Genomic DNA, 57671 nt, shown 5'->3' with positions numbered 1-57671 from the left:
GCTGGAATGACAATGCGGGTCAATCATAGGCGCCTTCTCTCCCTGTACTCATCGGGCGTCGCCCTAAAAGGCATTTTAAGCATAAAATAATAGGAAAGCGCGTCAACGGATTTTTGCTGATGCCGTTTTCAGACCGGTATTTCCGGGTTGCACGCCACAGGACAAACCATCTTCCGGTTTTGGAAAAGGCTTGTATTCCGGGGTTTTGCACGTTGTGGTCGATCCGGATTTCAATCTCGCACGAGCCGAAATTTTAGGCTTGAAGTAATTTATGGCTCGTTCTACGATCCTCTCAATTGTTAAGGGGACGACCGCGAAAAAGCGGAGCAAACAGAACAAATCGAATCCCCGGGCAGGATTGCAGGCTTGTGTTTTCAAAAACCGCCGCAGCCTTGCCGGCCTTTGAAGCCGGCGGGCCAAAAACCAGAGGGATCGCCATGACTTTTGAAATCGATCGCAGAAATCTCCTGCAGATGCTTGGACTTGCCGCCGTCGGCGGCTCCGTATTGTCGCAGGCCACCTTCGCCTTCGCTGCCGATACCGACAACGTCACCATCGGCTGGCCGTCCGACGTCCCCTCCTGGGACCCGAACCTGCGCTTCGTCCCCGATGCGCAGCCGCTGTTCAAGCTGGTGTTCGACCAGCCGCTCGACCAGGCGCCGGACCTCAAGCTCGTTCCCAACCTCATTTCCAAATGGGAACTGAAGCCAGACGGCCTGTCGATGCCCTTCGAAATCCGCAGTGATGTGAAGTTCCACAACGGCGATCCGATGACGATGGAGGACTTCAAATACACTTTCGTCGACCGCGTGAAGTCCGGCCTGAAGCTCGACATCGCCAATTCCTGGCGCACCCTGACGGACATCGAGATCACGTCGCCGACCAGCGGCGTGATGAAGTTCTCGGCGCCCACCCCGACCGCGCCGCAATGGCTCGCCTTCCTCGGCAGCTATCTCGTGCCGAAGAAATACGTCGAAGCCGTCGGTCCGGAGGAATTCGCCAGGAAACCGGTCGGCACCGGCCCCTACAAGCTCGTCGACTACCAGATGAATTCCCGCATCGTGCTGGAGCGCAACGACGACTATTTCGGCACGAAGCCGAAGATCAAGCGTGTCACGATCGACATCATCAAGGACCCTTCGGCCCGCACCGCCGCCATCCAGTCCGGCCAGGTCGACCTGACCGTGAACATCCCGGTCCGTGAAGCCGAACGCCTCGGCAAGACGGAGGGCCTGACCTCCGAGATAAACCCGTTCACCCGCCTGATCCTCCTGCAGATGCGCAACGACATGGGCTTCGCCGACAAGGCCGTGCGTCTTGCCGCCCACCACGCCATCGACAAGGCGGCCCTCTCCAAGGCCTTCTACGGCGGCGCGGCCGTGCCGCTCTCCATTCCGGCAACCCCGGGCACTCCGGGCTATATCGAGGATTACAAATTCTCCTACGACCCGCAGCTGTCGAAGAAACTGCTCGCCGATGCCGGCTATACGGCGGAAAAGCCCGCGACCTTCACCCTGGCCGCGACGAACGGCCAATTCCCGAGCGACTTCGACATCGCCCGCGCCCTCGTGCAGATGTGGCAGAAGGTCGGCCTCAAGGTCGAGCTGCAACAGATCGAATATTCGAAATATTTCGAATTGAACCGCGGTGGCAAACTGCCGGAAGCGACCCTTTACAGCTTTGATAACGCCACCGGCGATCCGGAAATCTTCTCCGGTTATCTCATGAACCCGAAAATGCCGTTCGGCGCCTGGAAGGGCCAGGAGATCGGCGACAAGATCCTCAAGCTCTTCGTCGAGCCGGTCTACGAAAAGCGCATTGCGGGCTACAAGGACGTGGCCAGGGAAGCCGTCGAGACCGGCGCCAACATTCCGATCCTGCAGAGTGTCCAGACCCTGGTGCGCAAGAAGAACCTCAATTACGTGAAATACGGCAACGCCTGGATTCTGGGCAGCACCATGTCCTGGTCCTGATCAGGCCGTCGTCATTGTCTGCCGGGTCCGGGCCTTCCCGGACCTGTCTTTCCGATATCGCAATACGAGGCACGCGCATATGTTTGCGACCATTGCCAGGCTTTTGGTGAAGCGCGTCCTCACCGCCATACCGATCCTGCTGATCGTCTCCGCACTTCTCTTCTGCATCCTGCGCATCCTGCCGGTCGATCCCGCCGCCATGTCCCTGCCGCCGAATGCGACGGTTCAGGAAGTCGAGGCGATGCGCAAGGAGATGGGACTCGACCGGCCGCTCTACGAGCAATACGGAATCTGGCTCGGCAAGTTTATGGAGGGGGATGTCGGCCGCTCCATCCATTTCCGCCAGGACGTGACCTCGCTGATCGGCTCGACGCTGCCGGCGACCATCGAACTTGCCGTCATCGCCATGGCGGTTGCCACCGTCTTCGGCCTCGCCGGTGGCCTCTTTCTCTTTCATGTGCGCGGCACCCGCGCCGAGACTGTGATGGACTTCTTCTCCATCCTGCTGCTTTCGCTGCCGGAATTCCTCTGGAGCCTGTTCCTGCTCTTGATCTTCGGCGTCTTCTTCGAGGTCCTGCCCTTCACCGGGCGCCTGAGCCCCGGCTTCGAGCGCCCGGTCGTCACCGGCTTCCTGCTGCTGGACAGCCTGATCACCGGCAATATCGCGACCTTCTTCAACGCGCTGGAACATATGATCCTGCCATGCCTGGCGCTCGGCATCGCACTTTCGCCATCCCTGATGCGCGTGCTGCGATCCAGCCTCCTCGACGCCTATCAGGACGACTATATCCAGCAGGCCCGGCTGCGCGGCCTGTCCGAACAGCGCATCCTCATCCGCCATGGCCTGAAGAACGCCATCCTGCCGACGCTCAGCCTCATGGGCGTGCAGTTTGGCTTTCTCTTCGGCGGCACGCTGCTCGTCGAAATCATCTACTCCTATCCGGGGATGGGCAACCTGATGGTCGATGCGATCCGCAATGCCGACCTGCCGATCATCCAGGGCGCGGGGCTTACCTATTGCATCGCCGTGCTGGTGATCAGCATCGTGGTCGACAGCCTCTACCTGATCCTGAACCCGAAACTGAGGGTACGCTGACATGCGGCCGCTTCCGCTCTGGCTGAAATCGGGCCGTGTCCAGACCGGCCTCGTGATCATCTTCATCCTCGTCGTCTGCGCGGTCTTCGCGCCCTATCTGGCTCCGAACGATCCGAACGAGCAGAACCTGCTGAGCATACTGACGCCGCCGGCCTGGGCCGATGGCGGCGATCCAATGTTTCCGCTCGGCACCGACAGCCTGGGCCGATGCATCCTTTCGCGTCTCATCTTCGGCGCGCGCGTGGCGCTGACAGTGGCCTTCACCGCTTCAGTGGGCGCCATGATCATCGGCGCGACCTTCGCCCATATCGCCGGTTACTTCGGCGGCTGGGTCGACTGGCTGATCGGCCGCATCGTTGAAATCTGGCTCTCCTTTCCGCCGGTCATCCTGTCGCTGATCCTCATGGTCGGGCTCGGCACCGGGCTCCGCAACGTCGTGCTGGCCATCATCCTGGTGGACTGGACCCGCTTCTGCCGCGTGCTGAGAAGCGAGGTCATCGTGTTACGGCGAAGGGATTACGTCGCCGCCGCGCAGCTCGTCGGCTTTTCGCACTGGCGCACGATCACCCGCGAGATCCTCCCCGGCACGCTGCCGCTGCTCATCACCCTCATGAGCCTCGAAATGGGCGTCGCCGTCATCGTGGAGGCGATCCTCTCCTTCGTCGGCATGAGCGTGGGTTCGGAGACACCCGCCTGGGGCCAGATGATCGCCGACGCCCGCCAGAACATCTACGAAGCACCCTTCAACCTGATCGCCCCGATCTGCGCGATCTTCTTCGCGGTCTTCGGCTTCAACATCCTCGGGGACGGCTTGCGCCGCACCCTCGACACCCGGCTCACGCAGACGGAGCGCACCTGACATGGCTGGCCCCATTCTTTCCGCACGGAACCTCTGCGTTGAATCGCTCGGCGGCAAGGAAAGCTTCCCCGTCCTGACCGACCTCAACTTCTCGCTGGAGCCGGGCAAGATCCTCGGCCTCGTGGGCGAATCCGGCGCCGGCAAGTCGATGATCGGCCGCACGATCTCGCAATTCCTGCCGAACGGTTTCGCGGTCACCAGGGGCACGCTGGACTTCGACGGGGAGGATCTGGTGGCGATGGCGCCGGAGCGCCGACGCGGTCTGCTCGGCCGCGACATCGCCTTCATCCCGCAGGAACCGCTTTCCGGCCTCAACCCGGTCTTGAGCGTCGGCCAGCAGATAAAGGAACACCTGCTGCGCATCGGTCTTGCCCCCGGTGAAAGCTGGCGCAGGCGGGCGCTTGAAGAATTCGAGGCGGTACACCTGCCGCATGGTGCGGCATTGCTCGACAGGTATCCGCACCAGCTTTCCGGCGGCATGTGCCAGCGCATCCTGATCGCCATGGCCTTCGCCAGCCGCCCGAGGCTTCTGATCGCCGACGAGCCGACCACCGCGCTCGACGTCACCATCCAGGCCCGCATCGTCAAGCTGATCGCCGAGATGCAGAAGCGCGACGGCACGGCCGTGATCTTCATAACCCATGACCTGCGCCTCGCCTCCCAGATCAGCGACGAGATCATGGTTCTTTATGCCGGACGCCCCGCCGAGCGCGGCCCGGCCAAACAGCTCTTTTCCGCGCCGGCGCATCCCTATACGCGCTGTCTGCAGCTTGCCAACCCGACGATCGGCGGGCCGCGCCGCGGCCTCTTCATCCTGCCGGAGCGCATGCCTGGCCTGCGCGTGCTGAAGGAGCTGAAAGGCTGCCGTTTCGCCTCCCGCTGCCCGAATGCGGCGGAGGCCTGCACCCGATCGGAACCGCCGCTCGCCGATATCGGCCCGAACCATATCGCCGCCTGTATCCGCACGGAAAAGACACCCGACATCGTGCCGCCGCCGCTCGCCCCCGGCAAGGAGGTCTCCTCGGCCAGGATGCACCTCTCCGGTGAAAAACTCACAAAGGCCTATACGACCGCCTGGAGCCCGTTCGCCAGACGGAGCAGCTTCAAGGCGGTGAGCAGCGTCGATTTCACCCTCGGCGAAGGCGAATTCGTCGGCATCGTCGGAGAAAGCGGCAGCGGCAAGAGCTCTCTTGCCCGCCTTGTCGTCGGCCTCGACACGCCGACGGAAGGCAGGATCACGCTCGCCGGCCGCGATGTGACCGCCAACGGCAATGCCGAGAAAGCCTATCGCCGCGAATATGTCCAAATGGTCTTCCAGGACCCGCAATCGGCGCTCAACCCGCGCCGCCGCATCGGCAGCATCGTCACCCAGGCGAACGAGGCGAGCGGCCTGCACAACGCCCCCCGCGAGCGCATGGACCGCGCCGCGGAGCTGCTTGCGGAAATCGGCCTGCCGCCGGACGCGGCGATGCGCTTCCCCTCGCAGCTTTCCGGCGGCCAGAAGCAGCGCGTCAATATCGCCCGCTCCCTCTGTACCCTGCCGAAAATCCTCGTCGCCGACGAGATCGTCTCCGGTCTCGACGTCTCCGTGCAGGCGCAGCTTCTCGACCTGCTTTTGAAGCTGCGCGACGAGCACGGCTTCTCCATGCTGTTCATTTCGCACGACCTGTCGGTCGTCCGTTACCTCTGCGACCGGGTCATGGTCATGTATCGCGGCGAAGTCGTGGAAAGCGGGAAAACGGAGGCGGTCTTCGCCGATCCGCAGCACCCCTATACCCGCAGCCTGCTGGCGGCCGTTCCGCCGGATGACGTCAATGTCGAATGGTCGCCGGTTCTGGCGGAAGCGGGCTATCGGGTCGAGGAATGACGCCCCCTGCCGCCGGTCCCGCCCATTTTCGCATGCATGCGCGCCTCAGGGAACGACGATCCGCGTCTCCATCGGAAAATGAGAATTGCCGCCTTCAAAGGGCGGGAAGGTCTTGAAATCCTCGCGCATGGCGATGCGGGCCGGCGATTGCAGCGCGGCCTGAAGCGCCGCCGGGCTGTCGAACATCACCCGGTTGCGCTGCATGTGGCTGATCCGCTCCCAAGGCAGGAAGCCGCACCAGTCGATCCGCGACAGAACCTCGATCTTGCGGATGCCCGGGAAGGTCCGCATCACCTGCGGATGGTGGCTGACATAGTGGTGCATCCAGACGTTCAGATCCTGCGCCGGGCCGGTATAATGGACGACGTAGGAGCAGGGATTGCCGTTCCTTTCGACGTCCAGCCCATTGTCATCGACCGGAAAGTGCCGGGCATACATGGCCTGTTGCGTCGCCTTCGCACCACGAATGCTGGACAGAACGCCCGATGCCGCAAGCTGCTGCAGGTGTCCGGCCGGCGCCATCGCATCCTCCAGCTCGGTCAGCTCGTTGAAATAAAGCTGCATGCCGAAGACCGGAGACCGTTCGTCCCTGTTGTACATGTCCCTGGTGACTTCGGGGGTATAGAGATTGGCTGACGTGAGGCCGGGCGTCAGCCTGACGATGTCCGCGACGGTCTCGACATCCGCCTTGCTAACCGCAAGATCGGTGCCGCCGGTGTTTTCGAAAAAGGCGAAATAGGCAAAACGCATGGCTGGACTCCCGTTTCTCTATGGGGCCGCAACGCATGCCGGCGACCTCCGTTCCCCTTGGTTCACCGCCCGACTATCGAACCGGCGGAAAGAAAAAACAAGTTTAAACTTAAACTATTTTGACCAATCGATTCCCGCAGATTCTGCGGGACCGGAACATGATTTAAGCTTCAATCTTTTCACTTGAAACTCGCCGGATTTTCCATCACGATCCCGCCATCCGCGCGGCGAAAGAGGGTGTGAAACGTCGCAAACGTGCTCTTGGGAGAGAGTGCGTTCCAGCTTATTCCCAATTCGTCGACGACAAGAAACATATCGATCCGGCGGAAAACAGCCGGTCAAGAACAGAGGGAACAGAAATCCATGGCCATCACCCTTTTCCGCCGCGCCTTCCTGGGCATCGCGGGCGCAGCCGCTTTTTCGGTCGCAAGCGCCGGCCTTGCCTCAGCCGCAGCTCTCGTTGTCGGCTCCTACCCGAGCAACCCGCCGTTCGAATACAAGACGTCCAGCGGCTCGTTCGAGGGTTTCGAAGTCGACATAGTCAATGAGGTCGCCAAGCGCCTCGGCATGACGGTCGAAATCTCCGACCTCGGATTCCAGGCACTCTTTGCGGCGACCGCTTCCAAACGCATAGACGTGGCGATCTCCTCGATCACCATCACCAGGGAACGTCTCGGCAGCCAGTCCTTCACGCAGCCCTATTACGACGCCGACATGGGCGTCGCCACGCGCAAGGAAGCCGGCCTTTCCAGAATCGAGGACCTGAAGGGCCGGGTCGTCGGCGTGCTCGCCGGTTCCACCGGCGACAAGTGGGCCAAGGAAAACAGGGAAAAATACGGCATTGCCGACATCAAGAGCTATAACGCCCAGCAGGACCTGCTGATGGACCTTTCCGCCGGCCGCGCCGATGTCGCCGTCAGCGATGTTCCAGGCATGGAATACGCATTCCTCAAGATGAAGGACCTCGTCGTCAAGGTGCGCATCAAGACCGGCGAACAATATGGCCTGATGATGACCAGGGATCACCCGCTGCTCGCCAGGGCGAACGACGCGATCACCGCGATGAAGAAGGACGGCACTCTGGCTGCCATCCACAAGAAGTGGTTCGGCACCGATCCCGCCGCCGGTTCCGCCACCGCAGCCGAACAGCCGATGCCGAAGCCTTGAGCCGGCTATCGACTTGACGGAACCCGATCCATGCCGGCCGGCAACGGCCGGCATTTTCTTGATGTTGGAGACTGACGGAAATGACGCTCCTCGACACATTCTTCAACTTCGAGGTTCTTGGCGACGCGTTCCCGGCCCTGCTTCGAGGGCTGATCAACACATTCCTGCTCGGCGTGGCTGGCATCGGGTTCGGCATCCCCTGCGGGCTGTTGATCGGCCTTCTCCGCCTTTACGGCCCAAGGCCGCTGCGCTACGCCACGATCTTCTATATCGATATCTTTCGCGCCACGCCCATGCTGGTCGTGCTGATGCTGATCTATTTCGCGCTGCCTTTCGTCGGCATCCGCCTGTCGTCCTGGACCTGCGCGATCCTCGCCTTCACCATCGTCATGGCCGCCTATATGGCCGAGGTCTTCCGTTCCGGCATCGAGGGCATCCCCAGGGGCCAGTTCGAGGCGGCCGCCGCCCTTGGCCTTTCCTTCATCGTGACGCTGCGCAAGGTCGTGCTGCCGCAGGCGATCCGCATCGTCATGCCGCCCACCACCAACAACTGCGTTTCGATGTTCAAGGATACGTCGCTTGCCTCGACCGTCGCTTTGGCGGAACTGATGAAGGAAGGGCTGGATGCGCAGGCGCTCTACGCCAATCCGACCCCGCTGATCGGCGCGGCCCTGATCTACATCTCGCTCCTGTGGCCGATGGTGCGGCTCGTGAGCCTGCTCGAACGGAAATTCAACAAGGAGAAGAAGCGGTGACGCCTATTCATAGGCCGAGCCGGAAAGGTGGTTGCTGGCCGAGGTCTTGACCGCTCCGATCTCCGACCAGAGCGCCGAGATCATGCGCGGATCGGCATCGGCCATCATGTCCTGAAGCCAGCTCTCATGGGCGGCCGCCATTGTCGCGAACAGGGTCGTCCCCACATCCGTCAGCTTGGCGACGGTGACGCGCCGGTCGCCGTCCGGCGTCACCCGCCGCACATAGCCATCCGCCTCCAGCCGCTCCACGAGACCGGTGACATTTCCGTTGGTGACCATGGTGCGCTTGGAAAGTTCGCCAAGACGCAGGCCGTCCTTCTCCCGATAGAGCTGCGCCATCAGGTCGAACTGCGGCAGGGTCGCACCGAACTCGGTCCGAAGCCGGCGACGGATTTCCTGGGAGATCAGCTTGGTCGTCGACAGCATCCGGAGCCAGAGGCGCAATTCCGGCTTCGAACGCCCCTGCGCGCCGTGCACGATGATCTCCAGATCGATGTTGATCGCTTCCGCTTCCGCCATTTCGAATACAGCCTCAATAACCCGGCTCAGGTCTAAGGGCAGATATTTGAAATGTCAAAAGTCGGCACGCTCGCTATTTGCCGGCCAGCATCCGCGCCAGCATGAAACCGGAACCGGCGCCCGTGCCGGCGCCCGGCCAGGTGGAAGCCCCGCAGAGATAAAGCGACTTCACCGGCGTCTTGTAGCGCGAATAACCCGCGACCGGCCGGAACAGAAAGTTCTGGTCGAGATGGTGGCTGCCGGAAAGATTGTCGCCTCCGATCAGGTTCGGATTTTCCCGTTCGAGATCGACCGGCGAGAAGACCGCGCGACCGAGGATTTTCGCCTTTGTGCCCGGCGCATGGGTTTCGAGGATATCGAGCGCCCGATCCGCATAGGCGTCCTTCACCTCATCCCAGTCCGTGCCTGCGATCGTCCCCGACGCATCGCCCCGTATCTCCACCGGCAGGACCCGTACCTGCACCCAGAGCACATGCCTGCCCTCCGGCGCGCGCGAGCGATCGAGCGCCGTGGGCTGGCCGACGACCAGCGCGGGCTCGGCCGGCAGCAAGCCGGCCATGGCCTCCGAATAGACCCGCGACATCATTGCGAGATCAGGTGCCACATGCACATAGGCGAACTTTTTCAGCGCTTCGCCGGCCTTCCAGTCCGGCAGGCCGTCCATGGCGAGATGGATCATCATCGTTCCCGGCCCGGCGCGGAATTTCCCGATCTTGCTGTCGAAGGTGTCCCGGGCCGGATCGGCGTCCAGCAACGTGCCGAACAGCAGTTTCGGATGAGCATTGGAGATGACCGCCCGGCGGGCGCCGATCACCCGCCCATCCGCGAGCCTTACGCCGGCCGCCGCACCGTCGGAGACCTCCACCCGCTCGACCGGCGTGCCGAGCAGGACTTCGCCGCCTCTGGCCTTCAGAAGACCGGTCATCGCCTTGACGATCGTGTCCGCGCCGCCATGGCCGATCATCATGCCGAAGGCCTGGTTCGCCATGCTTTCGAGATAAGGGAACAGGGCGCCGCCCGCGACGTCCGGCGCAAAATCGAGATGCAGGCCCCAGGCGCTCATCAGCGCCTTGACCTTGTCGCTGCGAAAACGGGCATCGAGGAAATCCCGCGGGGAAGCAAGCAGCATGCGGGCCGTATCGTAAAGCCAGCCGCTGCCCTTTTCCCGCCATGCCTTCCAGACGACCCTGGCGGCAGCCATCGACGGCATGGGCGAGCCGAGCAGGCCGAAGACATGCGGCGCATCGGAGCCGAATTCGGCAAGGAGCCTGCGCCACGCCTCCGCATCGTCCGGCGAAAACGCGGCAATGGCACCCGCCGTCTCTTCCAGGTCGGTCGAAACGCCGAGATAGGTCCCATCGCGAAAAACGCTGGCGAAACAGTGCGTGGCCGGCACAAGGCCGAGGCCATGCGCAACCAGCTCATCCCTATAAGCGGCGAAGAACGGCGAACCGGCGAACATGGAGAGGTTCATGGCGGCGAAATCGTGCCGGAAGCCCGGCAATGTCAGTTCGCGGGTCTTCACCGCGCCGCCCGGCTCGCTACGGCCCTCGACCACCGCAACCGACCAGCCCCTGGCGGCCAGATGAACCGCCGCCGCAAGCCCGTTATGCCCCGCGCCGATCACCACTGCGTCATAAGCCTGCATCCCCGTTCCCTCTGTTCTGATTATTTATCCATATGCATACATCTTCTGGAAACGGCATCAAGAGAGCGCCCTCCGCCCGGCAGTCGGAAGAGCAATCCGCTTCAGGCCGTTTCCTACAATTATCGGGCCGATTTTGGAGAAAAATTCGCAAATTCCCGCCGAAAAACAGGCACAAGAATTTGCATCGCGCGCGCCGGCCGGATTGCTTGCATTGTCATATTTTCTGCAATAGGCTCTCGCATCGGTGAGCGGCATCCGGCAGAGGAAACCGGATGCCGCCCGGCTCACGAAACCGGTCAATCAAGGGGAATCCGGCACCATGTCTTCCAACGCTCTTTCCAGTCTCGCTTCCGCTCTTCTTTCCGGTTCGGTCAAGGTCGTCGACCTGACCGCGCCGCTCGGCCCGGACACGCCTGTCCTCTACCTGCCGCCGCAATTCGGCAAGAACACGCCGAAGGTCGCCGTCCACACTATCTCGGCTTACGACCGGGACGGCCCGTTCTGGGCCTGGAACTGGCTGGAACTCGGCGAACACACCGGCACCCATTTCGATGCGCCCTGTCATTGGGTCACCGGCAAGGACAATCCGAACAACACGACGGACACCATCCCGCCGCAGAATTTCGTGGCTCCCGTCAACGTCATCGACCGTTCGAAGGAAGCCGCCGCAGATCCGGACTACCTGCTGACGGTCGACAGCATCAAGGAATGGGAAGCCCGGCATGGCGAGATCGAAGCCGGCAGCTGGGTGCTCATGCGCTCCGACTGGTACAAGCGCAACGACTCGACCGAGGCCTTCCTCAACGCCGACGAGAACGGTCCGCACTCGCCCGGCCCGACCGCCGAGGCGATCGAATACCTGTTGTCGAAGGGCATCATTGGCTGGGGCCAGGAAACGGTCGGCACCGACGCCGGTTCGGCCGGCGGCATGAACCCGCCTTTCCCGGCGCACAACCTCATGCACAAGGCCAACAAATACGGTCTCGCTTCGCTGTCCAACCTCGACCAGCTTCCACCCAAAGGCGCCGTGCTGATCGCCGCCCCGCTGAAATTCGTCAAGGGCACCGGCTCGCCGGTCCGCGCCCTGGCCCTCATCGCCGGCTGAGCCTTCCGGGCCGGACCCCGAATGGTCCGGCCCTTTCTGTATCCGGAAGGAGGGCGCGACATGGCGGATTTCGATTACATCATCGTCGGCAGCGGCATCAATGCGCTGGTTGCCGCCGCCCTGCTCGGCAGGAAGGGCAGGAAGGTCCTCGTCCTGGAGCGCAGCGACCGCATCGGCGGCTGCCTGCGCACCGAGGAAATCACGGCACCCGGCTTCATCCACGACGTGATGGCGACCACGATGGTGCTCTTCCTCACATCGCCGTCCTATGGCGCGCTGGGCAAGGACCTGGAGGCGCGAGGCCTGGAATTCGCCCATGCGGACCTTCCGACCGGCGTATTGCGGCCGGACGGCTCCTCTGTCCTTTTCTCCAAGGATCGCCAGCGCAATGCCGCTACCTTCGAGGCGCTCGCTGAAGGGGACGGCAAGACCTTCGATCGCGAGATGAATGCCCTGGGGGCGGATGCGGCCTTCCTCTTTTCCCTGCTCGGCGGTGCACTCTGGTCCGGCTCGACGCTGAAGACCATCGCCAAGCAAGGCTGGGGCAAGGGTCTTCGCCGGCTTGCGGCCTGGTTCGGCGACGCGCTGACGCCGGCTCGCGGTTATCTCGAGACCACCTACCGGTCCGAAGCCGCCCATGCGCTCTGGGCGCCCTGGGTGCTGCATTGCGGCCTCTCTCCGGAAAGCGCCTATTCCGCCGAAATGGTGAAGGTGATCGGCTTTGCGATCGAGCTTGCCGGCTGCCCTGTCGTGAAAGGCGGCGCGGCCAATCTCGTCGTGGCCTTCGAACGGCTGATTGCCGATCAGGGCGGCGCGGTCCGTGTCGGCGCCGATGTCGAACGCATTCTTCCGGGGCCGGGCAACCGGGCGTCCGGCGTGCGGCTTGTAAATGGCGAAACGATCGGCGCTGCGGCGGGAGTCGTCTGCTCGACGACGCCGACCCAGATCTACGGCCGGTTGCTGAAGGACTGGCCGGCGCCCACGCCGGCCGAAATTGCGGAGGGCGTTGCCCGCTATCGCTATGGCAAGGGCAACATGCAGATCCATTACGCCCTTTCCGCCCCGCCGCGCTGGAAAGGCGATCCGGACATCGGCAAGGTCGCCCTCCTGCACCTGACGCCCGGCCTCGACGGCGTCTCCCGCGCCACCAACGAATGCGAACGCGGCCTGCTTCCCGCCGAGCCGACGATCTGTGTCGGCCAGCCCGCAAGCTTCGACCCCTCCCGCGCTCCGGAAGGCAAATCCATCCTCTGGCTCCAGCTTCCGGAGACGCCGCGCGTTTTAAAGGGTGATGCTGCAGACGAGATCGCCGTGCCGGCTGATGGCCTCTGGACGGAAAAGCTCCGCGAACGGTATGCGGATCGCATCGAGGCGCTGCTTGCGCGGCATATCGAGAATTTTGCGGAAATCAGGCTCGCCCGCCGGGCCTATTCGCCGGCCGATCTGGAAGCATTGAACATGAACCTCGTCGGCGGCGACCCTTATGGCGGCTTCTGCGGGCTGGATCAGTTTTTCCTCTGGCGGCCCTTCAAGTCGTCTGTTAACCACCGCACCCATGTGCCGGGCCTCTATCATATCGGCGCCTCGACCCATCCGGGTCCGGGGCTTGCCGGTGGCTCCGGCTTTCTGCTTGCATCGTCGCTACGCTGACGCGTGGCGGCCGGGAAGATTGAAGAGGGCTTATGGCTGAACGGTTTTCAGGCGTGGTGCTGCGCCATCATCAGGAAGGCGATCAGGTGAATCCGCCGACCATGGGGGAAATCGGCCTCAACCATTTCGCGCCCTACCTGATGAACCGGATCATCGCCCGCTGGAACGCCAACATGGCGGAGGAGCTGCGCGAATACGACCTGACGACCGCCAAGATGCGCACGCTGGCGGTCCTGAGCGTCTCCGCCTCGCTCACCATAAACGAGCTTTCCGTTTTCGCCGTCATCGAGCAATCCACCATGAGCCGCACGCTCGATTCGCTCGAAGAGCAGGGTTACATCCGCCGAACGCCCCGCCCGGAAGACATGCGCATCCGCGACGTCACGATCACGGAGGAAGGCCGCACGGCCTTCGCGCGGTTCTGGCCGGCCATGTACGATTCACTCCTGAGGATGTTCGACGGCATCGACGAAGAGGAATACCGCGCCTTCACAGGCACGCTTCACAAGCTTCTCCTCAATATCCGCAAGCACGAGATCTGAGCCGTCTATTTCGACAGCCGCCCCTGCAGGCTGTCGCGGATGCGCTTGCCGAGCGCCTGGTAGTTCTCGTCGAAATGGTGGCCTCCGTCAGTCGCCACGACCTCGGCTCCCCGATCCTTCAGCGTGGGGCAGGGATCGTCATCCTCGTCGGTGCCATAGACGCACTGGATGATCTTCGGATCGATCCGGGCGATATCGTCCATCGGGTCGCCCCCCTTGCCGTCCGTGGCAACCCCGAGCCAGCCGGTCACCGAGATTTCGTAGTCGACCTGGCGCGACAGACCGAGCAGGGTCATCTGCTTCACCCTTGCACGATCGGCCTCAGGCAGACGATTGTAGGTGGCGGGCAGGACGTCGGCCCCGAACGAATAACCGATGAGCAATACATTCTGTACGCCCCACTGACGGCGGTAATGCTCGATGATCTTCGCGAGATCGTCGGCCGTGCCCTGCGGCGTCCGCTCCGACCAGAAATAACGCAGGGAGTCCAGACCGATGGTCGGGATACCCTGCGACTGCAGATAGCCGCCGACCTCGCTGTCGAGGTCGCGCCAGCCTCCGTCCCCGGAATAGATGACCGCCATGGTGTTCATGGCCGGCTTGGCGTCGAGCACCGTCAGCGGCAGGTCGAGCGGCTGATTGCTTTGGCTGGTCGCCGCGATCCGCGCCAGGAGGGCCTGCGACAGCGCCTCTTCGGAGGTTCCGCCCGCCTCGGCGAGTTCCACTTCCGGATGCTCCTGCTTGAGCCGCTGCCCGTGCGCCTTCCCGGCGGGATCGGCTGAGGCCGTGGAAATGATTGTCACGGCGGCTGGCAGGGCTCCGTCGTCAAGTCCGTAGATCGTGCGGTCGCCCGCCTTCTGCTTGGAAGCGGGCGTGCAAAGCTCCTTGGCGAGCGGGATGCCCGCAGCCGGATCGACGGCAACAGCCTCGCTGATGGTCGCGTTGGGGCTCTGGGAAATCATGGCAAGCGCCAGCGCGCCGCCGTCACCGATGCCGGCCACTATGGGATGGCGATAGTTCGGATTGCCGACCCGCCGCTGAACCTGTTGGGACAGGTCCTCGATATCCGACACCATATAGACGCAATCGCCATCGTCGGTGGCCAGAGACTTGACGTATGAGGGGAAATCGATGCCGATCACGGCCGCGCCGGCATCCAGCAGCGCCTGTGCCTGCGCATCCTCCTTCGCACCCCAGCCCTGTGCGCCGGAGATCAGGAAGACGATGCCTTCGAGGTCGCTTCCCCTGTTCGGCAACAGGATGCGCGGCGAGGGGATCATGCCTGTCTGATAATCCTGCTGCTGGGCGGCGGCCGGCGCGATGCCGGCCAGCCAGCCAACCAGTGCAACGAGGCAAAGAATACGAAGAAACATCATCATTTACCAACCACTCCTCTCAAGCCGCCGCCGATCAGAAGCGTCGCATCCATCATCACGATGGCGGGGCTGACACCGCCCGCCACGGCCAGATAACGCGGCTCCCAGGTGGGGTGGAATTTCGACTTGAAAGCCTTCAATCCTTTGAAATTGTAGAACCGTTCGCCGTGCTCGAACACGACGCTGCCGATCCGGTCCCAGGCAAGCGCAGCCTCGCGCGTGGACATGCCCGATAGCGGCGCCATGCCGAGATTGAAATGTGCATAACCGGCATCGCGCAGATATTCCATGATCTTCACGAACAAAAAGTCCATGGACCCCTTGGGCGCATCCGGGGAGAACCGCATCAGGTCGACCGTCCCCTCCTGTTTAGTATCGGTGACGGAAAGCGTCGCGAAAGCGACGATCCGGTTCTCCTTACGCAGAACGGCGACGGGTTGCGAAGCAACATAATCCTCGCGGAACGCCCCCAGTGAAAACGTTTTTTCGCGTGTGTTGTGTTCCGCCAGCCAGGCGTCGGATACGCACCTGAGATCCTCGATCGAAGCCATCACCTGCGGCGGATCGATGACCGAGAACTCAAGCCCTTCGCGCGCGCCCTTGTTGATCGCCTGCCGCAGCCCCGCAAGCCGCCCGCCCTTGAGATCGAAGCGCGCAAGGTCGACGATCGCAAGCTCGCCGAGTTTGAACGCCCTCAGTCCGGCGTCCACGCAATGGGAAAGCAGCCCCGGCGAGATCTGGTAGAACACCGCGCGGCCGCCGCGGGCACGCGCCTCCTCGACGAAACGCCAGACGAGATCGGCGGTCTCCTCCAAAGCTCCGACCGGATCGAAAAGAGCGATCCAGGACCGCCCCTGGATGCCGTACATGATGAAGGCCTTGCCGCTCTCGGAGAACATCAGGCGCTTGTCACCCATGCGGACGAGGTTTGCGTCGGCATTGTCCTGCGCCATCGCGACCTGGATGGCGCGTTCGAGATCGTCCACCGTCGAAGGCGGCGCCCGCCACGCCGCCGGCCGCAACAGGCTGAAGAACGAGATCGTCGCGGCGAAGATCGCGAGACCGAGGGTGGCGCGCAATCCGCGCGGCGCTTCTTCGGAGAATTCGAACTGCCACCAGAGCTCGTGGCTGTAGTCCACCTCGCGATACACGAAAAGCAGAACCGTGACGGCCGCCGCCACGATGATGAACATGGCGGCGAGCCAGGTCGGCGTCAGCACCTGCCCGAACAGCGATGCCCGGCGCTTGAACTGCTTCGCGCTGAGAAAGAGGCCAGCCAGCAGGATGATGAGGAAAGCCGCCTCGAAAAGCGCAACCGCCCTTACGAAGGCAAAGACGAGCGCCAGCGCGGTGCAGATCATGCCCGTCCACCAGGCGCCGTCCAGGCGCTGGCCGATGCCGCGGGCCGCGACGAACAGGATGAGCCCGAGAATGCTCGAAAGGAAATGGGCGCCTTCCACGAGCGGCAGCGGCAGGAAGCCGGACAGGAAATCCAGGTCCGAATCCGGCGTCGGCGTGACGCTCGAAAAAATCAGCATGGCGCCGGCGATCATCGCGAAGGTCGCCAGCAGCGGCGGGGCCAGCCGGAACTCGAGCTTTCGCAGCGTCGAGGCGACGGGGTGATGGGCAAGCTGGCGTATTTCAACGCCGATGACCACGAGCGTGGCGATGAGGAGCGGCAGGACGTGATAGATGACGCGGTAGAGGACGAGGCTGCCGAGCACCTGGTCGATGCTGACCGTATTGCCCAACGCCGCGATGATGACCGTCTCGAACACGCCGAGGCCGGCCGGGACATGGCTCAGCACGCCGAGGCCGACGGCCGTGGCATAGATCGCCAGGAAGGACGGCCAGCCGATCCCCGTCTGCGGCAGCAGGACATAAAGGACCGAGGCCGAGGCGGCGATATCGAGCGCCGTGATGAGGAATTGCTGCGAGGAGGTGCGGGTGTCCGGCAGGCGGATGTTCAGGCTGCCGATCGAGATCGTCCGCCCGTCGCGGCCCAGCATCACCACGACGGAGAGAACGACGATGATGAGGATCGCCCCGATGCGGACCCAGCTGCTGTCGATATTGAGGACCGCCCCGATTCTCGGCGCCGTGACCAGCGAAGCGAGCGCCGTTACCGCCAGCAGCCCGATACCGAAGGCAAGCGTCACGAATGCGATGATACGCGCGATATCGTCGGGCGAGAGGCCGAGACGCGAATAGGCGCGGAACCGGATGGCGCCGCCGCTGAGCGCGCCGAAGCCGGCGGTATTGCCCACCGCATAGGCGCTGAAAGCCGTCATCGCGACCGGCACCAGCGGCAGGGATCGGCCGATATAGGTGATCGCATTCAAGTCGTAGCCGACAAGCGCCGCGAAGCTCAGCGCCGTGAAAAAGACGGCAAGCCCGATCGACGACCATCGCGTATTGCCAAGCGCCTCGACCACGTCATCGTAGCTTACCTCGGTCGTCAGATTGTAGATCGCAAAAGTCGTGAAGGCGAAAACCGCCAGCACCGCAAACGCAATGAGATAAGGACGATACGTTTCAAGAAGGTCACGAAAGCGACTAGGCTGACGATCCGTGGGTTCCATGGTGGTTGCCGGACATTGAAGAACTGCGAATGCACTTTGATCAGACGCGCAGCAAAAGCAACTGGATCACGGCTATAATGTGTCTGATATGCTTAAAAACCGGCCATTGGACTTAACCTGTAGGCTTAAAGCGTGGCCACGGTCTTCAAGGCGCCATCGAGCGCAATGCCGTTCTCGTCGAGGAGGGCCGCCTGTCGCAGGCGCTTCATCCACGCCGCGCCATCCTCCCGCCCGGCCAGCGTCTCGAGAGCCGACATGACGCGATCGAATTTCGAAAGCCCGCGCGCATGGGTATCGGAATATCCCTTCACCAGGCGGCGATTGTTGATTACTTCGACGGCGAGATCATAATTGCCCGACAGGAGCGAGGTTGCGGCCTTGAGCCATGCTTCCCGATGTTCGGCTTCCCGCAGATGCCGCAACGTGCCGCGGCGGGTGCGGCGGAGCGCGGCGAGCGCATAGAGCGCCAGGAACCAAAAGAGCGTGCCGGTCTGCACCCGGCGACCCTTGTTGATGCGGCGGTCCAGCCAGGCGAAGAGTCCCGGCCGGCTCTCGATCCACAGGCCGAGCCCCTTCGGCAGCGTGCCGCAGACCTCCTCCATGCGCGGATGCATGTATTCGGTCATGTAGAGGATCTGATCCTGCTTGACGCCGACCTCCTTGCGGACCCGGTCGAAACGGGAGCCGCGGGTCTTGAGGTCCGCAACGCGGATGACGTCGTCGTAAGCCATCGCGACCGCGACATATTTCGCCGCCTGGACCGTGAAGGCATAGTCCCGCTCCTCACCGCCATTGGCGCGGTCGAGTGCGAGGAGCTTGCCGACCCGGTCGAGATATTCGCCGGCATAAGCGGGGTCCTGAAAATCCGTGAGCTTCCTGGCTCCGGCAAACAGCAGGGGCCAGGCCGCTTCCGGAAACTCGGCGCGCAGGCGATGCACGAGACGGTCGAGTTCCGGATGGCCGGCCGTTTCCGGCATGGCGTCGAAACGCTTCGGCGGCGAGGCGCTTACCTCGTCCCTTGGCTTGGCCCTGGCGCGCTCGAACGCGGCATTGAAGGCCCTCAGGCTCGGCTCGACGCCTTTGCCTCCGCCGCGGATCGTCGCCTCAAACGCTTCCTTGGGAAAGGGTAGCACGTCGGCCGCGGCGAGCGCGCCGAACATAGAGGCGGAGATCACGCTGCCGTTCTTGAGCGCCAGCGTATCCATGTCGAAGGCGATGGTGCGCCTGGCTGCAAAATCCGTAGCCCCCACCACGACGGTGGGATCGCCCGTGCCGTCGCCCGGCTTTTCCTTTTCTCCGACCGCGAAGGAGCGGTGCGTGGAAGCGATCAGCGTGGTCTTGTCGGGCGTCACGAGGCCGCGCAGCACGGAGCGGCCGGCCTCCATCAATTCGGCGGCGAGCACGACATCCACGTCGCCCGGCGTCGGCATCAGCGAGAAGATCGGCGACACGCCGTTCCGCGCGGGCAGCATCTCGATGTAGTAGATCGTCGCGCCGGTGCGCTGGGCGACGCCCGGCACGGAGGTGGACTGCGCCATCCAGCCCTGCTCTTCGGCAAGGCCGACGATCCAGTCGGCCAGCACGCCACCGCCCTGGCCGCCCATGGCGAGGATGGCAAGCGCCAGCGGCTTGTCGGAAACGGGAAGGGTTTTCGGGTTCACGGTCTCGTTCATGTCCTGCCCCCCTCAATCCGCAAACACGATGCGGCCGGCGGCGCGGCGGGCCTGCAGCCAGCCGATCACCCGGTTGCGTATGCGGGAAACGAACCTGTCCCAACCCGTCGGGTTGTGGATCACGTCGGCGCGATAGAAGGACGGACAGAGCACGGCCGCCTCGGAAACCTCGCCGCAATTGCCGCAGCCGACGCAGCTGTTGTCGATCGCCGCGACCGGATCGTCCTTCAGCGGATCGTCCGTATGCTTCACCGAAAGCGACGGACAGCCGGAGAGGCGGATGCAGGCGTGATCGCCGGTGCAGACATCCTCGTCCACGCCGAACCGCTCCTTCACCATGCGCTTGCCGTCCTTCACCGCCTTGGCGAATTGCGGCTTCACGCGGCGCTGCTTGTTCAGCATGCATTCGGAGGAGGCGACGATGATCTTCGGCCCTTTTTCCTCGCTCGTCAGCGCTTCCCTGAGCGTATCGCGCATCCTGGCGACATCGTAGGTGCGATCGATCTGGCGCACCCAGGTCGCGCCGATGCCCTTCACCGCGTTCACGATCGTATTGTTCGTCTTGCGGTTCGGGTTGATCGCCCGCGAGGACATGATGTCCTGTCCGCCGGTCGCCGCCGAATAGTAGTTGTCGACGACGAGGATGACGCCGTCCTGCTTGTTGAAAACCGCATTGCCGACCGAGGTCGCCAGGCCGTTATGCCAGAAACCGCCATCGCCCATGACGGAGATCGACCGCTTTCCGGCATCCACGTTGAAGGCGGAAGCCGACGCGGGCCCGAGACCGTAGCCCATGGTCGTGCCGCCGATATTGAAGGGCGGCAGGATCGAGAAGAGATGACAGCCGATATCGGCGGAGACATGATGCTCGCCGAGTTCCTTCTCGACCAGTTTCATGGCCGCGAAGATCGGCCGCTCGGGACAGCCGGTACAGAAGCCCGCGGGACGCGCCGGCACGACTTCCGCCAGCGCCCGGACCTTCGGGTCGTTGAGGATCGGCGTCGGGTCCGGCACTGGCGGCTGGTTGCCGAGCAGCATCCGGCCATACATCTCGATAAAGGTCTTCAGGCCCTTCATCATCACCGGCGCGGTATATTCGCCGCCGAGCGGCAGGATATCCTTGCCGTGAAGCTTCGTCTGGATGTCCCGCCGCCGCAGCAGGGTATGCAGCGTCTGCTCGATATATTCCGGCGCGCCTTCCTCGACCATGACGACGGCCTTCTTGCCGGCGCAGAAATCGACGACCTCGTCATCGATCGTCGGATAGGCGACGTTCATCACGTAAAGCGGAATGGACGAATTGCCGTAGACATCCGCAAGGCCGAGCTGCTGCAGCGCCCGCATCACTCCGTTGTACATGCCGCCCAGCAGGATGATCCCGATCTCGCCCTCTTCCGGGCCGAAGAACTCGTTGATCTTCCTCTCCCTGATGAAACTCACCGCGGCCGGCCAGCGGCGCTCCAGCTTGTCCTTCTCATGGATGAAGTTCGCCGGCGGCAGGACGATGCGGTTGACATCCCGCACCGGGTTTTCCAGCGCCTGTTTCAGCGTATAGGCAGGGCGCTTGTTGTCCTTCGCGACGAACTGCCCGTGCACATGGCAGGCGCGGATGCGAACCTGCAGCATGACCGGCGTGGAGGAGGCTTCCGACAGTTCGAAACCGTCTTCCACCGCCTGGACGATCGAAGGCAGGTTCGGACGCGGATCGAGAAGCCACATCTGCGACTTCATCGCAAAGGCATGGCTCCGCTCCTGCATGATCGACGAGCCCTCGCCGAAATCCTCGCCGAGAATGATCAGCGCGCCGCCGGTGACGCCGCCGGAGGAAAGGTTGGAGAGCGCATCGGACGCGACGTTCGTGCCGGCAGTCGACTTCCAGGTGACCGCGCCGCGCACCGGATACATGACGGAAGCCGATAACATCGCGGCCGCGGCCGCTTCCGAGGCGGAGGTCTCGAAATGTATCCCGAGATCCTCCATCACGTCCTTGGCGTCGGCCAGCACGTCCATCAGGTGGGAGATCGGCGACCCCTGGTAACCGCCGACATAGGAGACGCCGGACTGCAGCAGCGCCTTGGTGATGGCAAGGATGCCCTCACCGCGAAAAATCTCACCGTCTCCCAGCTTCAAATCCTCGACTTCGCGCGCAAAAGATCGCTCGGCCATGGCAGTTCCCCTTTGCCTTTTCGGCTTCAAGCCATAAACATTTGCAAAAGCATATTTTCGCCCCTGTGCATTTGTCAATTCACAAATGGCACGGGAATAGAAAGCGTGATTTCGGGATATAGATAACTTTGCCAAGCCGCTCACCTGAACGCTTATATATGCATATGCATATTATTTGACCAAGCTGGCGTTAAAATCGCGCGGAACGGCCGCAAATAGCCCTTGCCGCCGTTCCGCACTTATTTTAACGTTCAACAATCCAGACGAATGAGCCCGACACGGACAGCCTGTCCGCAAGTCTGGTCGAGTGGCAAGGTCATCGAGCAGTGCCTGGTGCGCAGCGTGCTGGAAAACCCGCAGCACAACTACACCAGGACGCTGATCGCCGCCGGGCCGCGCTACGACCGGCCGGATGCCGGGCTGGAGCCGGTTCCGGAAGCCGTCTTTCGCGAACTTCGCTAGGAAATCGGAATCAGCTGATGGACATGAGCCTTCTCACCGCCACCGGCATCGAGGTGACCTACGGCAGGCGCGCTTCTCGATGCCATCCCGCTTCCCGAATATGATCCCGGCTGGCTGGGGCGGAAAAACGAAGCCTGAACGGGCTGCCGATAAAACCGAGGTCGGGGGAATTATCCGCTTGACGGTTCGGTCGAACGCCATATAGTTTAAACTTAAAATAATGAGCAATGGAACGTCAGGAGGAATTGGATATGCGCATCGTCTGTATCGGTGGTGGTCCTGCGGGTCTTTATTTCGCGCTCCTGATGAAGAAATTTCATCCCGAGCACTCGATCTCGGTGGTCGAACGCAACCGGCCCTATGACACCTTCGGCTGGGGCGTCGTCTTTTCCGATGCGACGATGGTTTCCATGCGCGCTTGGGACCCGGAAAGCGCCGCCGAGATCGAAGACGCCTTCAACCACTGGGACGATATCGAACTGCTCTTCAAGGGCACCCGCCAGCGCACCTCCGGGCACGGCTTCGTCGGCATCGGCCGCAAGAAGCTCCTGAATATTTTGCAGCGCCGCTGCGAGGCGCTCGGCGTCGAGCTGATCTTCGAAACGGAAGCGAATGGCGACACGGACTATCCCGACGCGGACCTGATCATCGCCTCCGACGGCTTCAATTCGAAGATCCGCAACCGTTATCCGGAAGTCTTCCAACCCGATCTCGTCGTGCGCCCGAACCGCTACATCTGGCTCGGCACCAACAAGCTGTTCGACGCCTTCACCTTCGACTTCCGCAAGACGGACCACGGCTGGTTCCAGGCGCATATCTACAAGTTCGACGACAAGACCTCGACCTTCATCGTCGAGACGACCGAAGAGGCTTACGAAAAGCACGGCCTCGGCCGGATGGATCAGCAGCAGTCCATCGACTTCTGCCAGAACCTCTTCTCCGAGGTTCTCGAAGGCGCCGGGCTGATGACCAACGCACGGCATCTGCGCGGTTCCGCCTGGCTCAACTTCAACCGCCTGATCTGCGGCAAGTGGAGCCATTTCAACGGCAATTCCCATGTCGTGCTGATGGGCGACGCCGCCCACACCGCGCATTTCGCGATCGGCTCCGGCACGAAGCTCGCGATCGACGATGCCATCGAGCTCACCAGCCAGTTCAACAAGCTGGGCCACAACAGGGAAAGCATCCCGGCCGTCCTCGAAACCTACGAGGAAATCCGCCGCGTCGATGTCGCCCGCATCCAGAACGCAGCCCGCAATGCCATGGAATGGTTCGAGGTCGTCGGCCAGCGTTACGCCGACACGCTGGAGCCGGAGCAGTTCATGTATTCCATGCTGACCCGCTCGCAGCGCATCAGCCACGAAAATCTTCGCCTGCGCGACCCCAGGTGGCTGGAAGGCTACGAGCGCTGGTTCGCGAAAAGGAACGGCCTCGATGTGGGCAGCAACGGCCGCCCCCTTCCGCCGATGTTCACCCCGTACTCGCTGCGCGACACCCACCTGCCGAACCGCATCGTCATGTCGCCCATGGCCATGTATTCCGCCAGGGACGGACTGATGGACGATTTCCATCTCGTCCATCTCGGCTCCCGCGCGCTCGGCGGTGCCGGTCTGGTCTTTGGGGAAATGACCTGCGTGTCGCCCGATGCCCGCATCACCCCCGGCTGCCTCGGCCTCTGGAACGACGGGCAGGCCGCGCAGTGGAAACGCTTCGTCACGTTCGTGCATGAGAATTCCACCGCCAAGGTCGGCATCCAGATCGGCCACGCCGGACGCAAGGGTTCGACCAAGGTCGCCTGGGAAGGCATCGACCAGCCGTTGACAGCCGGCAACTGGCCGCTGATCTCTGCCTCGGCGCTGCCCTATCTCAAGAACAGCCAGGTCCCGAAGACGATGGACCGCGCCGACATGGATCGCGTGAAGGCCGATCACGTCCGCGCCGCGCGATATGCGGCGGAAGCCGGCGCCGACTGGCTGGAACTGCACTGTGCGCACGGTTATCTTCTGTCGAGCTTCCTTTCGTCGCTGACCAATGTCCGCACTGACGAATATGGCGGCAGCCACGAAAATCGCGCCCGTTATCCGCTGGAGGTCTTCAGGGCGGTCCGCGAGGTCTGGCCGGAAGACAGGCCGGTTTCCGTTCGCCTTTCCTGCCACGACTGGTTCGAGGGCGGCAACACGCCGGAAGATGCGGCAATCTTCGCGAAAATGTTCAAGGAGGCCGGCGCCGACCTGATCGACTGCTCGTCGGGCCAGGTGTGGAAGGAGGAAAAGCCGGTCTACGGCCGCCTTTTCCAGACGCCTTTCTCCGACAAGATCCGCAACGAAATCGGCATCCCGACCATCGCCGTCGGCGCGATCTCCGAAGCCGATCACGCCAATTCGATCATCGCCGCCGGCCGCGCCGATCTCTGCGCCGTCGCCCGCCCGCATCTCGCCGACCCCGCCTGGGTGCTGCACGAGGCGGCCAGGATCGGCCTGACGAACATCCCGTGGCCGAAACAGTATTATTCCGGCAAGTCGCAATACGAGACCAATCTCGCCCGCGCGGCCGCAGCCGCTGCTCCTCCTGCTGTCGGCCCGGCGGCCGTGGCGAAATAAGGATCGCATCATGAGCGAAACGACCACCGCCAGGTTCGCCAACCGTCACGCCCTCGTCACCGGCGCGGGCAGCGGCATCGGCGCGGCGATCGCCACGGCACTGGTGGAAGCCGGTGCGCGCGTGACGCTGGCCGGACGGCGGGCCGAACCGCTGGAAGCGCTCGCCGTCACATTCGGCAAGGACAAGGCCTGCGTTGCCGCCGGTTTCGATGTCACCGATCCCGCTGCGATCGAAACCGGCCTGAAGACGGCCCGCGCCTGCTTCGGCCCGGTCGATATCCTCGTGAACAATGCCGGCGAAGGCCCGAGCGCACCCTTCGAGAAGACGTCGCTCGACATGTGGAACCGGGTCATGGCGGTGGACCTGACCGGCGTCTTCCTGGTGACCCAGGCCACCCTGCCGGACCTGAAGGCCTGCGGCGCCGGCGCCCGCATCATCAACATCGCCTCGACGGCGGGCCTGACGGGATACGCCTATGTCGCCGCCTATGTCGCCGCCAAGCACGGCGTCGTCGGCCTCACCCGCTCGCTGGCGCTGGAGCTGGCGAAGACCGGCATCACCGTCAACGCCGTCTGCCCCGGGTTTACCGATACGCCGCTGATCGCCCGCTCGATCGGGACGATCGTCGCGAAAACCGGCCGGACAGAGGAACAGGCTTTGAAAGAGTTCACGAAAAGCAATCCGCAAGGGCGTCTGGTGAAGCCGGAGGAGATTGCGGATACGGTTCTGTGGCTGGCATCGCCAGCCGCGGCATCGATCAACGGACAGGCAATCGCGGTTGCCGGGGGAGAAGTCATGGCAGGCTAGCCGGCCCGGACATGAGCCAAGGAAACGAAACCTGGGAGATCGAGATGGAACTCGAAAAGGGCATCACCGAGAACGGCAGCGGATATGACGGCACCACCTGGAACATCCTTGGCCAGGTCTATTTTCCAAAAGTGGTCTGCGACGACACCTTCGCCTTCGAGACCAACAGCCTGCCGGGGCAGTTCGTTCCGGTGCACATCCATCCGACCCAGGACGAATTCATCCTGGTGCAGGAGGGTGAACTCGATCTGAAGCTCGACGGTCAATGGGTCAAGGCAAAGGCCGGAGATCTGGTCCGCATGCCGCGCGGCATCCCTCACGGTTACTTCAACAAATCCGACAAGCCGTGCCGGGCGCTTTTCTGGGTCTCGCCCGCCCGCAAGCTCCGCCAGCTTTTCGAGAAGCTGCACGAAATGAGCGATGTGGAGGAAATCGTGAAGGTCTCCGCCGCGCACGAGGTGGATTTCCTGCCGCCCTCGGCCAACGACTGACGCAGGAATTTCCGGGCGCCGACAGGCGGCCGGTCGATGAGAGGGAGAGGAGACGGGCATGAGTGACGCGATGAAGGAAATGAAGCGCAGCTTCCAGGATTACCAGCCGAAGCATTTCCTCTGGGAAGTGAGCGGGAACGGCCGCGTCGCGACGATCCGACTCAACCGGCCGGAGCGCAAGAACCCGCTGACCTTCGAAAGCTATGCGGAGCTGCGCGATCTCTTCCGCGATCTCGTCTACGCCTCCGATATCCGCGCCGTCGTACTCACCGGCGCGGGCGGCAATTTCTCCTCCGGCGGCGACGTTTTCGAAATCATCGAGCCGTTGACCCATATGGCGATGCCGGACCTGCTGGCCTTCACCCGCATGACCGGCGATCTCGTCAAGGCGATGAAGAAGTGCCCGCAGCCGATCGTCGCCGCCGTCGACGGCATCTGCGTCGGCGCAGGCGCCATCCTTGCCATGGCTTCCGACATGCGGCTCGCCACGCCGGAGGCAAAGACGGCTTTTCTCTTCACCCGCGTTGGCCTTGCCGGTGCGGACATGGGCGCCTGCGGCATCTTGCCGCGCATCATCGGCCAGGGCCGCGCCGCCGAACTGCTCTTCACCGGCCGCTCGATGAGCGCCGACGAGGGGCAGGCCTGGGGCTTCTACAATGCGCTGCACGCCGCCGGCAAGGTCGAGGCCGAAGCTGTGAAGCTCGCTCATTCGCTGGCCGACGGCCCGTGGTTCGCCCACACGATGACCAAGGCCATGCTGAACCAGGAATGGGCCATGGGCATCGAGGAAATGATCGAATCCGAAGCGCAGGCCCAGGCAATCTGCATGGCGACCAAGGATTTCCGCCGCGCTTTCGAGGCTTTTGCCGAGAAGCGCAAGCCGGCTTTCGAGGGCAACTGATGGCCGCGCATTCCACCTCCAAAGGGCCGGCCAGAGGACCGGAGAGGGATTTCCTCGACTGGCCGTTCTTCGACGAGAGCCACAGGGCGCTCGCGCAAAAGCTGGATGCCTTCGCTGCATCCGATGCGCTCGGCCATATCGACCACTCGGACACGGACGGCGCCTGCCGCGCGATCGTCAGAGCCTTGGGGCAGGCAGGCCTTCTGGATGCCGCGACCGGCGCCGGCGGCAGCCGGCCGATCGATAGCCGGGCCGCCTGCTTGACCCGCGAAACGCTCGCGTGGCACGACGGTCTTGCCGATTTCGCCTTCGCCATGCAGGGCCTCGGCACCGGCGCGATCGGCCTCTCCGGCTCCGAGGAACTGCGCCGCACGGTCCTGCCGAAGGCACAGTCCGGCGAATGGATTTCCGCCTTCGCGCTTTCCGAAAAGGAAGCCGGCTCGGATGTCGCCGCCATGGCCTGCGCCGCCCGCAGGGATGGCGACCACTATGTCCTCGACGGCGAGAAGACCTGGATCTCCAACGGCGGCATCGCCGATGTCTATACGGTCTTCGCCCGCACCGGCGAGGCACCGGGCACGCGCGGCATTTCCGCCCTCGTGGTCTTCGCCGACGATCCGGGCTTCTCGATCGCCGAACGCATCGACGTGATCGCCCCGCATCCACTGGCGACGATCCGTTTCGAGAACTGCCGCATCCCCGCCTCCCGCCTGCTCGGCGCCCCCGGCGAAGGCTTCAAGATCGCCATGCGGACACTCGACATCTTCCGAGCCTCCGTCGCCGCAGCCGCCCTCGGATTCGCGAGGCGCGCGCTGGACGAGGCAGTCGCCCATGCCAGGGCGCGACCGATGTTCGGCAACCATCTCTCCGACCTGCAGCTCACCCAGGCCGCGTTCGGCGACATGGCTGCCGAGATCGACGCCGGCGCGCTGCTCACCTATCGCGCCGCCTGGCGCCGCGACGTGCAGGATCTGCCGACCACGAAGGAAGCAGCCATGGCGAAAATGGTCGCGACGGAAAACGCACAGAAGGTCATCGATCGCGCCGTGCAGATTTTCGGCGGCCGCGGCGTCAGAAGCGGCGAGATCACCGAAAGCCTCTATCGCGAGATCCGGGCGCTGCGCATCTACGAAGGCGCCACCGAGGTGCAGAAGCTCATCATCGCCCGCGAACTTCTGAAGGCGTGAAAACAATGGCTTACACGACATCCCGCCGGCTGAACTTCGGAGATTGCGACCCCTCCGGCATCGCCTATTTCCCGTCTTATCTCAACATACTGGTCGGGGTGTATGAAGAGTTCTTCCGGGAGATCGGCCTCCCCTGGCCGGAGATGATCAGCGAACGGAGGGTGGGCCTTCCGACGATAACGCTGGACCTCGCTTTCAAGAACCCCGGCTTTCACGGCGACCTGATGGATTTCACCGTCAAGGTCGTTCGGATCGGCAACAGCTCGCTCGACCTTGAACACGAGGTCCGGGCCGGCGACCGGCTGCTCTGGACCGCGCGGCAGCGGCTTGTTGCCACCTCCCTCGAAACCCACAAGGCCTGCCAATGGCCAGACGACATGCGCGCAGCGCTGACACAGCATTTGGAGAAGAATGATGCACACGATTCTGCAGCCTGAAGGCTGGGCAAAACCGATCGGTTACGCCAACGGCGTCGCCGCCACCGGCCGCCAGATCTTCGTGGGTGGGCAGATCGGCTGGAATGCCCAGTGCCAGTTCGAAACCGACGATTTCGTGGGACAGGTGCGCCAGACGCTCGCGAACGTCGTAGCCGTTTTGACGGAGGCCGGCGCCGGCCCCCAGCACGTCACCGCCATGACCTGGTATTTCACCGACAAGGCCGAATACCTCGCCAATCTCAAGGGCATCGGCCAGGTTTACCGCGAGGTCATGGGCAAGCATTTCCCGGCCATGGCGGCCATGCAGGTCGTGGCGCTGGTGGAAGACCGCGCCAAGATCGAAATCCAGGCAACCGCCGTCATTCCGGAGTAAGCCGCCATGCGTGACGCGATCGGATTTTCGTCCACGGTCTCGGCCACGATCCGGGGCGAAGTCCTGATCGTCACGATCGACAATGCTCCGGTCAATGCGACATCCGCGGATGTCCGCATCGGGCTTGAAAAGGCCCTCGACCACGCGGAAGCCGCCGACGACGTGAAGGGTGTCGTCATCACGGGTGCGGGCAGGACCTTCATCGGCGGCGCCGATATGAGGGAGTTCGGCAAGCAGCCCGTGGAGCCGATCCTGCCGGTTGTCATCGAGAAGATCGAAAACCTGTCCAGGCCGGTCGTCGCGGTGCTGAACGGGGCAGCCCTTGGCGGCGGGCTGGAAGTGGCGCTCGCCTGCCATCATCGCATTGTCTCGTCGGCCGCGCAGGTCGGCCTGCCGGAAGTCAAGCTCGGCCTCGTGCCGGGTGCGGGCGGCACGCAGCGCCTGCCGCGCCTTGTCGGCATTCCGGCCGCGCTCGATCTGATCGCCTCCGGCCGTTCGGTGAAGGCGGAAGAAGCCCTGTCCCTCGGCATCGCAGATGAAATCGCCAAAGACGACTTCATCGCAGCGGCCATATCGGCCGCGCTGGATCTTGCCGGAAAACCGCTCCGCCGCACCGGCAGGCTGACGGTCCCGGCCACCGATCCGGCCGAGGTCGAAAAGGCTTCGGCAAGGATTCTCGCCAGGGCGCGCGGCCAGAAGGCGCCGGCCGAAGCGGTGCGGCTGGTCGCCTCCTCCACACGCCCCTTCGCGGAGGGCCTCGCGGATGAACGCGCGACCTTCCTGGCGCTCCGCGATAGCCGGGAAGCGGCGGCCCTGCGCCACGTCTTCTTTGCCGAACGGGAATCCTCCAGGGTCGAAGGGCTGGAAGGCGTCGAACCGCGCCCCGTCGACACGATCGGCATCTGCGGCCTCGGCCTGATGGGCAGCGGTATCGCCGTGTCCGCCCTCGGCGCCGGTTATGCGGTGATCGGCCTCGACCAGACGCCTGAAGCAGCCGCAAAGGGCCGCGAACGCATCCTCGGCCTTCTTGAACGCAACCTCGCCTCCGGTCGCCTCGACCCGGCGGGCCTCGAAGCGCAAAAGGCCAGGCTGACCGTGACGGCGTCGGATGGCGACCTCACGCCTTGCGACCTCGTCATCGAAGCCGTGTTTGACGATTTCGCCGTCAAGACCGATCTCTTCCGGCGCCTCGACACGGTCGTCCGGCGGGATGCGGTGCTTGCGACCAATACCAGCTATCTCGATCCGGACGAGATCGCCGCGGCGACCGCGCATCCCGAACGGATTCTCGGCCTGCATTTCTTTTCCCCCGCGCACGTCATGCGGCTTCTCGAAGTCGTCCGTTGCGCGAAGACCGCGCCGGATGTGCTGGCAACCGGACTTGCCCTCGCCAGGAAGCTGCGGAAACTGCCGGTCGTCACCGGCGTCACGGAAGGCTTCATCGGCAACCGCATCTTCTCCGCCTATCGCCGCGAGGCCGAATTCCTGCTGGAGGACGGCGCCCTGCCCCACGAGATCGATGCGGCGCTGGAGGATTACGGCTTCCCGATGGGCCTCTTCGCCGTCTACGACATGGCAGGGCTCGAGATCGCCTGGGCGCGCCGCAAGCGCCAGGCCGCCACCCGCGATCCCGCCGCACGCTACGTCGAGATCGCCGACACGCTCTGCGAGGCCGGGCGCTTCGGCCAGAAGGCGGGCCGCGGCTGGTACGCCTATCCGGACGGCAAGCGCACCATCGATCCGGAAGTCACCGCAATCATCGAGGCAGCGCGCGCGAAGAAGGGCATCACGCCCCGCAGCTTCCCGAAGAACGAGATCCAGGAACGGATGCTGAAGGCCATGGCCGCGGAAGGCGAAGCGCTGCTTGCCGAAGGCATCGCCGCAAGACCCGGCGATATCGATCTCGTGATGATCAACGGCTATGGCTTTCCCGCCCACAGGGGCGGACCGATGTTTGCCAGAGATTGAGGCCGGCAGGCCTCACCCGCCCATAACCAACTGAAACTCCTCTTGTAATCTGCCGGCGGAAACAGGCGGAGCGGCTTGCTGCGCGCGTGTTCCGGCGGGTGCAAAAGAGTTTCGCTCATTTGATCAAATACGCTTGCATGTTTTCCTAAAACGCCTATTGTTTGCCCAAGCCTCGCTAGTAGGCAATTCAGACAACGACAGGGAACGCTGCATGTCCACATCTCTGGGGAGCTTCCTTCGCCAGGATATTTTAAATTTAAAATATCTCCCGGGTCATTGCGCATTCCGACTCTCTCTTGGCGCTTAGGAGATCCATGATGCCTTTTCCGTTTCCCGCATTCAAACGCAAGATGCTGCTGGGCACGATCGCCGCGGCCGCGCTCGTCGCGCCGCTTGCGGCCGTCGCCGAAGCGGCGGACTTCAAGTTCGCAGGCCCGCTCGATGCCTATACGCTCGATCCGCATGCGGTTTCGAACACGTTGATCTTCGCCGTTCTCGCCAATGTCTACGAGCCGCTGGTGCGCCGCAATGCTGAGCAGAAGCTGGAGCCGGCGCTCGCGACGGACTGGAAACAGGTCGACGGCACGACCTGGGAATTCACCCTGCGCCAAGGCGTCAGGTTCTCCAACGGAAACCCCTTCACCGCCGATGATGTGGTCTTCTCCCTCACCCGTGGCCAGACGGGTGGCATCAAGGCCAATCTCAACTCGATCGCCTCGGTCGAAAAGGTCGACGACTACAAGATCCGCTTCAAGACGCGCGCCGTGAATCCCATCCTGCCGAACCAGATCACCAACTGGTTCATCATGGACAAGGAATGGGCCGAGGCGAACGGCGCCGTCCAGCCCGGAACCGCCAACAACACCACCGAGACCTTCGCCAATCGCAACGCCATGGGCACCGGCCCCTATGCCATCAAGGAACGCGACCCGGGCGTGAAGACGGTCTTTGCGACCAATCCGGGCTGGTGGGACAAGAAGACCGGCAATATCGACAACGCCACTTTCTTCGTGATCCCGAATCCGTCGACGCGGGTCTCGGCGCTGATTTCCGGCGAGGTGGACATGATCGACGGCGTGCCGCCCCAGGATGCCGAACGCATCGACAAGACCGACGGGCTGCGCGTGCAGGCCGGTCCGGACCTCCGCACCATCTATATCCAGCCGGATGTCGCGCGGGACAGCCTCGTCTTCGGCAGCGAGAAGACAAGGAACCCCTTCAAGGACCTGAAGGTCCGCCAGGCCATGGAACTGGCGATCGATACCGGCGCGATCCAGAAACGCATCATGCGCAACTATTCGGTTCCGGTCGGCCTGCCGATCGGCCACGAAGTCAACGGCTTCGACGAGGCGCTCGGCGCTCCGGTCAAACCCGACCTCGACAAGGCCAAGGCGCTGATGAAGGAAGCCGGCTATGAAAACGGCTTTTCGGTGACGCTCGACTGCACCAACGACCGCTTCATGAACGACGAGGCGACCTGCCTCGCCGTCGCCGCCTCGCTCGCCCGCATCAACATAAAGGTGGAACCGCGCGCCCAGACGACCAGCCGCTGGGCGACCCAGGTCAACCCGCCCGAATACAATACCAGCCTTGCCATGCTTGGTTATTCGCCGGCGACCTACGACGCCCATATCTTCCTGACCTCGATCGCTGCATCCCGCGATCCGAAGAGCGGCCTTGGGGCCTTCAATATCGGCGGTTATTCCAATCCTGAAGTCGACAGGCTGATCGATGCCATCGGCAAGGAGACGGACCAGGCCAAGCGCACCGACCTCATCAAGCAGGCCTTCAAGCTCATCAAGACGGATGTCGGCTTCATTCCTCTCCACCAACTCAATATCCTGTGGGGCGTGAAGGACAACATCACCGTCGTGCAACCGGCCGACCTCGCCTATCCGCTGCGTTACTTCACGGTGAAGTAATGACGGCTGCCTCCGATCTCATAACACGGGACATCACGAAACAGCTCGCCGGCCTGGTTTCCTTTCCGACCGTGAGCGCGGCTTCGAACCTCGACCTCGTCAAATATGTCGAGGAACAGGTCGCCCCCTTCGGGGGGCGCGTCCGCCGTTTTCCCAATCCGGAAGGCGACAAGGCGAACCTGCTGGTCTCGATCGGCCCGGAAGCGCCCGGCGGCGTCGTCTTCAGCGGCCACACGGATGTGGTGCCGACGCAGGGCCAGGCCTGGACCGGCGATCCCTGGATGCTGCGCGCGGCGAACGGCCGGCTGATCGGCCGCGGCGCGACCGACATGAAGGGTTTTCTCGCCTGCTGTCTCGCGGCCCTGCCGGGCATCGCCGCCAAGAGCCTCAGGAAACCGATCCATCTCGCCCTTTCCTATGACGAGGAGGTCGGCTGCACCGGCGTCGGCCCGATGGCGGAGTGGATCGGCCGGAGCGGCCTGAAACCGCGCCTCGCGGTCATCGGCGAGGCCACCGGCATGGACCTGATCGCGGCGCACAAGGGCGGGCTGATCGGCTGGTGCCGCATCAAGGGCAAACCCGGCCATTCGTCCCGGCCGGACCGCTATGTCAACGCCGTCATGGCGGCCGGCGACATGCTTGCCGAGATCAACCGCATCCGCGAGGACATGCGCAACGGACCCGGATTCGACGGTTTCGACCCGCCCTATTCGACCATCCAGGTGAACCTCATCAGGGGCGGCCTGCATGGCAATATCGTTTCGGAAAGCTGCGAGTTCTTCTGGGAAATGCGCATCATCCCGGGCGAAAGCGACATGGCGGTGCTGGAGCACATGAAGCGCTTCGCCGCCGAACAAATCGAGCCTGCAATGAAGGCGATCGATCCGGAATGCGGCGTCTTCTTCGAGGTGCAGGCCCGCATCCCCGGCCTGAAGCCGAACGATGACCCGGCGCTCGACAGGGAACTGCTGGCGCTTCTCGGGCGCACCGAACCCCGCTATGTTCCCTATGGCACGGAAGCGGGCATCTTCCAGATCGCCGGCATTCCCTCGGTCGTCATAGGTCCGGGCGATATCGCCGATGCGCATCAGCCTGACGAATCGATCGCCGTTTCCGAGCTGGAAAAGTGCGTCGCCTTCCTCGACCGGCTCGGGGATACCTGCTGCTGAGGATTTCGCCGTGCTGAACTACACCGCGTCACGGATCATGCAGACGATCGTCGTCCTGCTCGTGATCAGCTTCATCGCCTTCCTGCTGGTCGCCAATATCGGCGACCCGCTCGCCGCACTTCTTTCCGCCGATGCGACCGTCAACGAACGGCTGGAACTGATCGCCAGGCTCGGCCTCGACCAGCCGCTCGCGACCCGGTTCCTGCACTTCCTGGGCAATCTCCTGCAGGGCGATTTCGGCATGTCCTATCGCACCCAGGACCCGGTCGCCCACCTGATCGCCGAGCGCCTGCCGGCGACGATCGAGCTTGCCTTCGTCAGCCTGCTGATCACCGTCTTCGTCGGCGTGCCGGCCGGCATCTATTGCGGCGTCAATCCGAACTCGCTGTTCGGCCGCTTCATCATGCTGATCTCGACGGCCGGCATCACGTTGCCCAATTTCGTGGTCGGCCTGCTTCTGATCGCCGTCTTTTCGGTGCAGCTCGGCCTGCTGCCCTCCTTCGGCCGCGGCGCGGTGACCGATCTCGGCTTCTGGACCACGGGCCTGCTTTCGGTTTCCGGCTGGCGGGCGATCATCCTGCCGGCGGCGACGCTTTCCACCTTCCAGGTCGCGTTCATCATCCGCATGCTGCGCACCCAGCTCATGGAAGTCGGCCAGAGCGAACACATCCGTTTCGCCCGCGCTCGCGGCCTGTCGGAAGCGCGCATCTGGTATGTCTATGCCATCAGGAACACGCTTCTGCCGGTCATCACCATGCTTGGCCTGCAGCTCGGCAACATCATCGCCTTCTCGGTGGTGACCGAAAACGTCTTCGCCTGGCCGGGCCTCGGCTCGCTTTTCCTGCAATCGATCCAGTCGGCCGACATTCCGGTCATCGCCATCTATCTGATCTTCGTCGGGCTGGTCTTCATGGTCATCAATCTCGTCGTCGAACTGCTCTACCCCCTGATCGATGCCCGTGTGTTGAGGAGGCATTCATGACGTCCGTCGTCAACACTCCCTCCGTCCCGGCAGCCCGCCGCGGCCGTCTCGCCAGGCTCCTGCGCGCCATGCGCAAGGCGCCCGGCCCCACCTTCTGCGCCTTCGTCATCCTCGTCCTGCTCGTCTACGCCTTCGTGACGCCGCTGGCTTCGCAGAACCCGTTCGAATTTGCCGGCATGTCGGTGATGGACAGCTTCCTCCCGCCCATGTGGATGGCCGACGGCATGCCGAACTTCCCGCTCGGGACCGACGATCAGGGCCGCAACCTGCTGACCGCCATGGCTTACGGCATGCGCACCTCGATCATCGTCGGCGTCCTGTCCGTGCTGATCGGCCTCGTGGTCGGCGGCGGCCTGGGCCTCGTCGCGGGCTTCGTCGGCGGCAAGGTGGACGCCTTCATCATGCGCGTCGCCGACGTGCAGCTCGCCTATCCCGCCCTGCTGCTCGCCATGATCATCGACGGCGCGGCGCGTGCGGCGCTCGGCGCGGAACGCAGCGTCACGACGGCGATCGCCATCGTCGTGCTGTCGATCGGCATCGCTTTCTGGGTCCAGTACGCCCGCACGATCCGTTCCTCCGTAATGATCGAGCGGGACCAGGATTACGTCTCGGCGGCCCGCATCACCGGCCGCAGCAACCTGTCGATCGTCGTCCTGCATATCCTGCCGAACGTCATGGCGCCGGTCCTGGTCATCGCCACCATCAATCTCGGCATCGCCATCATCACGGAAGCGACCTTGAGCTTCCTCGGCATCGGCATTCCGGTCACCTCGCCATCGCTCGGCACGCTGATCCGCAACGGCAACAACTTCCTGCAATCCGGCGAATGGTGGATTTCGGTCTGGCCCTGCCTCGTGCTCGTCGCTTTCGTCGTCTCGGTCAACATCCTCGGCGACCATCTGCGCGACGTCTACAATCCGCGCCTCAGGGGGCGTTCATGAAGGGGCCGCTCGTGACGACACCGCTTCTCGACGTCCGCGACCTGACGGTCGCCATCAACCGCGACGGCCGCCCGCTCACGGCGCTCGACAAGGTTTCCTTCTCCGTCTATCCCGGCGAGGTGCTTGGCATCGTCGGCGAATCCGGCGCCGGCAAGTCGATCACCGGAGCTGCGATCATCGACCTCCTCGTGCCGCCCCTGAAACGCACCGGCGGCACCATCACACTTGCCGGCGAACGGCTGGACCAGCTTCCGCCCAAGGCCATGCGCCGCATCCGGGGCGGCAAGATCGGCTTCGTCTTCCAGGACCCGATGACCAGTCTCAACCCGGTCATATCGATCGGCCGGCAGCTTTGCGACACGATCGAGGCGCATCTGAAGATCGGCGGCGACAAGGCGAGGAAAAAGGCGCTCGAATGGATCGAGCGGGTCGGCCTGCCGAATCCCGACGCGCAGTTCAGGCGTTATCCGCACCAGCTTTCCGGCGGCATGCGCCAGCGCATCGTCATCGCGCTGGCGCTTTGCGCCGATCCCGCCCTCGTCATCGCCGACGAACCGACGACCGCGCTCGACGTCTCGGTGCAGGCGCATATCCTGCAGCTCCTGCGGGACCTGCATTGCGAGAGCAAGGTCAGCATGATGCTGATCACCCACGATCTCGGCGTCATCGCCAAGATGGCGGACCGCGTCGCCGTGCTTTATGCCGGTCGCGTCGCGGAGATCAGCCCGGTCGCCGACCTCTTCGCCGCGCCGAAACATCCCTATACCCGCGGCCTGATCCGCGCGACGCCGATGCCGGCGGCCGATGGTGGCGTGCGGCTCGACCAGATTCCCGGCGCGATGCCGGGCCTCGGCGCCATTCCACCGGGCTGCGCTTTCAACCCGCGCTGTTTCCGGGCGGAAGGCGATTGCCGCGCTGCCATTCCGCCGCTGACCACGAGGGAAAGCGCTGCGTTTTCCTGTTTCCATCCGCTGGAAAGGGAGATTGCATGAGCAGCGCCCCGGATTTTCTCATCTTGAACCATGTCAGCAAGATCTACCGCCGCAGCCAGGGTTTTCTGGAGCGGCTGAAGAAGGCCGATGCCAGCGGCACGAAAGCGGTCAGCGATGTCAGCCTTACCGTGCGCCATGGCGAAACCATGGGCCTCGTCGGCGAGAGCGGCTGCGGCAAGTCCACGCTCGCCCGCCTCGTCTCCGGCCTGATGGAGCCGACTGCCGGCGAGATCGCCTTCCGCAGGGATGCGGCGGGCAGGACGCCACGCCTTCAGATGATCTTCCAGGACCCCTATTCCTCACTGAACGGCCGCTGGACGATCGAGGACATCGTCGCCGAGCCGATCAGGGTACATAGGCTGCGCCAGGGCCGCGCGGCGATCCGCGCGCGCGTCGACGAACTGCTGACCCAGGTCGGCCTGTCGCCGGCGGATGCGGAGAAATATCCGCAGGAGTTTTCCGGCGGCCAGCGCCAGCGCATCTGCATTGCCCGCGCGCTGGCCGGAGAACCGGAATTCCTGATCCTCGACGAGCCGACGTCGGCGCTCGATGTCTCGGTGCAGGCCCAGATCCTCAACCTGCTGCGCGACCTGCAGAAGAACCTGTCGCTCACCAGCTTGTTCATCACTCATAATCTCTCGGTCGTGCGGATCATGGCCGACCGGATCGGCGTCATGTATCTCGGGGAACTGGTGGAGGAAGCGCCGTCGGAGGAATTGTTCCGAAGGCCGCACCATCCCTATACGCGGCTCCTGATCGACGCTGCACCGGACATGGACATCGGCGACCGATCGCTGCATCCGATCGCCGGCGAACTGCCGAACCCGGCCTTTCCGCCTCGCGGCTGCCGTTTCCACACCCGCTGTCCCTTCGCCGGGGATGTCTGCCGCACCACCGCGCCGCCGCAGAAGACGACCGAGGCCGGTGGCATGTTCCGTTGCCATCTCGACCTCGACCTGTCCAACGCGTCCGCGAATATGCCTGCCTCGAAAGCAAAGACGGCCTGATGGCCAGGGAGGTCCCCATGACCGCAGCATCTTCCCGCCGGGCGGCGATCGACAAGGCCGTCGGTTACCTCGACGACGGTTCCTTCGAGGCTTCGCTACGCAGGCGCGTGGCGATCCCGTCCGCCAGCCGCGTCGAAGCCAACAAGCCGGATCTCTGGCGTTATGTGACCGAGGACATGCAGCCGTTCTTCGAACGGCTCGGTTTCACGACGAGGATCTACGAAAACGAGCTGGCTCCCGGTCCTTTCCTGATCGCCACGCGAATCGAGGACCCCGCCTTCACCACCGTTCTGCAATACGGCCATGGCGATGTCGTCGCCGGCCTCGACGGCCAGTGGGAACAGGGCCTTTCGCCCTTCGCCATGGCCGAGAGAAACGGCGCCTGGTACGGCCGCGGCACGGCCGACAACAAGGGCCAGCATGCGGTGAACCTCGCGGCGATCGAGGCTCTGCTGGCGGTCCGGGGTTCGCTTGGTTTCAATCTCAAATACCTGATCGAGATGGGTGAGGAATCCGGCTCGCTCGGGCTCGAGGAAATGTGCGCCGCTCACCGGGATGAACTGGGCGCCGACGTTTTCATCGCATCCGATGGCCCGCGCCTCGCCCTCGACCGGCCGACCATCTTCCTCGGCGCCCGCGGCGGCATGTCCTTCCACCTGGAAATCGATGCACGCGAAAGCTTCCAGCATTCGGGCAACTGGGGCGGCCTCCTCTCCAACCCCGGCATAGAACTCTGCCACGCGATCACCGCGCTCGTCAGCCGCACTGGCCAGATCAAGGTGTCTGAGATGACGCCGGGTTCGATCCCGGAAAACGTCCGCGCCGCGCTGAAGGACTGCAAGATCGCGCCGACCGCCGACGATCCGACGATCGAATCGTGGTGGGGCGAGCCGGGTCTTTCTCCGGAGGAAAAAGTCTTCGCCTGGAGCTCCTTCGAGGTGATGGAGATGGAATGTGGCAACCTTGCCCAGCCGCTCTACGCCATCCCGCCGAAGGCTCGTGCCCGCGTGCAGCTTCGTTTCCCCGTGGGCGTCGATCCGGATGCGGTCGTTCCCGCCGTGCGCAAGACCTTGAAGGATACCGGTTTCGACCGGGTCGTGGTCAAGGACCCGACCGACGCGATCTTCCTCGCAAGCCGTCTCGATCCCGACCATCCCTGGGTAAAGCGCGTCGCCGCCTCGATAGAGAAGACGCTTGGCGCACCGCCCGCCATCCTGCCGAACCTCGGCGGCTCGTTGCCGAACAACATCTTCTCCGACCTGCTCGGCCTGCCGACCATCTGGATTCCGCATTCCTACCCGGGCTGCCTGCAGCATGCCGCAAACGAGCACCTGCCGATCTCGATCGTCCGCGAAGGGCTCGCCATGATGGCCGGGCTCTACTGGGACATCGGCGAGATAGCCGGCTAACCTGTCCGGGTCCATAGACATCACGACCGATGGAATCGTCCGCGGTTGACGGCTGTCAACTCTTGCCCTCCCCCTCCCACCCGCCGGCCTGTAACGCACGTTGCATGGGCCGCCGGCTTCTGCAAGCAAGCGTTCGTATCCGCCATGGGATCAAACGCCGGAAGCGGACGGTCATGGCCGTCGAACAATAAAAAGGGCGTCGACTTCGACAGCGGAAACGCCTTAGAGCGCGGTGCGTCCTTTGGGATGCACCGCGCTCTAACCTATTGAATCTATGCATCGTGCTTTCCGAAAATCGATTCCGATTTTCGGGCCGATGCTGTAGAAAATAGCCGGGACCCACCGGAGAAGGCCGCTTTCGCTCGACGGCGGCCTTGGATGCTCCCACATTGTAGGAAACTGGGATTGGCGAGATGGCTGTGACGGACGGTGCCGAAAACGGTGCGGCAAATCAGATCCAGAAACCTGATGTTGCGGCTTTCTTCGACAAGCGAACCTTCAGTCTGCAATATGTGGTGGCAGATCCCCGAACCGGGGACTGCGCCATCATCGACCCGGTGCTGGATTTCGACGAGAAGTCCGGCTCGATATCGACATCGAATGCCGACGGGCTTCTGTCCCATGTCGAGAAGCGGGGATGGACGGTTCGGTGGATTCTCGACACGCACCCTCACGCCGATCATTTCTCCGCGGCCCATTACCTGAAGGGCAGAACGGGCGCGCCGATGGCCATCGGCGAGCATGTGAAGGATGTGCAGGAACTCTGGAAGGGTATCTATAACCTGCCCGAACTGCCGACGGACGGGCGGCAGTGGGACCATCTCTTCGCCGACGGCGAACGCTTCCGGATCGGCGGCATCGAGGCCCGGGTCATGTTCTCCCCGGGGCACACGCTGGCTTCCGTCACCTACGTTGTCGGCGACTGCGCCTTCGTGCACGATACCGTCTTCATGCCCGACGGCGGCACCGCGCGCGCCGACTTTCCCGGCGGCAGCGCGGAGCAGCTGTGGAAGTCGATCGCCGGCATCCTGTCCCTGCCGGACGAGACAAGGCTCTTCGTCGGGCACGACTACCAGCCCGGCGGCCGCGAGGTGCGCTGGGAAAGTTCGGTTGCGGAGGAGAAGGCGGAGAATATTCACCTCGCCGGCAAGAGCGAGGCCGAATTCATCGCCCTGCGGCAGGCACGCGATGCCACCCTGCCCATGCCGAAGCTGATCCTTCATGCGCTGCAGATCAACATCCAGGGTGGCCGGCTTCCGCAGGGCGAGGAGAACGGCAGGAGCTACCTGAAGATCCCGATCGATGCCTTCCCCAACGCCGTCTGGTAGGATGAGAAGCCGGTTGCACCGGATGCCGGAAGTGCTGCCGGCAACCCGGTGATGTTCCGCCGGGCTGCCGTGGTGTCCGCCCCGCCTTTGCCGGGAACCGCCTCCGGCTGATGAGTTACGCCTTGCCCTGGGCCGCTTCGCTGGCTTCATAGTGGTCGGCGACGTCCACCCCGCGCGCGATCCACACGTCGTCGTACTGACGCACATGCTCCAGGAACTGGTCGAGGATACGGATGCGCATCGGACGGCCCGTCACCTGGGGATGCATCACCATCGTCGTCACTCCACCCCATTCGCGGGTCTGGTCGAATTCGTCGCGCCAGATGGACAGGACCTCCTCCCGGCCGAACATGGCGCGCGGGCTGGTGCGGTGGGTCAGGCCATAGCTCCAATCGTCGAAGCTGTAGTTGACGGGAATCTCGATCGGCCCGGGCCCGGACGGCAGAACATGACGGTAGGGGCGGATATCGTCGCGGAAGGAGCTGGAATAGCGGATGCCGCGCGATTTCAGCAGTTCCATCTGTTCCGGGCAGGTCTCTCCCCAGGGGGCGCGATATCCGGCCGGAACGATACCAAGGACCCGCTTCATGGCCTCGATGGCGCGGTCCATTTCATCGACCAGCGTCGCCTCGTCGGCGGTGTCCGGCCGAAGGTGCAGATAGCCATGATGGGCGATCTCGTGACCGTCCGCAAGGATCGCCTCGCAGGTCGCCGGATGGGCATCGATCGACCAGCCGGTCACGAAGAACGTCGCCTTGACCTCGTGGCGGCGCAGGGTTTCGAGGATTTTCGGAATGCCGACCCGTGCCTCGTAACCGCCATAGGAACGGGTGATCAGGCGGCGCGCATTCTGCGGGTCGGCGCCGAGCCAGACGGACTCGGCATCCACGTCGAAGGCAGGGAACAAAGCGCATTTCTTGCCGCCCGGCCAGGGAAAATCCGGTGCGGCCGGAGCGGAATTGGCGGGTCTGGGGCTGAGGTCGAACATGAATGCCACTCTCTTGTTCAGGGATTGGGATGAGATACGGTCGGCCGGGATCGAGAACCGTGCCGGACAGGGTAAGGAGGGCCGCAATGCTGGCCAAATAGGGAAAACGGGTCAGCCATGCCGCGGATATCCCGATTGCATGACCTGCGCCAGCACCATTCCGGCCGCCGCCTGCGTGGGATCGATGACGGGCAGGCCGACTGCCTGCTCCAGCGGCCCGACATAACGGGCAAGGCCGGCGCCCGCAAACAGCAGGGCTTCCACTCCGTCGTCGTCGCGCAGCGCCTTGCCCGCTTCGATGACGCACCGCGTCACCAGTTCGGGGTCCTGCAACTGACCGTAATCCAGCCCCATGCCGCGATGGCCCGCCACCCGTGCGGCGACTCCCATGTGTCGCGCAATCCGCATGCTCTTCGCACCGTTGCCCGCGGCCACCCCGATCGTTCCGATCATCTCGCCCAGCGAGAGTGCCGCGGAGAACCCTGCCTCGCCGATGCCGGCCACAGGCTTGCCCGTCAGCCCGCGCGCCGCGAAGACGCCCGGATCTGAAAAACAGGCGACGACGAAACCGGCCGTCTCCGCGCGCTTTGCCTCCCGTTCGATGAAGCGAAGCACGGCAGGGGCCGCATTGTCGCTGTCACGGGCTGTGCTGATGCCGCGCGGCCCGTCTTCGAGCGTCACGCAGTCGATGCGCGGCAGACCGTCCACATTCATCCATGCCAGGCTGAGCGCGATATCCTCGGTGATCCCGGTATCGGTCCGGCTGGAAGCGTTGATGACGTGGATGATCCTGTCCATTGTCCCTGCCTCGCCGGCCGATCAGTTGGTGCGTTCCGCGACGAAGCGGAAATCGTCGATGAGGCTGCGCGCCGCCTCCAGCGCATCGGTGACCGTGTGCCGGAGCCGCATCAGCTTGGTGGCGAGCAACCGCGCCTCCAGCGTGTCGGAGGGCCTTGCACGGTAATCCTCCAGGCAGGCCAGCAGCGGCACGGGCTGGGCGAGCGTGCTGATGCCGTAGCTATCCTGCCCATAGCGGCCGGAAGCGGAGCCGGTGATGAAGGTCAGCAGCCGCGACAGCCGCAGCACCAGCCGGTTGGCGCGCTCGCGCAGTTCGTCCTGCGCCTCGCCAGCGTCGTCGAGGAAACCGTCGAACCAGCGAATGCCTTCCCGCAGGTCCCCTATCGCCTTCTGGATGAGCGAGAGCTGCGCTGGATCGGCCTTGTCGGCAAGCATGGCCGCGAAACGCTCCTCCAGGTCGGCAAGCCGGGCGCTGAAACGCTGCGGCAGAACGGGTGCGGTCGCCAGCGCGTGGACATAACGCGAGCACCAGTCGAGGTCCGCTTCCAGGGCCTGAGGGTCCATGACGTCGATCGTGTCAAATTCGGTATGGTTGTACCAGCCGAGCGTTGCGCCGTTCTGCTCCCTGACGACAGCCTGGCTGTAGCTGTGCCGGCCCGTCACCGCGGAAACGCCCACGCCGAAGAAGGACTGGTCGCCGACCCGACGCAGGGTCATGACCTTCTGGGGCAGGGTATCGGCGAAGACGGCATGGGAAAGCCGCTCCGAAAAGGTGCCGAGCTCGGGGCAACTGTTGATGTGGAATTCCTCGGTGCCCTTCATGCCGACGGAATCGATATTCACATAGGCGACCGCGTCGCGATTGAGCCTTTCCCACTGGCTGTCCACGAAATAGGTGGAACCGGCCGCTTCCGCGACCTCGTGGCCGTTCCAGAAACAGAAGGCGACCGACCGGCGCAGGTTCTTCCGACGGGAAGAGAGCAGGCGGGCGATCTCCATCATCACCGACATGCCCGTGATATTGTCGGTAACACCCGGGTTCCAGGAATCGATATGGCCGGAAACGACGACGAACTGGTCCCGCTCGGGCGAGTTTTCCGGCGCATGCAGCCATGCCACGGGTTGGTGGAGCTTGCGCCAGACGCGGCTTGCCGTCAGGCGGACATGCAGCGAAACTCCTCCGGCCTGCATCTTCCGGCGGATCGTGATACCGTCGGCGCGCGAGATGCTCACGCCGAAGACACGCGGGATTTCGCCCCAGCTTTCCGGCGTGGGATTGCCCCAGACGGCCTTGAGCGCGCGCCATGGAATATAGCGGCTGTCATCCGTCCCCCAGTTCATCAGGACGATGCCGATGGCGCCCTTCGAAGCGGCGATCCGGGCCTTCTCGGGCGTGGCCGGCGCATAGGAGACCTCGGCCAGCACGATCTTGCCGCACACGTCCTTGCCCTCGTAGTCGGCAAGGCCGCCCGGCCCGACATCCACCAGCTCGGCCGTGACGCCTTCGATCGGGGTGGGCTCCACATGGAGACAAGGCAGGGAACCGATGACCGTGCCGTCAGGGCCGCCGAGCGCGACGAAAGACGAGCCGATATCGCTGTCGTAGGTTTCGAACTCCTGCAACTCGGCCTCCAGACCGTAGGAAGCGAGCGTTTCGACAACGTATTTTCCGGCTGCGAGATCGATTCCCTGTCCGCTCTTGCGGTTCAGGAAGTGGGTGCGCATGTGGTCCACATGCTGCATGACGGTTGGGAACGAATAATCGAGCGCGGTCATGCCGGTCTTCATTTCATCGTGCTTTCATTCTTGGATTTCAAAAATCGGAGGGCAAAATCGAGATAGGTCCTGCGGGCGAGATGGAGCTGATCGAGATCGACCCACTCGTCGCCCGCATGCATGTTCGCCCCGTCGGGGCCGAAGAGAAGCGTCGGAATACCGGCGCGCCCGGCGAAGATATTGGCGTCGGAAACACCGCGGCCGAAACGCAGGTCCGGCTCCTTGCCGATGATCCTGCGATAGCTCTCCGCAAATTGCGCCACGAACCCATCGTCTTTGTCGAGCATGAAGCTTTCGTAACGCGGCTCGCCCACGGTGATGGCGAACTGCGCCCGGGAATTCAGGCCATCAGCCAGATTTCGCAGTGTTTCCAGGGCGCTCTCGACAGTCTCGCCCGGCATGAAATGCCAGTTGACGACAAACGCGGCATGATCGGGCACGCGGATCTCATAACGCCCGTCGCCGGAGGTCATGTTCAGCACGCAATGGCTGGCCCTGCCGAAGTCAGGATGGGAAAAGCGCTCCAGCCCGTCGATCGCGACCAGCAGCTTCGCGGCCTCCGTCACGGCATTGACGCCCTCTTCAGGACGGGAACCGTGCGCCGACCTGCCCTTCACCTCGACCCGCAGGTTGATCTTGCCCATGGCGCCGATCACGACATCATGGAAATGCGGCTCGCACATGACGGCGGCATCTATGCCACGTTCCTTGCGGACGAACGCATTGGCGCCGCGGGAATATGCCTCCTCGTCGGCCAGCGCCGCGAAGATGACCTTACCGGCCCATTCGCCGCTGCGTTCGGAAAGTTCCCTGACGGCGTACATGGCCGCGGCCAGGCCGCCTTTCATGTCCATGGAGCCAAGCCCGTAGAGCCGGTTGTCCTCGATCTTCGACGCATGCGGCACCCGCGTCCAGCCGGAGGCGATACCCACCGTATCGCAATGCCCGCCGATCCACAGAACCGGTCCGTCTCCGTCGCCTTCGATGGTGACGACCACATTCTGCAGCCCACCATCGGCCTCTTCGATATCGACATCGATGCCGTGATCGACGAACCAGCGGCAGATGCGGTCCTGAACCGCCCCCTCTTCGCCGGAAAAGCTCGGTATTGCGACCAGCTCGCCCAGAAGACCGGTCAGCTCGACATCATAATCGTTTGCGGCGGAAGCCATCAACCTTCCCCCTCGACCGTGAAGGCAATACCGCCTTCGGGGGTCACGAGATAACCATCCTCGACCGCAATCAGGATATCGCCGATCGGCCAGACATATTCCGTGCAGCCGAGCATTCCGTTCTCGACCTTCTCGCCCACGCCGGGAAGGAAATAGACCGACGAGATCGTCTGTCGCTGGATCGTATGCCCGCAATCACGAAGATAGCCGTCGACGCCTTTGCCCTCGGGCAGAAGACCGAGGCGGCGGAATTCGGCTTCCAGCGGACGCAGCAGGTCGACGCCGATCTCATGCACCTGGGCGCCGCTCATGCCCGGCCTGATGGCCGGGATGAGTTCATCGATCAGGATATTCCGCAGCCTGTCGTGAAGAGCCTCTATTTCGGCCTCGGCGCAGATCGTGCGGGCGATATCGGACACGCCGCGAATGCAGCCGAACGCATCCGAAACCGTCAGTCCCATATCGAACTTGATGGTCCTGTCGGAAACCCTGACCGGATAGTCGCCGGCGGTTGCCGGCAGAAGCGTCCTCGCGCCGGAGTGGACGATGTCGAAATAGGAGCCGACGCGATCCGCAAAACCATAATGGCGGGCAAAACGCGAAACGCCCTGGTGATAGGCGGCGACGAGGTCGCGTTCCGTGATCTCGCCTTCCGCATTGCGCGCGAAGAAGGCGCGTGCGGCGTCGATCCCCTTGAGAACCGCGTTGGCGGCAAAGAAGAAGTAGACGGCGTCATCGCCGGCGCGGCGGTCCTGCCAGCGGCGAATGACATAGGCCGCGTCCTCGAAGCGGATGCCGGTCTGCGCCAGGGAGGCGAACTCGCCGACGGAAATATGATCCTTCTGGATGGCGATGACGTCATGACTGCAATTGCCGAGCGCCTGGGCAAGACCTGCACAGGTGCCGACGTGCCGGAAATCGCCTCGCAGGATCGGCTTTTCGGCATGGATCGTGATTTCCGCCTCACCGGGACGGAAGAGCACGCCCATGCCCTGTTGCTCGACCGCTCTTGCCGGAAGGCCGGTGAACATTTCGACTTCATGCGGCGCGGTGATGTAGAGCGCCGGGAAACCTTTTTCGGTACACAACGCATCCAGCGGCCCGAACCCCCTGGCGCTCGCGGTCATCGCGTCGACAAGCCTCGCGCCGTCCCGCAACGTGGCGACGAAAGGGGCGAAAGCGGCAGCATCGGCATCCCGCGTAGCAAGCCATTGGGCCTCGATCTCGCCCCGTTTTTTCGCATAGACGAAGAGTGGACGCGGTTCCGGCATGCCGAAAAGCTCGACCGGACCGCTCTCCGCAAGCGCCTGGTAACGCACGAGTGGCAAGGCCGCCTCGCAAAGGATGGTCCCGTCGCCCGCGATGTCGCGCACGGCCTGCGCGAAGGTCCGGACCGGGGCGGCCATATCCTTGTCCCAGTCGAAATACCGGCCGTAGACGGATTTCCCCACACCCGGCACCATGACCCGGCATGCATCGGAATCCGCTTCGCTGATCACGACGGTCGAAACACCCTCGCGCTCCACCAGAACCGGCGCAACGTTGAGTCGGGAACCCCGATAAATGCCAGGATAGGTAAGCTGTTCGCCGAATTCGGCTCCGAGCCGGCCCAAAACAGTCTCCAGGCTGGCATGAAGTCTGACCGTCATGATCTGCAAATCCCCATGGAGCCTCGCTCCGGAAATAGCGATGGACCCATCCGCCGCCTGCTCGCGGCGGATGATTTCCTCTTGGGAAGAGCCGCCTACTTGCGGGCTTCCGTGTTGACCGTAGTCTTCCTGACCTCCGCATAGGGCATTTCCCACTTGGCGAAGATCTTGGAATAGGTACCGTCGGCGATCATCGCGTCGACCACATCGGCGACGACGTCGCGCAATTCCGTATTCGTCTTGGAGAACCCGAAGCCGGCATAGTCGATGGCGATCGGTTCGCCGATCAGCACGAACTTGCCCTTGTCCGGCGAGCCCGTATGCTCGTTCAGGTAACGGATGGCATCGACGCCCTGGGCGGCCGCGACCGCGCGCTTCTGGAGAAGTTGCAGGCGCGCGTCCGCAGTCTTGTCCACGAGGACGTAGTTCACGTCCGCAAGGCCCTTGGCCTTGCAGACCTTCTCGCTGAAATCCTTCAGCCGGATGAAGAAGATACCGTTGCGATTGACGGCGACCGGCTTGCCGCACACGTCTTCGACGGACTTGAGGTCTCCACCCGCCTCAGGCGTCGTGAAGAGCTGGGTGCCCGTCGAGAAGTAATCCACGAAATCCGTCTTCTCGCGGCGTGCCGGAATGTCCGTCATGCCGGACGCGCCCATGGCGATGCGGCCGGTGTCCAGCGAATTGATGAGCTGGTCGAAGGACTGCTCCTGCCATTCGACCTTGAGGCCCAGCCGCTTGCCGATTTCCTCGGCGAGATCGATGTCGAGGCCTTTCAGTTCGAGCGTTGCCGGGTCCTTGAACTCCAGCGGAGGATAGGTCGGGCTGGTGCCGACGACGAGCTTGCCGGCCTCCTTGATCTTTGCCGGCAGCTTTGCGGCGGCGTCCTGCGCATGGGCAGCCGTGCCGGCCAGGCATAGGGCGACGGCGCAGGTGGCGAGCAGAGTCTTCATCGGTTTCGGTTCCTCTCTTTATGGGAATGACGGTTCATTTTGTTGTTTCGGCGTTGAGGCGCTGCAGGAAATCCCGCGTCCTCTGCATTCTGGGCGCTCCGAACAGCTCGGATGCGGGCGCGCATTCCACGAGCTGCCCCTGCTCCATAAAGGCCACGCGATCGCAGACATCGCGGGCGAAGGCCAGCTCATGGGTCACCACGACCATCGTCCGGCCCTGCCTTGCCAATGTCTTGATGGTCTCCAGAACCTCATCGACCAGCTCGGGATCGAGAGCCGATGTCGGCTCATCGAACAGCAGGATATCCGGGGCCATGGCAATCGCGCGTGCGATGGCGACGCGTTGCTGCTGGCCGCCGGAAAGCTGGACCGGATAACGATCGTAAAATCCCTTCAGGCCCACCTGGTTCAGAAGTTCACGCCCGATTTTCTGCGCCTGCTCCCGGGAAAGCCCCTTCACGACGACCGGCCCGCAGCAGACATTTTCAAGCGCGGTCATGTGACCGAAGAGATTGAAGCGCTGGAAGACCATGCCGGTGCGCATGCGCTGGGCGGACAGTTCGCGGTCGTTAAGCTGGCGCAGGCTGCCCTTGTCAAGCCGGTAGCCGACAAACTCGCCATTCACGTAAAGATCGCCGTCGTTGATCCTCTCGAGGCTGTTCAGGCAACGCAGGAAAGTGCTCTTCCCGCCGCCGGACGGGCCGATGATCCCGAAAACCTCGCCGGGCTCGACCTGCAGGCTGATGCCCCGCAGGACCTCGACGGGACCGAACGACTTGCGGACGTCTCTTGCCAGAATTGCCGGGGTCATGCGCCTGCCCCTTCCTCGGCTGCGAGCTTTGCCGACGAGCGGCTGAGCGAGCGGCCGAGACGTCTTTCCAGCAGGGTTTGCAGCAGGCTCAGGATGGTGACCGTCGCCAGATAGTAGATCGAGCAGACGATCAGCATCTCGATGACGCGGTTGTTGACGAAATAGATCATCGAGGCCGTGTGCATGACTTCGTTATAGCTGATAACCGCCGCGATCGACGTGTGCTTGAGCATGCCGATGACTTCGTTGCCGATCGGCGGAGTGATGATGCGCAAGGTCTGCGGCAGCACGACGTGGCGCATGACCTGCGGCCCGCGCATGCCGACCGCCCTGGCCGCCTCGACCTGGCCGGAATCGACCGAGAGGATACCGGCCCGGATGACCTCCGCCGTATAGGCGCCCTGGCATACGCCGAGCCCGAGCAGGGCGGCCCAGAACGGCGTCATCACGTCGACCATGCGCGCCTCCCACAGACCGGGAATGCCTACGGTGGGAAAGATCAGCGCAAGATTGAACCAGAGAAGAAGCTGCAGATAGATCGGCGTCCCGCGGAAGAACCAGATGTAACCGCTGGCGACCGCGTTGGCGACGGGATTTGCCGAAAGGCGCATCAGGGCCGCGACGAGGCCGAGCGTGATGCCGAGCGCCATTGCCAGCACGGTCATCAGGAGCGTGTTGCCGAAACCCATCAGGATCGACCTGGCGGTCAGAAACTGACCCACATAGGCCCATTCGATCTGGCCGTTGGCGAAGGCCCGGATCAGCAGCAGCAGAAGCAGCACGCAGACACCGGCGGAAAGCCACCGACCGGGATGGCTGAGACTTACGCGCCGCACGCCGGCCATGGATGGCAGCCGCTCTTCGATAACACTCATGATCAGTTCCGTCGCTCACCCTCTCGGCAATCCGGGCCGGGTGCCTGTCTATTTTTTAGGCCTTGTCCCGAGGTGGGCAGAAAAATCGCACGGCCTGCAACATGTGTCAATAGTCGAGAATTTCTTCCCAATATTTGGGATATATCGCTTGCGAGCCCTTTGGCGGCGCTGTAGATTGCCGCATGGAAAATGGGCTCCGCAGCTTTGTCGAAGGACTAGGTATTTGAAATGAGCATGGTTTTGAGCAAGGCTATTCGGCTGGTCGATCTCGTTGCCGGGGGAGAGGACACGCTTGCCGGCATTGCGGCCGCCTCGGAACTATCCCGCAGCACGACGCATCGCCTGCTTGCGACACTGGTGGAGCACAACTATCTCGCCCTGGAAAACAAGAGATACACCCTTGGATACCGGCTGCTCGAACTGGGGGAGATGAAGAAGCGCAGCCTGAATTTCCTGGATGCGCTGCGTCCCATTCTGTTGCGATATGCCGAACTGACCAGCGACACGATCCATCTCGCCGTTCTCGACGGAAAGGACATCGTCCTGCTGGACCGTGTCTTCGGAAACCGGCAGCTCCGGATCAATTCCTATCCCGGCCTGCGCAACACCGCCTTCATGACGGCGGTCGGCAAGGTTCTCATCGGCCAGCTGCCGACCCGGAAATGGCCGGCCTTTCTTGAAAACATGCCGGCCGACTACCGGAGAACCAGGGAGCAGATCATGGCCGACCTCAGGAAGGCCCAGCACGAGAACATCGCGATCGACTTCGACGAGGTCAATGTCGGCACATGCGGCATTGCATCGACCTTCCAGGTGAACGACGAACGCCACGTCGCCTGTTCGATCAACGGAGCGACCGTCTATTTTCCCCACGAGCGGCTTCGCGAACTGCGGCCCGTCGTGCTGAAGCTGGCGGATGAGCTCAAGGCGGCCGTCGCACAGCAGCAGCCCGCCATCGATTTCGATGCCAGGCATCTGGGAATCCTGCGCTGACCCGTGGCATCCGCCCGAAGACCGGGACGATGCCCGTGCGCCCGGTCGGACGCACGACACACATTAATGCTGAAGCCTCACGCGCCAGGAGAAGCGACGCTCCGCCAGGGTGATGATATAGAACAGGATGGCGCTGCACAGGATGATCACCGACAGGGTCGCGAACACGTTCGCGGTCATCAGCGAGGCGTTATAGGCGAGAAGTAGATAACCCACGCCCCTGTTCCCGACCACCCATTCGCCGACCACCGCGCCTATGACGCTGACGGTCAATGCGAGCTTGAAGCCCGCGAAGATCTGCGGCACCGCAGCAGGCAGGCGGACATGCCGATAGACCTGCCAGAGGTTGGCGTCGACCGATTTCATCAGTTCCAGATGCCCCTTGTCGGTTCCCTCCAGACCGGCGACCGTGTTGACCAGCACCGGGAAGAAGGCGAGCAGCGCGACCATGAAGATCTTGGGTTCCGGTCCGACCCCGAACCAGAGGATGAGCAGCGGCGCGATCACGATCTTCGGTATCGTCTGGGAAGCCACGACAAGCGGATAGACCGCCCGCCTCACGGGCGGCAAAACGATCATGACCACGGCCAGCGCGATGCCGAACAGCACGCCGAGAAGATAACCCGAAAGCAGGACCGAAAGCGTCGCCCAAAGATGGGAGGCGAGTTCCGGCGCGATCGTTACCAGCGTTCTGGCGATGACCGAGGGCGCCGGGAGGATGAACTCCTTGATGCCGAGGAGCCGGGTCGCCGCTTCCCACACGGCAAGCGCGGCGATGATGGTGATGGCGGGCAGAAATCGGTTAATCAGCGTCATGTCCGTCATCCGGCTTTCGCATATTGGTCACGAGATGGTGGTGGATTTCTTCCGCGCACCGGGTCAGCTCGGCGCCGAAACGCTCGGCCGCACGCCGCTCGCGGGGAATGTCGATCCTGACATCGGCGACGACCCTGCCGGGACGCGGCGCCATGACGAAGACGCGGTCCGAAAGATAGGCGGCTTCCGCGATCGAGTGAGTGACGAAAATCACCGTCAGGCGGCTTCCGCTCCAGATCCGGACGAGTTCGTCATTCATCTGTTCCCGCGTGATCTCGTCGAGCGCCCCGAAGGGCTCGTCCATCAGCAGGATGCGCGGTTTCAGCGCATAGGCGCGCGCAAGAGCCGCCCTCTGGCGCATTCCACCCGACAATTCATGCGGATAGCTGTCGATGAAACGGCCGATGCCGACCATCTCGGCAAGCGAGGCGACCTCCTCCCGCGTGGGTTTCTTGCCGGCGATATCGCCGAGCAGGGCGATATTGTCGCCGATGGTCTTCCAGGGCAGCAAGGTCGCATCTTGGAACATCTGGCCGATCACTCGCCGCTGGCGCAGGAGCGAAGGGGCTGATCCCCCGATTGTGAGCTCGCCCGAAGTCGGGGCCAGCAGGTCGCCGAAGATTTTCAGCAGGGTTGTCTTGCCGCAGCCCGAGGGGCCGATCAGCGAAATGAACTGGCCGTCCTCGATCGTGAAGGAAACGTCCTGCAGTGCCGCAACCGGCTCGGCGCCGGGGCGCTCGTAGACCAGGTTGAGATTGCGACCGATGATGGCTTGCGACCGGTCGCTCATGCCTTCACCTCCTGCGGCCCGGCGGCGGGCAGGCCCACGGTCGCATAGTTGCCGCGGGCGATCGCCACCAGCGTCCCATCCTCTCCATGGATGTCGATATCGACGAAAGCGATGCTGCGCCCGGTCTTCCTGACCTTCACCCTGGCCGTCACCGCCACGCCGACGATAGGCCGCAGATAATCGATCCTGAGGTTGACGGTCGGCGGCGCGGCGCCATGCAGCATGATGAGCGCGAAGTCGCCGGCCGTGTCGGCGAGCGCCGAGATCACCCCACCGTGCCAGCGCTCCCCGCCGCCGCTGGAACGGCCGAATTCCGGCCGGAACCGCATCTGCATGACGAGTTCTCCCGCATCCGGATCGGCCGCGACGATTTCCAGTCCGAGAAAGGCGACGAAGGGCGATTTCGCAAGCCAAGGTTGGAGGTCGACAGCCGCGCTCATGGATGGACAAGCACCTTTCCGAGGACCCGGCGATCCTCGACCCGCGCAAACGCCTCCGCCGCGCGTTCCAGCGGAAAGACCTCGTCCACGAGCGCCTTCAGCTTACCCTGGCTCGCAAGGTCGAGGCAGGCGACGATATCCTCCCTGGTATAGGCGTTCGAGCCGAGGATCTTGAGCTCGAAGACCCAGATGTAGCGGATATCCTCGGCGGGATCGAAACCGGCCGTGGCGCCGCAGGTCAGCAACCGCCCGCCGACCCGCAGCGTCTTGAGCGACTTCACCCAGGTGTCGCCGCCGGTATAGTTGACGATCACATCGAGCCCGTTGGTCGCCCGCGGACCGCGGCGGCTCGGCTTTCCGTAGAGATCGTGGATTTCCTCCAGGAAATCCTTCTGCTGGTAGTTGACGACGTGATCGGCGCCGAGGTCCCTGAGGCGCGCCAGCTTGTCGTCCGAACTCGCGAAGGCGACCACGTCCGCGCCGGCAAGCTTGGCAAGCTGCACGCAGCAGACGCCGACGCCGCCGCTCGCCCCGAGAATGCCGACCTTCTCGCCGGCCCTGACCTGACCGTTGGTGTACATCATCCGCAATGCCGTCGCATAGGCGGTCGGCATCACCGAGGCGGTGTCGAAATCGACATTGTCGGGAATGCGGATCAGTTGATGGGCGGGCGCGGCGCAGTATTCCGCCAGGCCGCCATGGGTGGTCTCGCCGATGACGCCCTTGCCCAGCCGATTGATCGGATCGAGGACGACGCGGTCGCCGGCCGTCCAGCCTTCGACGCCCGCCCCCACCTCGACGATTTCGCCGGCCACGTCGAGACCCGGGACGACGGGAAGGTTGAGCGTGATGCCCGGCATGCCGCGACGGGTGAATATGTCGTGATAATTGAGTGTGGAGGCACGCACGCGCAGCACCACTTCCCCCGGTTTGACGACAGGATCGGGAAAGTCCGTGGCGTAGACGCAGGCCTCCGGCCCGCCGTGCTCCTTGATATAGAACGCTTTCACTTCGCTAGACCTTTCATTTCAGGAATTGCGCACCGCCACGGCCGCGCCTGCCCGATCGGCAAGCGCATGGCGGTCGATCTTGTTGGTGCCGGCCAGGGGTAGTTCGGAGACGATGAAGACCCGCCGCGGATGCTGGTAGGCAGGCCCGTTTTCGAGCGCGAAAGCCTTCACGTCATCCTCGGTGAGCGTTTGCCCTTCCTTGGCGACGACGAAGGCGACGGGCTTGAAACCCTTGATCTCGTCCTCGACAGGCACGACGCAGGCCTCCGCGATCGCCGGATGGCGCAGCAGCATTCCCTCGACATCGCCTGGAAATACGTTTTCCCCGCCGCAGACGAACATATCGTCGGCTCGCCGCACGAAGAAGAAGAAGCCGTTTTCGTCGCGCCGGAAGATGTCGCCGGTATTGTAGAAACCGTCTTCCGTCATGACCTTGGCGGTCAGCTCGGGCTTGTTGAGATAACCCATCATGACCGCACGGCTCCTGATCTGGAGGACGCCCTCGTTCCGTATCTCCCTGCCGTCCACCATGAGTCGCAGCGTGACGTCGGGATGGCCGCAGCCTACCGACATCTCCGGCTGGGGCAGGCCTTCGGGATGTGACCCGAAAAAGATCGGCCCGCCTTCCGTCGTGCCGAACCCGTTGACGACGGTGGCATTGCGGAAAAGACGTTTGATCTCGGAAAAGAGCGCCGGCGTCGAAGGGGCCGAACTGACACGCACCTGCCGCACGCGCGAAAGATCGAGACCGGCGACAAAATCGCGCTTTCGCACCATCATGGCGATCATCGTCGGAACGGCGGTGATCATCTCGACGCCATAGTCGGCGATCGCGCGGGCGAATGTCTCCACTTCGAAGCCGGGCAGCAGGATGACCGTGCCGCCGCTTCCGAGCGTCGCCTGGGAAGAGGCAAGTCCGTTCTGATGATAGAGCGGCGCGGCGACGACCGTGCGGCCGGAGGAAGGCCCGGATGGACTGGTGCGCCGGTCCAGGCCCCACAGATGGCCGAGATGTGAGAAGACGACACCCTTCGGGACGCCGGAAGAACCGGAGGTGTAAAGGATCATCGAGGCATCGGCTTCCCCAGGCGTCACGGCCTCGAACGGCCCGGCATCGCAGAAGTCCGGAATGAGACCGGAAGCGTCCGCCGTATCCAGATCGATGCATGCGACCGTGTCGGGCACCTGCACTCGCCTCGGGCCGTCGACGAACGCCATGCGGATGGCGCTGTCCTGCAGGATGAAGGAAATGATCGAAGCCGGCAGCTTGTAATTGACGGGCACGACCGTGATACCGGCGCGCAGGGCGCCATAGACCACCGCCAGATAGACGTAGCTGTTGGCCGCGATGGCCGCCACGCGGTCGCCGGCCCGTAGCCCCCGTTTGTAAAGGCCCCGCGCATAGGCGTTCGCAAGGGCGTCGAAGGACCGATAGCTGATCGCGCGCGGCGGCGTGAAGCCGAGATCGATGAACGCCGTGCGGCCTTCGTCGTCCGGTGTCAGCAGGGCCGAACCCATGTTCGCATAAGCGACCATCACGACGCCTCCATATGGTCAAAAATCACGCGGCCGCCGGCAATCACCATGCGCACCGCGCCGTTTTCGTCGAGCAGGACGTAGTCCGCATCGAAACCTTGCGCGATACGGCCCTTGCGGTCGGCAAGGCCGAGCACCCGGGCGACGTTGACCGTTGCGGGTCTGAGGGCCTGCTCCCAGCCAAGCCCCGCCTCATGGACGAGGCGAACGACATCGCGCAACAGGACACCCGGCGGCACGGTGCGATAACCGAGGGCATTTCCGTCCTTGTCGCGGATCGTAGCCGGGATGTTCCCGTCGGTCGACATGGTGATGTTGTCGAGCGGCACGCCCTGGTCGAGGCAGGTCTGCACCGCCTCGGGCACGTCGATGCCGGTCAAATTGCCGTCGATCTTCGAGACGCAGCACGTCAGATCGATCGTACCGCCCATCCGGGCAAAATCGATCGCCTGGGCAAAGACCGGCGAGAAGTCCGTCGTGCGGTTGACATGGGTCGGCACGATCTGGTTCGCCGACATGCCGAGTTCCGAGACGAGCCGCATCAACGGCGAGATCGCCTCTTCGAGCGGCCCGACATGAACATGCAGCGGCGCGGCCTTGCCGGACATCGCCCGGGCACGCATCACTTCGCCGGCAAGATCGGCGAGATCGTTCCAGTTGCGGTTCGGATGCAGCCGTTCGGCAACGGCGGATTTCGCGCCGATGAACTGGTCAACAAAGGAGATGTCGGCGCAGACGCTGTCGAGAAGATGCCGCGCAGGCAAAGGCATACCACCGGTATAGGCGAAGGCCGAAACGCCGGCCTGACGCAATTCGTGGGTCTTGCGCAGCAGAAGCCTCAGGTCGCGGGTCTCATTGTCGACACCGAGCAGGCCGACCGCAGTCGTCGTCCCGGCGGCGAGGAGATCGCGGGCATGAAGTTCGGCGACCCGGCCCAGCGGCCCGTTGGCATCGCCGCCACCCAGGAAATGGATATGCTGGTCGATCAGGCCGGGAATGACGCGCAGCCCGCGCGCATTCACCCTTCTTATGCTGCCGGCACACGCCGCGAGCCCGGCGGCGGAGGTTCCCAGCGCGACGGTCCGGCCCGCGATCGCGGCAATACTCGTCTGTCCGATCGGTTCAGGCGAAAAGACCTCGCCCTCCTCGATCAGCAGACCAATCAATTCAGAAGAACTAGACAAGGCGGTGAATTCCAGTGAGGGCGGATGCCGAAAGGCTGGCATCCGCGGACCGGTTTATTTTCCGGGCAGATAATCGTTGGTGTAGAGCTTGGAGACGTCCAGTCCCGGCTTCAGGACATTGCCTTCCGTCAGTCCGGCATAGAGATTGTTCCAGGCCTCGTTGTCCATCCAGCCCCAGCCATGCGCTTCTGTGCGTGTGCTGACCGTTAGGCCGGCAATGATGCCGATGGCTTCGCCAAGCGTTGCACGGGGCTGCGTGGGGTCGATCTTCGCCATCATCTCGACGGTCGCGGGAATATCGGCGCTGGCCTCGGCATAACCGCGGGCGGTCGCCGCCAGGAATTTCTTCACGGTCTCGCCGTGCTTGGCGAGATAGTCGCTGTTGGCGAAGATGACATGCCCCAGGATCGGGAAGTCGGGCGTGCTGAAAGGCAGGAACGTCACATCCACTCCCTTCGCCTTCACCTGCAGCGTTTGGGCGAAGGCGAAGCCCGTGCAGGCATCCGCCTGGTCGGTGAGCATCAACGTGCAGACCGCTTGCGGGTCGACCGACAGGACCTTGACGGAGTCCGTCACGCCATTGCGCTTCAGCGCCGCCCTGAGAAGGGTGGCGAGCGTCGTGGTATCGGAAGTCACGACGGTCTTGCCCGCAAGATCCTTGAAACTCGAGACCTCGCCCTTGGCCTTGTTGAAGATGACGCCCGTCGAATCCTTCTGCAGGTGATTGGCGACGACGGTGACGGGCAGGTTCTGCGCAAGGCCGGAGAGAGCGGTATCGGCGGCGGCAATGCCGAGTTCCGACTGGCCGGCAGCGGTTGCCTGCAGAGCCAGCGGCGAACCGCGCAGGTATTGGAAGCCGATCTCGATGCCGGCGTCCTTGTAGTAACCGTGCTCCTGAGCCCAGTAGAGGCCGTACCAGGAAAGCTGCGGCACATTGAAGTGCATGGAGATATTGACCTTTTCAACCTCGGCGGCCGCAGCCTGGACAGGTTGCAGCATTGCCAGGGCCAATCCGGCTATCGAGGCGGAGATTCGGAACCAGTTCATGACTTCCCCTTTTTGTTTGTGGAATGGGTCAATCGGGACGAAGACCGGCACTCGCCGACGAATTTCTCCATCGGCAGCCAAGCCTTCGTTTCCCGATTGCGGGCCGGGAAATGATTAAAAATTCACCA

50 protein-coding genes (1 of these 50 cut by a window edge) are annotated in these 57671 nt (G+C 63.5%); 27 read left to right on the top strand and 23 right to left on the bottom strand.

All coding sequences use genetic code 11. The features are described 5' to 3' along the window. Positions 1–27, bottom strand: the start of a protein-coding gene (locus tag ACFFP0_RS12440) for a hypothetical protein (RefSeq protein ID WP_377260942.1). Its footprint begins 402 nt before the window's first position; the window shows 27 of its 429 coding nt (coding positions 1–27); its start codon is at positions 25–27; its stop codon lies off the left edge, out of view. Between the two features lie 410 nt (positions 28–437). Here ACFFP0_RS12440 and ACFFP0_RS12435 point away from each other — a divergent pair, with 410 nt between their 5' ends. The 4 genes from ACFFP0_RS12435 to ACFFP0_RS12420 all read left to right on the top strand — a co-directional run bounded on the left by ACFFP0_RS12435 (position 438) and on the right by ACFFP0_RS12420 (position 5795). Next, entirely contained in the window at positions 438–1973 is a 1536-nt protein-coding gene (locus tag ACFFP0_RS12435) for an ABC transporter substrate-binding protein (protein WP_377260939.1), read from the top strand. A 79-nt stretch (positions 1974–2052) separates the two neighbouring features. Further along, on the top strand, positions 2053–3069 hold the full coding sequence (locus ACFFP0_RS12430) for an ABC transporter permease (protein ID WP_377260937.1): 1017 nt from the start codon (positions 2053–2055) through the stop codon (positions 3067–3069). 1 nt (position 3070) lies between these two features. Continuing rightward, the gene (locus ACFFP0_RS12425; RefSeq protein ID WP_377260935.1) at positions 3071–3928 is read left to right on the top strand and encodes an ABC transporter permease; all 858 of its coding nucleotides are present in this window, start codon (positions 3071–3073) and stop codon (positions 3926–3928) included. 1 nt (position 3929) lies between these two features. Then, entirely contained in the window at positions 3930–5795 is a 1866-nt protein-coding gene (locus tag ACFFP0_RS12420) for a dipeptide ABC transporter ATP-binding protein (RefSeq protein ID WP_377260933.1), read from the top strand. A gap of 45 nt (positions 5796–5840) precedes the next feature. On the opposite strand, the gene ACFFP0_RS12415 is transcribed toward ACFFP0_RS12420, so the two are convergent. Beyond that, a complete protein-coding gene (locus ACFFP0_RS12415; protein WP_377260931.1) occupies positions 5841–6545 on the bottom strand; it encodes a hypothetical protein in 705 nt (234 codons plus the stop codon). A gap of 369 nt (positions 6546–6914) precedes the next feature. On the opposite strand from ACFFP0_RS12415, the gene ACFFP0_RS12410 reads away from it, so the two are divergent. Together ACFFP0_RS12410 and ACFFP0_RS12405 are read left to right on the top strand one after the other, a co-directional pair. Continuing rightward, positions 6915–7712 (top strand): ABC transporter substrate-binding protein, encoded by a 798-nt coding sequence (locus tag ACFFP0_RS12410; RefSeq protein ID WP_377261281.1) that lies wholly within the window; start codon positions 6915–6917, stop codon positions 7710–7712. A gap of 80 nt (positions 7713–7792) precedes the next feature. Beyond that, on the top strand, positions 7793–8467 hold the full coding sequence (locus tag ACFFP0_RS12405; protein WP_377260929.1) for an amino acid ABC transporter permease: 675 nt from the start codon (positions 7793–7795) through the stop codon (positions 8465–8467). A 3-nt stretch (positions 8468–8470) separates the two neighbouring features. Here ACFFP0_RS12405 and ACFFP0_RS12400 read toward each other — a convergent pair whose 3' ends face one another. Together ACFFP0_RS12400 and ACFFP0_RS12395 are read right to left on the bottom strand one after the other, a co-directional pair. Continuing rightward, complete coding sequence (locus ACFFP0_RS12400; protein WP_377260927.1) at positions 8471–8986, bottom strand: MarR family winged helix-turn-helix transcriptional regulator; 516 nt, start codon at positions 8984–8986, stop codon at positions 8471–8473. Positions 8987–9059: 73 nt separating this feature from the next. Then, the gene (locus tag ACFFP0_RS12395; RefSeq protein ID WP_377260925.1) at positions 9060–10634 is read right to left on the bottom strand and encodes a phytoene desaturase family protein; all 1575 of its coding nucleotides are present in this window, start codon (positions 10632–10634) and stop codon (positions 9060–9062) included. Between the two features lie 319 nt (positions 10635–10953). Here ACFFP0_RS12395 and ACFFP0_RS12390 point away from each other — a divergent pair, with 319 nt between their 5' ends. The 3 genes from ACFFP0_RS12390 to ACFFP0_RS12380 are packed head-to-tail and all read left to right on the top strand — an operon-like array spanning position 10954 to position 13931. Next, the gene (locus ACFFP0_RS12390) at positions 10954–11739 is read left to right on the top strand and encodes a cyclase family protein (RefSeq protein ID WP_377260922.1); all 786 of its coding nucleotides are present in this window, start codon (positions 10954–10956) and stop codon (positions 11737–11739) included. A gap of 60 nt (positions 11740–11799) precedes the next feature. After that, on the top strand, positions 11800–13389 hold the full coding sequence (locus ACFFP0_RS12385; protein ID WP_377260920.1) for a phytoene desaturase family protein: 1590 nt from the start codon (positions 11800–11802) through the stop codon (positions 13387–13389). Between the two features lie 32 nt (positions 13390–13421). Beyond that, positions 13422–13931: a MarR family winged helix-turn-helix transcriptional regulator gene (locus ACFFP0_RS12380; protein ID WP_377260918.1), complete on the top strand. Its 510-nt coding sequence runs from the start codon at positions 13422–13424 to the stop codon at positions 13929–13931. A gap of 5 nt (positions 13932–13936) precedes the next feature. Here ACFFP0_RS12380 and ACFFP0_RS12375 read toward each other — a convergent pair whose 3' ends face one another. The 4 genes from ACFFP0_RS12375 to ACFFP0_RS12360 form a co-directional block, all read right to left on the bottom strand. Then, positions 13937–15307 (bottom strand): virulence factor family protein, encoded by a 1371-nt coding sequence (locus ACFFP0_RS12375; RefSeq protein WP_377261279.1) that lies wholly within the window; start codon positions 15305–15307, stop codon positions 13937–13939. Further along, on the bottom strand, positions 15307–17889 hold the full coding sequence (gene mprF, locus ACFFP0_RS12370; protein WP_377260916.1) for a bifunctional lysylphosphatidylglycerol flippase/synthetase MprF: 2583 nt from the start codon (positions 17887–17889) through the stop codon (positions 15307–15309). Before mprF ends, ACFFP0_RS12375 begins: the two co-directional genes overlap by 1 nt. A 125-nt stretch (positions 17890–18014) precedes the next feature. Further along, on the bottom strand, positions 18015–19562 hold the full coding sequence (locus ACFFP0_RS12365; RefSeq protein WP_377260914.1) for an indolepyruvate oxidoreductase subunit beta family protein: 1548 nt from the start codon (positions 19560–19562) through the stop codon (positions 18015–18017). Between the two features lie 12 nt (positions 19563–19574). Continuing rightward, the gene (locus ACFFP0_RS12360) at positions 19575–21728 is read right to left on the bottom strand and encodes a thiamine pyrophosphate-dependent enzyme (protein ID WP_377260912.1); all 2154 of its coding nucleotides are present in this window, start codon (positions 21726–21728) and stop codon (positions 19575–19577) included. 267 nt (positions 21729–21995) lie between these two features. Between ACFFP0_RS12360 and ACFFP0_RS12355 the strand changes: the two genes are divergently transcribed. From ACFFP0_RS12355 to ACFFP0_RS12275, 17 genes are all read left to right on the top strand, one after another. After that, the gene (locus ACFFP0_RS12355) at positions 21996–22190 is read left to right on the top strand and encodes a hypothetical protein (RefSeq protein WP_377260910.1); all 195 of its coding nucleotides are present in this window, start codon (positions 21996–21998) and stop codon (positions 22188–22190) included. 251 nt (positions 22191–22441) lie between these two features. Continuing rightward, positions 22442–24790 carry a bifunctional salicylyl-CoA 5-hydroxylase/oxidoreductase gene (locus ACFFP0_RS12350; protein ID WP_377260908.1) on the top strand — a complete coding sequence of 783 codons (2349 nt, stop codon included), beginning with the start codon at positions 22442–22444 and terminating at the stop codon, positions 24788–24790. 10 nt (positions 24791–24800) lie between these two features. Beyond that, entirely contained in the window at positions 24801–25598 is a 798-nt protein-coding gene (locus tag ACFFP0_RS12345; RefSeq protein ID WP_377260906.1) for an SDR family NAD(P)-dependent oxidoreductase, read from the top strand. 44 nt (positions 25599–25642) lie between these two features. Then, positions 25643–26089, top strand: a complete 447-nt coding sequence (locus tag ACFFP0_RS12340) for a cupin domain-containing protein (protein ID WP_377260903.1) — start codon at positions 25643–25645, stop codon at positions 26087–26089. 58 nt (positions 26090–26147) lie between these two features. After that, complete coding sequence (locus ACFFP0_RS12335) at positions 26148–26990, top strand: enoyl-CoA hydratase family protein (protein WP_377260901.1); 843 nt, start codon at positions 26148–26150, stop codon at positions 26988–26990. After that, complete coding sequence (locus ACFFP0_RS12330; RefSeq protein ID WP_377260899.1) at positions 26990–28177, top strand: acyl-CoA dehydrogenase family protein; 1188 nt, start codon at positions 26990–26992, stop codon at positions 28175–28177. The genes ACFFP0_RS12335 and ACFFP0_RS12330 overlap by 1 nt, the downstream gene beginning before the upstream one ends. A gap of 5 nt (positions 28178–28182) precedes the next feature. Further along, entirely contained in the window at positions 28183–28614 is a 432-nt protein-coding gene (locus ACFFP0_RS12325) for an acyl-CoA thioesterase (RefSeq protein ID WP_377260897.1), read from the top strand. Continuing rightward, positions 28592–28987, top strand: a complete 396-nt coding sequence (locus ACFFP0_RS12320; protein ID WP_377260895.1) for a RidA family protein — start codon at positions 28592–28594, stop codon at positions 28985–28987. Before ACFFP0_RS12325 ends, ACFFP0_RS12320 begins: the two co-directional genes overlap by 23 nt. 6 nt (positions 28988–28993) lie before the next feature. Beyond that, positions 28994–30955 (top strand): 3-hydroxyacyl-CoA dehydrogenase NAD-binding domain-containing protein, encoded by a 1962-nt coding sequence (locus tag ACFFP0_RS12315; protein WP_377260893.1) that lies wholly within the window; start codon positions 28994–28996, stop codon positions 30953–30955. A 317-nt stretch (positions 30956–31272) separates the two neighbouring features. Then, positions 31273–32877 (top strand): ABC transporter substrate-binding protein, encoded by a 1605-nt coding sequence (locus tag ACFFP0_RS12310; RefSeq protein WP_377260891.1) that lies wholly within the window; start codon positions 31273–31275, stop codon positions 32875–32877. Further along, complete coding sequence (argE, locus tag ACFFP0_RS12305; RefSeq protein WP_377260889.1) at positions 32877–34046, top strand: acetylornithine deacetylase; 1170 nt, start codon at positions 32877–32879, stop codon at positions 34044–34046. The genes ACFFP0_RS12310 and argE overlap by 1 nt, the downstream gene beginning before the upstream one ends. Positions 34047–34059: 13 nt before the next feature. Continuing rightward, complete coding sequence (locus tag ACFFP0_RS12300) at positions 34060–35028, top strand: ABC transporter permease (RefSeq protein ID WP_377261277.1); 969 nt, start codon at positions 34060–34062, stop codon at positions 35026–35028. Beyond that, positions 35025–35969 carry an ABC transporter permease gene (locus ACFFP0_RS12295; protein WP_377260886.1) on the top strand — a complete coding sequence of 315 codons (945 nt, stop codon included), beginning with the start codon at positions 35025–35027 and terminating at the stop codon, positions 35967–35969. The genes ACFFP0_RS12300 and ACFFP0_RS12295 overlap by 4 nt, the downstream gene beginning before the upstream one ends. Next, positions 35966–36961, top strand: a complete 996-nt coding sequence (locus ACFFP0_RS12290; RefSeq protein ID WP_377260884.1) for an ABC transporter ATP-binding protein — start codon at positions 35966–35968, stop codon at positions 36959–36961. The genes ACFFP0_RS12295 and ACFFP0_RS12290 overlap by 4 nt, the downstream gene beginning before the upstream one ends. Further along, positions 36958–37968 carry an ABC transporter ATP-binding protein gene (locus ACFFP0_RS12285; RefSeq protein ID WP_377260882.1) on the top strand — a complete coding sequence of 337 codons (1011 nt, stop codon included), beginning with the start codon at positions 36958–36960 and terminating at the stop codon, positions 37966–37968. Before ACFFP0_RS12290 ends, ACFFP0_RS12285 begins: the two co-directional genes overlap by 4 nt. Positions 37969–37985: 17 nt before the next feature. Then, a complete protein-coding gene (locus ACFFP0_RS12280; RefSeq protein ID WP_377260880.1) occupies positions 37986–39377 on the top strand; it encodes a M20 family metallopeptidase in 1392 nt (463 codons plus the stop codon). Between the two features lie 455 nt (positions 39378–39832). Continuing rightward, positions 39833–40705 (top strand): MBL fold metallo-hydrolase, encoded by an 873-nt coding sequence (locus ACFFP0_RS12275; protein ID WP_377261274.1) that lies wholly within the window; start codon positions 39833–39835, stop codon positions 40703–40705. A gap of 115 nt (positions 40706–40820) precedes the next feature. Here the strand turns inward: ACFFP0_RS12275 and ACFFP0_RS12270 are convergent, their stop codons facing one another. The 8 genes from ACFFP0_RS12270 to ACFFP0_RS12235 all read right to left on the bottom strand — a co-directional run bounded on the left by ACFFP0_RS12270 (position 40821) and on the right by ACFFP0_RS12235 (position 49727). Further along, entirely contained in the window at positions 40821–41693 is an 873-nt protein-coding gene (locus ACFFP0_RS12270; RefSeq protein ID WP_377260877.1) for a polysaccharide deacetylase family protein, read from the bottom strand. 111 nt (positions 41694–41804) lie between these two features. Continuing rightward, the gene (locus ACFFP0_RS12265; RefSeq protein ID WP_377260874.1) at positions 41805–42491 is read right to left on the bottom strand and encodes an aspartate/glutamate racemase family protein; all 687 of its coding nucleotides are present in this window, start codon (positions 42489–42491) and stop codon (positions 41805–41807) included. A gap of 21 nt (positions 42492–42512) precedes the next feature. Beyond that, entirely contained in the window at positions 42513–44267 is a 1755-nt protein-coding gene (locus tag ACFFP0_RS12260) for a M28 family peptidase (protein WP_377260872.1), read from the bottom strand. 8 nt (positions 44268–44275) lie between these two features. Further along, positions 44276–45439 carry a M20 family metallopeptidase gene (locus ACFFP0_RS12255; RefSeq protein WP_377260870.1) on the bottom strand — a complete coding sequence of 388 codons (1164 nt, stop codon included), beginning with the start codon at positions 45437–45439 and terminating at the stop codon, positions 44276–44278. Then, positions 45439–47088 (bottom strand): M24 family metallopeptidase, encoded by a 1650-nt coding sequence (locus tag ACFFP0_RS12250; RefSeq protein ID WP_377260868.1) that lies wholly within the window; start codon positions 47086–47088, stop codon positions 45439–45441. Before ACFFP0_RS12250 ends, ACFFP0_RS12255 begins: the two co-directional genes overlap by 1 nt. 95 nt (positions 47089–47183) lie before the next feature. Further along, positions 47184–48041 carry an ABC transporter substrate-binding protein gene (locus ACFFP0_RS12245; protein ID WP_377260866.1) on the bottom strand — a complete coding sequence of 286 codons (858 nt, stop codon included), beginning with the start codon at positions 48039–48041 and terminating at the stop codon, positions 47184–47186. Positions 48042–48075: 34 nt separating this feature from the next. Next, on the bottom strand, positions 48076–48852 hold the full coding sequence (locus ACFFP0_RS12240) for an amino acid ABC transporter ATP-binding protein (protein WP_377260864.1): 777 nt from the start codon (positions 48850–48852) through the stop codon (positions 48076–48078). After that, positions 48849–49727 (bottom strand): amino acid ABC transporter permease, encoded by an 879-nt coding sequence (locus ACFFP0_RS12235; RefSeq protein ID WP_377260862.1) that lies wholly within the window; start codon positions 49725–49727, stop codon positions 48849–48851. The genes ACFFP0_RS12240 and ACFFP0_RS12235 overlap by 4 nt, the downstream gene beginning before the upstream one ends. A 228-nt stretch (positions 49728–49955) precedes the next feature. Between ACFFP0_RS12235 and ACFFP0_RS12230 the strand changes: the two genes are divergently transcribed. Next, the gene (locus ACFFP0_RS12230) at positions 49956–50720 is read left to right on the top strand and encodes an IclR family transcriptional regulator (protein ID WP_377260860.1); all 765 of its coding nucleotides are present in this window, start codon (positions 49956–49958) and stop codon (positions 50718–50720) included. Positions 50721–50783: 63 nt separating this feature from the next. Here ACFFP0_RS12230 and ACFFP0_RS12225 read toward each other — a convergent pair whose 3' ends face one another. From ACFFP0_RS12225 to ACFFP0_RS12195, 7 genes are read right to left on the bottom strand one after another with little or no spacing between them, the layout of a single operon-like run. Next, the gene (locus ACFFP0_RS12225; RefSeq protein WP_377260858.1) at positions 50784–51536 is read right to left on the bottom strand and encodes an ABC transporter permease; all 753 of its coding nucleotides are present in this window, start codon (positions 51534–51536) and stop codon (positions 50784–50786) included. Then, a complete protein-coding gene (locus ACFFP0_RS12220) occupies positions 51523–52326 on the bottom strand; it encodes an ABC transporter ATP-binding protein (protein ID WP_377260856.1) in 804 nt (267 codons plus the stop codon). Before ACFFP0_RS12220 ends, ACFFP0_RS12225 begins: the two co-directional genes overlap by 14 nt. After that, complete coding sequence (locus tag ACFFP0_RS12215; RefSeq protein WP_377260854.1) at positions 52323–52766, bottom strand: PaaI family thioesterase; 444 nt, start codon at positions 52764–52766, stop codon at positions 52323–52325. The genes ACFFP0_RS12220 and ACFFP0_RS12215 overlap by 4 nt, the downstream gene beginning before the upstream one ends. Then, the gene (locus ACFFP0_RS12210; protein ID WP_377260851.1) at positions 52763–53776 is read right to left on the bottom strand and encodes a zinc-binding dehydrogenase; all 1014 of its coding nucleotides are present in this window, start codon (positions 53774–53776) and stop codon (positions 52763–52765) included. The genes ACFFP0_RS12215 and ACFFP0_RS12210 overlap by 4 nt, the downstream gene beginning before the upstream one ends. 18 nt (positions 53777–53794) lie before the next feature. Continuing rightward, on the bottom strand, positions 53795–55312 hold the full coding sequence (locus tag ACFFP0_RS12205) for a class I adenylate-forming enzyme family protein (RefSeq protein WP_377260848.1): 1518 nt from the start codon (positions 55310–55312) through the stop codon (positions 53795–53797). Further along, positions 55312–56496 carry an amidohydrolase family protein gene (locus ACFFP0_RS12200; RefSeq protein WP_377260846.1) on the bottom strand — a complete coding sequence of 395 codons (1185 nt, stop codon included), beginning with the start codon at positions 56494–56496 and terminating at the stop codon, positions 55312–55314. The genes ACFFP0_RS12205 and ACFFP0_RS12200 overlap by 1 nt, the downstream gene beginning before the upstream one ends. A 54-nt stretch (positions 56497–56550) precedes the next feature. Continuing rightward, a complete protein-coding gene (locus tag ACFFP0_RS12195; RefSeq protein WP_377260844.1) occupies positions 56551–57543 on the bottom strand; it encodes an ABC transporter substrate-binding protein in 993 nt (330 codons plus the stop codon). Positions 57544–57671 lie beyond the last annotated feature (128 nt).

This window comes from Neorhizobium puerariae (assembly GCF_042429745.1).
Lineage (GTDB): Bacteria > Pseudomonadota > Alphaproteobacteria > Rhizobiales > Rhizobiaceae > Neorhizobium > Neorhizobium puerariae.
The sequence above is the reverse complement of the archived record's forward strand: the minus strand, read 5'-3'. Positions and strand labels throughout refer to the sequence as shown.

Excerpts from the sequence above, each read along its gene's own strand:
- ACFFP0_RS12315 (WP_377260893.1), top strand. The coding sequence starts at position 28,994 with ATGCGTGACGCGATCGGATTTTCGTCCACGGTCTCGGCCACGATCCGG.
- ACFFP0_RS12215 (WP_377260854.1), bottom strand. The coding sequence starts at position 52,766 with ATGAGCGCGGCTGTCGACCTCCAACCTTGGCTTGCGAAATCGCCCTTC.
- ACFFP0_RS12330 (WP_377260899.1), top strand. The coding sequence starts at position 26,990 with ATGGCCGCGCATTCCACCTCCAAAGGGCCGGCCAGAGGACCGGAGAGG.
- ACFFP0_RS12290 (WP_377260884.1), top strand. The coding sequence starts at position 35,966 with ATGAAGGGGCCGCTCGTGACGACACCGCTTCTCGACGTCCGCGACCTG.
- ACFFP0_RS12345 (WP_377260906.1), top strand. The coding sequence starts at position 24,801 with ATGAGCGAAACGACCACCGCCAGGTTCGCCAACCGTCACGCCCTCGTC.
- ACFFP0_RS12205 (WP_377260848.1), bottom strand. The coding sequence starts at position 55,312 with ATGGTCGCTTATGCGAACATGGGTTCGGCCCTGCTGACACCGGACGAC.
- ACFFP0_RS12325 (WP_377260897.1), top strand. The coding sequence starts at position 28,183 with ATGGCTTACACGACATCCCGCCGGCTGAACTTCGGAGATTGCGACCCC.
- ACFFP0_RS12245 (WP_377260866.1), bottom strand. The coding sequence starts at position 48,041 with ATGAAGACTCTGCTCGCCACCTGCGCCGTCGCCCTATGCCTGGCCGGC.
- ACFFP0_RS12425 (WP_377260935.1), top strand. The coding sequence starts at position 3,071 with ATGCGGCCGCTTCCGCTCTGGCTGAAATCGGGCCGTGTCCAGACCGGC.
- ACFFP0_RS12255 (WP_377260870.1), bottom strand. The coding sequence starts at position 45,439 with ATGGCTTCCGCCGCAAACGATTATGATGTCGAGCTGACCGGTCTTCTG.
- ACFFP0_RS12250 (WP_377260868.1), bottom strand. The coding sequence starts at position 47,088 with ATGACGGTCAGACTTCATGCCAGCCTGGAGACTGTTTTGGGCCGGCTC.
- ACFFP0_RS12380 (WP_377260918.1), top strand. The coding sequence starts at position 13,422 with ATGGCTGAACGGTTTTCAGGCGTGGTGCTGCGCCATCATCAGGAAGGC.
- ACFFP0_RS12390 (WP_377260922.1), top strand. The coding sequence starts at position 10,954 with ATGTCTTCCAACGCTCTTTCCAGTCTCGCTTCCGCTCTTCTTTCCGGT.
- ACFFP0_RS12355 (WP_377260910.1), top strand. The coding sequence starts at position 21,996 with ATGAGCCCGACACGGACAGCCTGTCCGCAAGTCTGGTCGAGTGGCAAG.
- ACFFP0_RS12320 (WP_377260895.1), top strand. The coding sequence starts at position 28,592 with ATGCACACGATTCTGCAGCCTGAAGGCTGGGCAAAACCGATCGGTTAC.
- ACFFP0_RS12235 (WP_377260862.1), bottom strand. The coding sequence starts at position 49,727 with ATGAGTGTTATCGAAGAGCGGCTGCCATCCATGGCCGGCGTGCGGCGC.
- ACFFP0_RS12400 (WP_377260927.1), bottom strand. The coding sequence starts at position 8,986 with ATGGCGGAAGCGGAAGCGATCAACATCGATCTGGAGATCATCGTGCAC.
- ACFFP0_RS12285 (WP_377260882.1), top strand. The coding sequence starts at position 36,958 with ATGAGCAGCGCCCCGGATTTTCTCATCTTGAACCATGTCAGCAAGATC.
- ACFFP0_RS12265 (WP_377260874.1), bottom strand. The coding sequence starts at position 42,491 with ATGGACAGGATCATCCACGTCATCAACGCTTCCAGCCGGACCGATACC.
- ACFFP0_RS12395 (WP_377260925.1), bottom strand. The coding sequence starts at position 10,634 with ATGCAGGCTTATGACGCAGTGGTGATCGGCGCGGGGCATAACGGGCTT.
- mprF (WP_377260916.1), bottom strand. The coding sequence starts at position 17,889 with ATGGAACCCACGGATCGTCAGCCTAGTCGCTTTCGTGACCTTCTTGAA.
- ACFFP0_RS12225 (WP_377260858.1), bottom strand. The coding sequence starts at position 51,536 with ATGACGCTGATTAACCGATTTCTGCCCGCCATCACCATCATCGCCGCG.
- ACFFP0_RS12310 (WP_377260891.1), top strand. The coding sequence starts at position 31,273 with ATGCCTTTTCCGTTTCCCGCATTCAAACGCAAGATGCTGCTGGGCACG.
- argE (WP_377260889.1), top strand. The coding sequence starts at position 32,877 with ATGACGGCTGCCTCCGATCTCATAACACGGGACATCACGAAACAGCTC.
- ACFFP0_RS12430 (WP_377260937.1), top strand. The coding sequence starts at position 2,053 with ATGTTTGCGACCATTGCCAGGCTTTTGGTGAAGCGCGTCCTCACCGCC.
- ACFFP0_RS12295 (WP_377260886.1), top strand. The coding sequence starts at position 35,025 with ATGACGTCCGTCGTCAACACTCCCTCCGTCCCGGCAGCCCGCCGCGGC.
- ACFFP0_RS12415 (WP_377260931.1), bottom strand. The coding sequence starts at position 6,545 with ATGCGTTTTGCCTATTTCGCCTTTTTCGAAAACACCGGCGGCACCGAT.
- ACFFP0_RS12420 (WP_377260933.1), top strand. The coding sequence starts at position 3,930 with ATGGCTGGCCCCATTCTTTCCGCACGGAACCTCTGCGTTGAATCGCTC.
- ACFFP0_RS12350 (WP_377260908.1), top strand. The coding sequence starts at position 22,442 with ATGCGCATCGTCTGTATCGGTGGTGGTCCTGCGGGTCTTTATTTCGCG.
- ACFFP0_RS12375 (WP_377261279.1), bottom strand. The coding sequence starts at position 15,307 with ATGATGTTTCTTCGTATTCTTTGCCTCGTTGCACTGGTTGGCTGGCTG.
- ACFFP0_RS12405 (WP_377260929.1), top strand. The coding sequence starts at position 7,793 with ATGACGCTCCTCGACACATTCTTCAACTTCGAGGTTCTTGGCGACGCG.
- ACFFP0_RS12260 (WP_377260872.1), bottom strand. The coding sequence starts at position 44,267 with ATGACCGCGCTCGATTATTCGTTCCCAACCGTCATGCAGCATGTGGAC.
- ACFFP0_RS12240 (WP_377260864.1), bottom strand. The coding sequence starts at position 48,852 with ATGACCCCGGCAATTCTGGCAAGAGACGTCCGCAAGTCGTTCGGTCCC.
- ACFFP0_RS12220 (WP_377260856.1), bottom strand. The coding sequence starts at position 52,326 with ATGAGCGACCGGTCGCAAGCCATCATCGGTCGCAATCTCAACCTGGTC.
- ACFFP0_RS12280 (WP_377260880.1), top strand. The coding sequence starts at position 37,986 with ATGACCGCAGCATCTTCCCGCCGGGCGGCGATCGACAAGGCCGTCGGT.
- ACFFP0_RS12365 (WP_377260914.1), bottom strand. The coding sequence starts at position 19,562 with ATGAACGAGACCGTGAACCCGAAAACCCTTCCCGTTTCCGACAAGCCG.
- ACFFP0_RS12195 (WP_377260844.1), bottom strand. The coding sequence starts at position 57,543 with ATGAACTGGTTCCGAATCTCCGCCTCGATAGCCGGATTGGCCCTGGCA.
- ACFFP0_RS12340 (WP_377260903.1), top strand. The coding sequence starts at position 25,643 with ATGGAACTCGAAAAGGGCATCACCGAGAACGGCAGCGGATATGACGGC.
- ACFFP0_RS12230 (WP_377260860.1), top strand. The coding sequence starts at position 49,956 with ATGAGCATGGTTTTGAGCAAGGCTATTCGGCTGGTCGATCTCGTTGCC.
- ACFFP0_RS12335 (WP_377260901.1), top strand. The coding sequence starts at position 26,148 with ATGAGTGACGCGATGAAGGAAATGAAGCGCAGCTTCCAGGATTACCAG.
- ACFFP0_RS12270 (WP_377260877.1), bottom strand. The coding sequence starts at position 41,693 with ATGTTCGACCTCAGCCCCAGACCCGCCAATTCCGCTCCGGCCGCACCG.
- ACFFP0_RS12435 (WP_377260939.1), top strand. The coding sequence starts at position 438 with ATGACTTTTGAAATCGATCGCAGAAATCTCCTGCAGATGCTTGGACTT.
- ACFFP0_RS12385 (WP_377260920.1), top strand. The coding sequence starts at position 11,800 with ATGGCGGATTTCGATTACATCATCGTCGGCAGCGGCATCAATGCGCTG.
- ACFFP0_RS12360 (WP_377260912.1), bottom strand. The coding sequence starts at position 21,728 with ATGGCCGAGCGATCTTTTGCGCGCGAAGTCGAGGATTTGAAGCTGGGA.